Below are 56,505 nucleotides of genomic sequence, written 5' to 3' on the forward strand. Positions count from 1 at the left end.
ATGGGCATTCCGCGCGTGGTGGGGACCACGTGACACGGGGGGCTGTGTGGACGACGGACGGCATCAGTCTGCTGAGGTGAGGGCGGCGCTCGCGCGGCGCGGCAACCTGTACCTGCGTGTCGTCGCCACGGTGATGATCGCCCTGATGCTGCACGTCTTCATGGGCGCCAGCTGGACCTGGCTGTGGGCGGGGACCTATTCGGCCGCCCAGCTGCTGGAGCTGATCCTGATCCGCCGGATGGTGCGCCGGCCCAATCCCGGCCGCGCCTTGCGGTTCGCCGTCGCCGCCATGCCGGCGGTGACCTCGGTCATCTTCGGCTTCCTGTCTCTGCCGCTGTTCGCCTCGTCGGTGCGGTTCGCCCCCACCCTGGGCGGCATGCTGCTGGCCGGGGCCCTGCTCAACGTCATCGTCGTCAATTCCAGCCTGAGGTCGGCGACGATCTCGGCGGCCGCGCCCCACGTGGTCTATCTGCTGATCGTGCCGTTCGTGGCCCGGGCGGCCAATCCGCACGCCCCGCTGGCCAACGCCCTGTGGTTCGGGGTGGCCCTGCTGATCGTCTCGGTGTTCGTCGCCGCCCGCACCCTGGAGCGGGCCCTGCGCGCCGAGGCCGCGGCCAAGGAGGAGGCCGAGCGCCGTCGTCACGAGGCCGAGGAGGCCGTCGCCGCCAAGTCGGCCTTCGTGGCCATGATCAGCCACGAGCTGCGCACGCCGATCAGCGCCATCCTGGCCGGGGCGGCGCGCCTGCACAGCGACGTGCCCGAGGCCGCCTCCAAGCTGCACGCCCAGCTGATCGGCGACGCCGGGGCGATGATGCGCACCCTGCTCAACGACCTGCTGGACCTATCGCGCCTGGACGCCGGGCGGATGGCGGTCGAGCAGGCCCCGTTCGACCTGCGCCAGGCCATGGCCGACACCCTGCGGCTGTGGCGACCCGACGCCAACAAGAAGGGCCTGCGCCTGCGGGTCGAGGGCGCGGCGCATCTTCCGAGGTGGGTGGCCGGCGACGCCATGCGCCTGCGCCAGGTGCTGAACAACCTGCTGTCCAACGCCATCAAGTTCACCGACCGCGGCGCGGTCACCGTGCGCCTGTCGGCGCGCGAGGCCGACGATCACCTGGTGTTCGAGGCGGTGGTCGCCGACACCGGGCGCGGCCTGACCGAGGACCAACTGGCGCGGCTGTTCACGCCCTTCGACCAGCTGGCGTCCAACGTCGCCCGCGAGCACGGCGGTTCGGGCCTGGGCCTGGTGATCAGCCGCGAGCTGGCCCGGCTGATGGGCGGCGACCTGATGGTGACCAGCAGGCCCGGCAAGGGTTCGCGCTTCCGGCTGGAGGTGCGCGTCGAGGCGGCCGAGGCCCCGGGCTCCCAGGCCGGCGGCGTCGTCGTCGAGGGCGCGCGGGTGCTGGTGGTCGACGACCACGTGGTCAACCGCCGGGCCATCGAGCTGGTCCTGCAGTCGTTCGGCATCCAGCCCACCCTGGCCGAGTCCGGCGAGCGGGCCTTGGAGCTGCTGCAGTCCGAGGTGTTCGACGTCATGCTGATGGACGTCTACATGCCCGGCATGGACGGCCGCGACGCCACGCGCCAGCTGCGCGCCGCCGAGGGGCCCAACCGCGACATCCCGGTGATCGCCGTCACCGCCTCGGCCACCGCCAAGGACTGGGAAGCCTGCCACGCGGCCGGGATGAACGCCCACGTCGCCAAGCCGATCGACCCCAGCCAACTGCACGCGGCCCTGAGCGAGGTGCTGCCGACGGGGACGGCGCGGGCGGCGGCCTAGGCGGAGCCAGCCCCCTCCGGCCCTCCGGGCCACCTCCCCCAGAGGGGGAGGATCTATGCCGCGCCAGATGCTCCCCCTCTGGGGGAGCTGTCGCGAAGCGACTGAGGGGGTCTACGCGGGCGGGGTCTCGTCCAACAACTTCGCCAGCCGCCCCTTCAACCCCTCCCGATCCTTCATCTCGCACTCCCACACCGTTTCCACCCGCCAGCCGGCCGCCGCCAGGTCGGTGCGGTTGCGCGCGTCCCGGGCGACGTTCCGCGCCACCTTGGCCAGCCAGTAGTCGCGGTTGGCCTTGGGCACGCGCGAGCCGCGCGGGCAGTCGTGGCCGTGCCAGAAGCAGCCGTGGACGAAGATCGCCAGCCGGCGGCCGGGCATGGCCACGTCGGGCGAGCCGGGCAGGTCCTTGCGGTGCAGGCGGTAGCGCGCGCCGAGATCGGTCAGCAGCCGGCGCAGCAGCAGCTCGGGCTTGGTGTCCCGGCTCCTGACCCGGGCCATCACGGCCGAGCGCTTGGCGGGGTCGAAGACGTCCGTGGACTTGGGGGCGGTCATGGCCGTGTAACGCGCGGGAACCGTCCCAGGCGCAGGGTCCCCGTCAGCAGGCGCGCCGCCACCTGCTTGACGCCGGGCAAGCCCGACATCGGGGTGAAGATCCAGTCGCGCACCGCGGGCCAGAAGCCGCCGTGCGACTGGAACAGCGGGGTCAGGGCCTTGGACGCCACCTGGTAGAGGGCCGTGTGGCGGCGGCGGTCGGCCTGCCAGGCACCAACCGAAACGGCGACGGGGCGGCTGTCGCGGCCCAGGCGCTCGGCCAGCTCGACCGCGTCCATCAGAGCCAGGTTCGCGCCCTGTCCCAGCTGCGGGCTGGTGCCGTGGGCCGCGTCGCCCAGCAGGGTGCAGGCCTGATGGTTCCAGCGGCCCACCGAGACGTCGCGATAGAGCGCCTTGGAGAAGCCGTTCCAGTCGTCGCGTTCGGCCAGCAGGGCGGCCAGGTCGGGCCACAGGGGTTTGAGGCGCTGGTCGCGCCAGGCGGCGAAGTCGCCGGCCAGGAAGGCGTCGAGGCCGGCGACCGGCACGGACCAGAACATCGCCAGGCCGGTGGGCGACAGGCCGTCCGGATCGCGACCGACGGGCAGGGCGCCGACCATCACCTCGGCGCGATGGTAGATCTGGCGCAGCGCCCCGCCGAACCGGTCGCAGGGATCGGCCACGTGGGTCCAGACCGCGCCCCACGGATAGACCGGCGCCCGGGCGCCGGGGCGCAGGACCGGCCGCAGCGGCGAGGCCGAGCCGTCGGCGACCACCGCCAGGTCGAACGGTCCCCAGGACCGGCCGCGCTCGTCGTGCAGGATGGGGCGTGCGGGGTGCTCGATCCGGACGATGCGGGCCCCGGTCACCACCTCGACGCCCGCGCCGGGCAGGGCGTCGTGCAGGGTCTGGAACAGCACGCCGCGATGGATGCCGACGCCGTGCCCCCCGGGCCGCCAGTCGTTGTAGTCCAGGTCCATGACCTTGCGGCCGCGGCTGTCCTGGCCTTCCAGCCGACCGACCACGGCGCCGGCGGCGCGGACCTGTTCGTCCAGCTGGAGCGCACGCAGGGCCGCCAGGCCCGTCGGCTGGAGGAGCAGGCCCGAACCCAGCGGGCGCGGGGCCTCGAAGGCCTCCAGCAGGGTGACGGCGTGGCCGGCGCGCGCCAGGGCGAGGGCGGCGGCCATGCCGCCCACCCCGCATCCGACGATCCCGACGCGCACGCCCCCGCGTTCCGCCTAGGTCCGGGTCAGAGGCCTTCGAACAGGGCGGTCGACAGGTAGCGCTCGGCGAAGCTGGGGATGATCGCCACGATCAGCTTGCCGGCGTACTCGTCGCGCATGGCCAAGTCGAAGGCCGCGGTCAGGGCCGCGCCCGAGCTGATGCCCACCGGCAGGCCTTCGGTCGAGGCCGCCTTGCGGGCCATGGCGAAGCTGTCGTCGTTCGACACCTGGATGACCTCGTCGATCACGCCGCGGTCCAGGATGCCCGGCACGAAGCCGGCGCCGATCCCCTGGATCTTGTGCGGGCCGGGCGCGCCGCCCGACAGCACGGCCGAGGCTTCCGGCTCGACCGCGACCATCTTCACCGACGGCTTGCGGGCCTTCAGCACCTGGCCGACGCCCGAGATGGTGCCGCCGGTGCCCACGCCCGAGACCACGGCGTCCACGGCGCCGGCGGTGTCGTTCCAGATCTCTTCCGCCGTCGAGACGCGGTGGATCAGCGGGTTGGCGGTGTTCTCGAACTGCTGGGGCATCACCGCGCCGGGGATGGCCTCGATGATCTCCTGGGCGCGGGCGACGGCGCCGCGCATGCCCTTCTCGGCCGGGGTCAGCTCCAGCTTGGCGCCCAGCAGCAGCAGCATCTTGCGGCGCTCGATCGACATGCTTTCCGGCATGACCAGGGTCAGCTTGTAGCCCTTGGCGGCGGCCACGAAGGCCAGGGCGATGCCGGTGTTGCCCGAGGTCGGCTCGACGATCACGCCACCCGGCTTCAAGAGACCTTTCGCCTCCAGGTATTCGATCATCGCCACGCCGATGCGGTCCTTGACCGAGGCCAGCGGGTTGAAGAACTCCAGCTTGGCCACGACCGTGCCCTTGGGCTTCAGCTCGGCGGTCAGGTTGGGCAGGCGGACCAGCGGCGTGTCGCCGACCGTGTCCAGGATCGAGTCGAAGATCTTGCCGCGCCCGGCGCGCTTGAACCGCGCGGCGTCGTAGATCGAGGAGGCGTCGTCCATGGGAAGTCTCGCTTGAGAAGGATTTAACCCACCTTAGGCCGTGGGTTTTGACGTGTCAGCGGCTCATTCGGCCGCCAGAGGCGCAGATTTTCTTGAGGCCAGCGGAGTCAGCAGCCGCTCGGACAGCCAGCGCACCACCGGGGCGGCCACCCCGTCGCCGATCACGTGCAGGCCGGCCGTGGCGCTGCGGGGCAGGCGATAGCCGTCGGGCAGGCCCATCAGCCGGGCGCCCTCGCGCGGGGTGACCAGGCGCGAGCGTACCTGGCCCTTGTCGATCACCAGCAGGGTCTGGCGCGAGGAGCCGCCGCGCGGCGTGCGCAGGCAGCCAGCCAGGCCGTCGAAGCGCACCTCGGCCCGCTGGTCGCCGCCGCGCATGCGCCGGAAGACCGCGCCGACCGCGCGCTCGCCGCTCCGGATGCGCGCGTCGACCGAAGCGCGGTGCGACGGGGCCATCAGGTCCAGCAGGGCGGCGGTGGCCTCCTCGCCGCGCCATTCGACCTGATCGTCGGGCTCCAGCACGGCGGCGAGGTCGGCGTTACGGGCGGGCGGGGCGTCCAGGCCCCACCAGATCCAGCGCTCTTTCAGATCGGCCGGCAGGCGGGCGGCGGCCTCGCGCACGGCCCGGCCGTGTAACGGGCTCTGGCCCTCCAGGCCGTCGACCGGCAGGCGGGTGGCCACCACGAAGACGCGCGGCCGCGACTGGGGCACGAAGTGCGAGGCGTCGATCTCGAGGGCGCCGAAGCGATAGCCGCGCGCCGCCAGCAGGCCGCACAGGGCGGTGAAGTCGTCGCCCCGGTGCGAGGTCAGCAGGCCCACCACGTTCTCGACCACCACGGTGTCGGGCGCGCGGCCCTGGTCGTCCAGCGCCTCGATCAGCTTCCAGAAGCCGAAGAAGGCCGATGATCGCTCGCCCGCCAGGCCCTTGCGGGCGCCGGCCAGGCTGAGGTCCTGGCAGGGGCTGGACGCCCAGGCCAGGTCGGCGCGGCCCGGCAGGTCGTCGGCGGTCAGGTCCCAGACGTCGCCTTGGTGGAAGTGCCCCTTTCCATCCTTCATGCCGAGGCCGGGAAAGTTGTCGGCGTAGGTCGCCGCCTTGACGGCGTCGAAGTCGTTGGCGAAGGCGCAGTCCCAGGCCTGGCCCAGGCCCAGGCGGGCCATGCCGCCGCCGGCGAAGAACTCGAAGAAGGAGAGGGGAGAGGCGTTCCGATTCATCGCGGGGGAGTCTAGCGTGAGCCGCCCTCCGGAGGATAGCGCCGCATGCTTCGAACCCTCGCCGCCGCCCCTTTTGCCCTGAGCCTGGTCCTGGCCCTCGCCGGATGCGGGGAGTCGCCGATGGGCGCCTCCGAGGGCGCCTCGACCGCGCCCGCCGACGCGCCGGCCTCGACCCCGCCCGGACCGGACTTCTCCGGCGACTTCCAGCTGGTCGGGACCGAACCGTTCTGGGGCGGGCGGATCCAGGAAGACGGCCTGACCCTGTCGCGCGCCGGCCAGCCCGACGTCAGCGCCGCCAACGCCGGCGTGAAGGTCGAGGGCGACGTCGGGGTGTGGGGCGTGGGCGGCCTCGTGTTCCGGCTGCATCCCGAGCCCTGCACGGACGGCATGTCGGATCGCAAGTACGACTACCGCGCCGAGGTGACGATCAACGGCCAGGTCCTGAGGGGCTGCGCGTCGTCGCCGCTGGGGCTGGAGGACCAGCCGAGGCCCTGACGGGGAAGGCTAGTTCCCGACGTCCATCAGCTCGTAGTGACCACGCGCGTCGAGATTCTGATGCACGCCGCCCGGCACGGGCAGCAGCAGGCCGATCGAGACGGCGGCGACGGTGGCGAGGGCGAAGAGGGCCTTGACGGTGGAGGCCATGGCGGCGGGGTCCTGGTTGCGATCTCCACCGGGATAGGCGGCCGATCGGCAACAAAGATGGTTGCTGTTTGTCGGCGTTCAAGAGGGGCGGCGTCGCCCGCGGCCGCCGCCGCCGGGCCTTGGTCGGCAAGCGGAGCAAGACGCCCCGCGGGAGAACATTTGTTCGCCCAGTTCTGCGGCTACCGGCGCTCCGGCGGGCCGGAGAGTTCCACGCTTCTGTAGAGCGCCACGGCTGATTTCGCCGAGACTTTGACCATTTGGAGGCTGTGCACAAATGTCACGTGAATGCACTTGCACCTCTAGGCCAAGCGGGCGATAGCAGCCCGAGAAACTCTTGTCCGATCAACTTGGATCGGGAACCATAACGTGGGGATATCATGCGCGTAGCGATGATCGGCACCGGCTATGTGGGTCTGGTGTCTGGGGCGTGTTTCGCCGATTTCGGTCACGTGGTGACCTGCATCGACAAGGATCCGAGCAAGATCGAGCGCCTTGAGAAGGGCGAGATCCCGATCTTCGAGCCCGGTCTGGACGACCTGGTGGCCCGCAACGTCCGCGAAGGCCGCCTGTTCTTCACGCTGGAAGGCGCCCAGGCGATCAAGGAAGCCGACGCGGTGTTCATCGCCGTGGGCACCCCCACCCGCCGCGGCGACGGCCACGCCGACCTGACCTACGTCTACGCGGCCGCCGAGGAGATCGCCGGCCTGATCGAGGACTTCACCGTGGTGGTCACCAAGTCGACCGTGCCGGTCGGCACCGGCGACGAGGTCGAGGCGATCATCAAGAAGGTCCGTCCGGACGCCCAGTTCGCCGTGGTCTCCAACCCCGAGTTCCTGCGCGAAGGCGCCGCGATCGAGGACTTCAAACGTCCCGACCGGGTCGTGGTCGGCACCGAGGACGAGCGCGCCCAGGCGGTGATGCGCGAGCTGTACCGCCCGCTGTCGCTGAACGAGACGCCGATCGTCTTCACCGGCCGCCGCACCAGCGAGCTGATCAAGTACGCGGCCAACGCCTTCCTGGCGATGAAGATCACCTTCATCAACGAGATGGCCGACCTCTGCGAAAAGGTCGGGGCCGACGTCCAGCAGGTGGCCAAGGGCATCGGCCTGGACAAGCGGATCGGCAGCAAGTTCCTGAACGCCGGCCCCGGCTACGGCGGTTCGTGCTTCCCGAAGGACACCATCGCCCTGGTGCGCACCGCCCAGCAGTACGGCGCGCCGACCAAGCTGATCGAGACCACGGTCGCCGTGAACGACTCCCGCAAGAAGGCCATGGCCGAGAAGGTCGCCGCCGTGCTGGGCACGGACGACCTGGCCGGCAAGATCGTCGGGGTCCTGGGCGTGACCTTCAAGCCCAACACCGACGACATGCGCGACGCCCCCAGCCTCGACATCCTGCCGGCCCTGCAGGCCAAGGGCGCCAAGGTCCAGGCCTTCGACCCGGAAGGCGCCAAGGAAGCCTCGCACATGATGCCGGGTGTCACCTTCGTCTCGGGCCCCTACGAGGCCGCCCAAGGCGCGGACGTGCTGCTGATCCTCACCGAGTGGGACCAGTTCCGCGCCCTGGACCTGACGCGCCTGAAGGGCCTGCTCAACGCCCCGGTCGTCGTCGACCTGCGCAACGTCTACAAGCCGGCCGAAATGGTCCGCGCCGGCTTCACCTACGCCTCCATCGGGCGCGGCGCATGAGTCAGGGGCCGGTCATCGTCACCGGCGCCGCCGGCTTCATCGGCATGCACGTGGCCGAGCGCCTGCTCGACCGCGGGGAGACGGTGATCGGCGTCGATGTCTTCAACGACTACTATGACCCGACCCTGAAGGCCGCCCGCGCCGCCCGTCTCGACGGGCGGCCGGGGTTCACCATGGTCCGCCTCGACATCGCCGACGACGCGGCGGTGATGGAGCTGGTCCGGTCCAGCGGGGCCAAGCGGATCGTCCACCTGGCCGCCCAGGCCGGGGTGCGCTACTCGATCGACAACCCGTTCGCCTACCAACGCTCGAACCTGGCCGGCCACCTGTCGATCCTGGAGGCCGCGCGCCACAACGGCGTGACCCACCTGGTCTACGCCTCGTCCAGCTCGGTCTACGGCGATCGCCCGCAGTCCCTGGCCGGCGGCGAGGGCGCGGGCTTCAAGGAGACCGACGCGGTCGACGCGCCGGTGTCGCTCTATGCGGCGACCAAGCGCGCCAACGAGCTGATGAGCATCAGCTACGCCAAGCTCTACGGCTTCCCGATGTCGGGCCTGCGGTTCTTCACCGTCTACGGCCCGTGGGGACGCCCCGACATGGCCTATTACGGCTTCACCCAGAAGATCCTGAAGGGCGAGCCCATCGAGGTCTATGGCGAGGGCAGGATGGCCCGCGACTTCACCTATATCGACGACATCGTCGACGGGATCGTCGGCGTGCTGGACCGTCCGCCGGCCCAGGGCGGCCACGAGATCTACAACATCGGCGACAACGATCCCGTCGGCCTGATGGACATGATCACCACGCTCGAGAAGGCCATCGGCCGCGAGGCGGTGAAGATCATGCGCCCGATGCAGCCGGGCGACGTCACCGCCACCTACGCCGACATCACCAAGCTCAACGCCTTGACCGGCTACAAGCCCAAGGTGAAGCTGGAGGAGGGGCTGGGCCGGTTCGCCGCGTGGTGGAAGTCGCGCTGACCTAGTCCAGCGGCGGCGGATTGGCCCGGAACACCTCGGCCGGAACCGTGGTCATGTTGTAGGACCGCCAGCAGGCGCCCACCCGCTTGAAGCGGCCGATGCCGGCGTCGCCGTTCGAGACCTTGTCGCCCTTGTAGGCCGAGTGGGTCGCGGTCCAGTAGTCCAGCCCCGCGCTGAGCAGGTAGTTGGCCTTGTCGCGGTCGTCGACGCCGGACTCGTCGGGAACCAGCCGGGCCTGCACGGTGACGAACACCCCGCCCAGCCTGTCGTGGTCGAACGGCTTCTTGCCGCTGGTCGGCCAGAAGTGGAAGTTCCGGTCGGGGATCATCCGCACCAGGGTCCCGCCGTCGGGCGCCGGCTTGGCGTCGGCGGCAATGGCGGGCTTGGAGTGGAAGTCCTCCGGGAAGGCCCGGCCCGCGACGTTCTCCGACGCCTGCACCTGTTCCCAGCGGCCCGTCGTCCTGTCGAGCAGATAGGTGCGGTAGCGGCGCAGCTCGACCAGGGTGTGGCTGGAAGTGCTGGGATCGACGCTCTGCCACAGCTGGCCCCAGCCCTGGACCGCGCCGTACCGCGGGGGCGGCTTGCTGCCGTAGAAGATGCGCGGCTTGACCGCGTAGGTGGGGTACGAGCGGCCGGTCTTCTTGTCGGTCCAGATCAGCTTGGCGCCGTGCGGCAGGGTCTCGCTGTGCAGCTTCATGTCGCTGAGCACGGTGTCGACGTCGTTGGCGGCTTCCGGGCAGGTCGCGTCGCCGGGCCGGGCCTGGGCCGCGCCTGCCCAAAAAAGACCCAGCAGGCCGAGTGTCATGACGAACGAACGCATGGCGAGCTCCTGATTAAACCGAGACAACGACGAATCCGCCAAGCTTCGTCACACAAAGGTGCTAAGGCGCGTGGCGTTGGGTGCATTGCAGCATCGATGATCATCAAGACGATAAAACGGCCCGAAACGATGTCCATTTCAGCCCCCCTCGTCGGGGCGCCGGAAAGAAGTTGACCCGGCGACGGGTTATGGGGGATGAGGGGCCTCAGTGCTGACAGCTTCGGGGGCGGTGACTTGACTGGATTTATGTCATTTTTTCAGCATATTTCCATTCCTCATCGCGACCCGAATGAAGCGTCCGTTATTCTATTCAATAGCTGGACGTTCTTCTTCTTTATGCTGGTGGCCTATCCCGCCTTCCTGGTGGTGCGGCGCCATCTGACACTGCGCAATATTGTCCTCTGCCTGTTCAGCTACGTCTTCTACGGCTGGTGGGACCCGCGTTTCCTGATCCTGGTGGCCGTCTCCACGTCGGTCGACTACATGGCCGCGCTCGGCGCGGCCGGTAAGCTGGTGTCCTGGACGGACCGCTGGAAGGCCGCCGCCTGGCTGATCGGCGTGACCCTGCTGTCGCTGCTGTTCTCGCCGCCCGGCAATCTCTGGATCGTGCCGGCCGCGTTCGGCGGGACCGCCGCGGTGCTGGGCGTGACGGCGCTGTTCGACCGCATGGAAGAACGCCGCCGCCGGGTCGCCTGGCTGTGCCTGTCGCTGTTCACGAACCTCGGCATCCTGGCGTTCTTCAAGTATTTCAACTTCTTCTACGAGTCCCTGCACGACGCGATCAGCCTGGCCGGTTTGAACATCCCGCGCCTGGGCCTGGAGGTCGTGCTGCCCGTCGGCCTGTCGTTCTACACCTTCCAGGCCATCAGCCGGACGATCGACAGCTTCCAGGGGCGCTACGACCCGCAGTACTCGCTGGTCAACTACGCGGCGTTCCACGCCTTCTTCCCCCAGCTGGTCGCCGGTCCGATCGAGCGCGCCTGGCACCTGATGCCGCAGTTCGAACGCATCCTGCCCCTGGACATGAACATGGTCTGGTCGGGCCTCCGGGTGTTCATCTGGGGCCTCTATATGAAGCTCGTCATCGCCGACAACATCGCGCCGGTGGCCAACCAGGTGTTCGCCGGCCACAGCGACGGGTCGGCCGGGGCGGCGATGGCCGGGCTGCTGGCCTTCACCTTCCAGATCTATTGCGACTTCGCCGGCTATTCGAACATGGCCCGCGGCGTGGCCCGGATGCTGGGCTTCGACCTGATGGTCAATTTCAACCTGCCCTACTTCTCGCGCACCCCGTCCGAGTTCTGGCAGCGCTGGCACATCAGCCTGTCGCAGTGGCTGCGCGACTATCTGTACATCCCGCTGGGCGGCAACCGCGCCGGGGTGTCCAAGACCTATCGCAACCTGATGCTGACCATGCTGCTGGGCGGGCTGTGGCACGGCGCGGCCTGGACCTTCGTGGTCTGGGGCGCGATCCACGGCGGCATCCTGGTGATCTTCCGGTTCTTCAAGATCGACGACGTGGCCAAGGACGCGCCGAACGGTCCCAAGGGCTGGGTGATCAACATCGGCCTGTGGGCGGCGACCATGCTGCTGGTCGTGCTGGCCTGGGCCTTCTTCCGCGCCCAGAACCTGGGCGAGGCGACGCGCGTCCTGCAGCAGGCGGTCGGCGGGCTGGACGGCTACAGCTGGGCGACCTTCGGGCCGGTGATCTCGTTCATCTTCCCGCTGGTGCTGGTCGAGGCCTGGCAGCGCTGGAAGAAGAACATCGAGTTCCTGAACGCGGGGCCGTTCATCGTGCGCTACACCACGACCATGGCGACGCTGCTGGCGATCATCGCGCTCAGCGCCAGCCAGGCCCAGCCTTTCATCTACTTCAACTTCTGAGGGGCGCCAGGTGTCTTCCGTGTCGCAAGAAACCGCATCGCCCGCCGCGTCCGACCGTCCCCTGGCCGCGCGCCTGGCGCTGGGCGCGCTGAAGGTCGTGGGACTGGTCGTCTACACCCTGCTGTTCGCCGAGCTGTTCATCCGGCTGGTGGTGCACCAGCCGATCCTGCCGCGCTACGTGACCGACACCCCCTGGGGCGTGCGGGGCAACATCCCCAACGCGCGGTTCTGGCAGCGCACCTCCGAGGTGACGGCCGCCTTCCACTACAACAGCCAGGGCATGCGGGACGACCGGGTCTTCCCGCTGGCCAAGCCGGCGGGCGTCTGCCGCGTGGCCCTGTTCGGCGACTCCTACTTCGCCGGCTTCGAGCTGAAGTATCCCGACACCTACGCCCACCGCCTGGAAGAGGCCCTGCGCCAGCGCGGCTACAAGGTGGAGGTCCTGAACTTCGCGGTCAGCGGCTTCGGCACCGCCGAGCACAACCGGACCTATGAAGGCTTCGCCAGGAAGTTCTCGCCGGACCTGGTGCTCTACGAGTGGCACCTGACCGACTTCGACGACAACGTCCGCTCGGGCCTCTATCGCCTGAAGGACGGCCAGCTGCAGCCGGGAGGGGCCACGTTCCTGCCGTCGATCAGCGTGCAGAACAAGCTGATGAAGTCGAGCGCCTATCGTTTCTTGGCCGACAACAGCCAGCTCTACAACTTCCTGCGCGAGAACCTGGCGCGCTACGCCAAGCGGGCGCTGAAGGTGGTCAACGCCAAGGCGGCGGGCGACGAGGAAGGCGGCGGCGCCGGCAACCTCGGGGCGGCGGTCTACGCCAAGGCCTCGCCCTACGCGGTGTCGCTGTCCCAGGCGCTGCTCGACCAGGCCAAGGCCTCGGCGGCCCGCGACGGCGCCGGCTTCTACGTGATGGAGATCCCGCGTCCGGTGTCGCGGACCCAGTTCGAGCCGTCGATCACCCAGATGTCGCCCCAATTCCTGGGCACGCTGAACCTGATCCAACCGACGCCGCAGCTGACCGCGGCCGGCCGGCCCGATCGCAAGCTCTATCTGGAGCACGGCGCGCAGCACCTGTCGCCCGACGGCGTCGGCGTGATCCTCGCCGCGTCCCTCGACCGGATCGCCAGCGATCCCCGACTGCAAAGGTGCCATGGCGACCCGTCCTGACATCGTCGCCCGCGCCGCCGGCCTGCTCCTGCGCCTGACGACGGGCCTGACAGTGGGACTGGCGGCGGGATCGGCGGCGGCCTCGCCCGCGCCGATCCGGATGATCCTGGTCGGCGACTCCACGGTCGCGCCCCATTCCGGCTACGGCGACGCCCTGTGCGCGCGGATGGCGGTCGAGGCCACGTGCGTGAACACCGCGCGGGGCGGCCGCAGCTCGGCCAGTTTCCGCGCCGACGGGTCGTGGGACAGGGTGGCCCGCCTGCTCGGCCGACGCGGGCCCTGGACCGCGACCTACGTGCTGGTCCAGTTCGGCCACAACGACCAGCCCGGCCGGCCGGGCCGCTCGACGGACGTGGCGACCACCTTCCCCGCCAACATGGCCCGCTACGTCGCCGACATCCGGGCCGCCGGCGCGCGCCCCATCCTGGTGACGCCCTTGTGCCGGCGGATGTTCAAGGACGGCGAGCTCCAGGACACCCTGACGCCCTGGGCCGACGCCACCCGCCGCGTCGCGGCCGAAGCGGGCGTTCCGGTCATCGACCTGCACGCCGACAGCTGCCGGGCGGTGCGCGGCATGGGCCCCGAGGCGTCCCTCGCGCTCGGCGCGGGAACGATCTCGCCGCCCGAGCCCGACGGCCAACCCGCGCCGAAAGGCCGGCCTCGGATCGACTACACGCATCTGGGACCCGACGGCGCGGCGACCTTCGCCAAGATGGTCGCCGGCGAACTGGCGCGCGCCGAGCCGCGCCTGACGCCCTATCTCGAGGACGGCCGATGAGCGCATCTCTCGCCCGCGTTATGGAAGCCGTCGGACTTTCTCTGCTAGGGGAGGGCCCGGCGGACTCGGAAGGATCGGCGATCGTCATGCACAGTGTTCGGACGGCCCGCTTCCCGCGCGACGAGGGGAGCCTGACATGACCGCCATCGACGCCGTTCGCCGGGGCGGCCGCAAGCTGGCCGACAGGATCGCCGCCGCCGAACCCAACGCCGACCTCGTCTGGGGACTGGTGCTGGGCACGGTGGTCCGGGTGCTGGGCCAAGCCAACTTCCTGAGCCTGTTCTACGGCTACGGCGCGCAGGGCGGTAACCCGCTCATGAAGATCTCGCCGGGCACCTACATCATCATGATCGTCTTCTGCCGGGCCTGGAACCGCAAGAGCCCGCCCGGCATGGAGACCTTCAAGCTGGCCGCCTCGATGGTCATGACCATCGTGGTGGGCGGCGTGGCCTGGGCGATGGTGACCGGCCAGGCGGTGGCGGTCGGCTATCTGGTCGACTCCTACGCGGTCGCGGCGGCCGGCCTGTTCATCCTGGGCAAGGTGGGCGCGGAGGGGCGGACCAAGGTGTACGCCGCCCTGATCTGGGCCCTGCTGTTCAACGCCCTGCTGCTGTTCCCCGAATTCATCCTCAAGCGACGCTTCGTCCCGGCGCCGCTGGAAGGCGCCCGCGGCATCTTCCGGCCGGCCGCGCTGCTCAATCACCCGCTGATGAGCGGCCTGATGTACGCCACCGCCGCGCCGCTGGTCATGCGCTGGCGCAAGCCGTTCCTGGTCAAGGCCGGGGTGTCGCTGCTGTTCGTGCTGTGCGTGTTCTTCTCCGGCGCGCGGGTCTCGACGGTGCTGGCGGGCGCGGCCTTCGTGCCGGCCGCGCTGATCGCCCTGGGCAAGGAAAAGCCCAAGAGCCAGATCGGCCAGACCTGGCTGGTCAGCCAGTCCCTGCTGATCGCGGCCCTGATCCCGATCGTGGTGATCGTGGCCATCGCCAGCGGGGCGCTGGATCGCATCGGCGGCGGGCTCTACGACAAGAGCGCGGCCACCCGGGTCTGGCAGTTCGGCATGATCCAGTATCTGAGCCCGCACCAGCTGATCTTCGGGATCGGCAACACGACGGCCGCCGACTGGTCGGTCCGCCTGTTCCAGACCCCCAGCGTCGAGAGCGCCTTCGTGCTGGGCGTGTTCATGTACGGCATGCCGTTCACGATCTTCTACCTCGGCATGGTGGTGGTGATCGTGGCGTGGTTCGCCCTGCGGGGCGACACCCTGGTCAAATTGTCGGCGGTGATCTTCCTGACGGCGGCGATGTCGAACAACACGCTCGGCGCCAAGAATCCCGCGGTGTTCTATTTCCTGATGTTCGCGGGATCGACCATGACCCATGCGGTGCGGCGCCTGCCCAGGCTGCGGATGCCGTGGTTGGTGACCGAACAGCCGCCGGACCTGATGACGGCCCAGCATAGCCGCGACCTCGGTTCCCGGACCTTGCCCGGCGGGGATCCTCCCCGCTCGTCGATCTAATCCAGCACAGGCTCCATTGTGGCGAAGACCGACGCGAACTACCTCTTCGTGATCAACTCCCTGGCGGGCGGCGGCGCGGAGCGGGTGATGACCACCCTGCTGGCGCGGTCGAAGGACCGCGCGCCGGACGGGCGTCTGCACCTGGCCCTGCTGGACAACGAGCCGGCGGCCTACACCCCGCCCGATTTCGTGACCGTCCACCAGCTGGACGCGCGGGGCGGCCAACTGGCCAGCATCCGCCAGCTGCTGAAGCTGGTCCGGACCCTGAAGCCCAGGCTGATGCTCAGCTTCCTGACCCGGGCCAACGTCGCCGCCGTGGCCGTGGGCCGGCTGACGGGCGTGCGCTGCGTGATCAGCGAACGGGTCGACACCGCCTCGCACTTCAGCACCACGCGCCTGAAGGCGGTGAAGATGCTGACCGTGCGCACGGCCTATCGCCTGGCCGAGCGCATCATCGCCGTCTCGGCCGGCGTCGCCGACAGCCTGGTCGAGAACTTCGGCATCGCCCGCGACAAGATCGTGGTGATCGAGAACCCCGTCGACGTCGAGGCCATCCGGGCCAAGGGCGCCGAAGCGCCGTCGATCCCGCTGGAGCCGCCGTTCGTGGTGGGGGTGGGGCGCCTGGTGCCCAACAAGAACTTCCGCCTGCTGATCGACGCCTTCGCCGCCTCGGGCGCGCCCGGCAAGCTGGTGATCCTGGGCGAGGGGCCCGAGCGGCCGGCCCTGGTCCAGCGGATCGCCGAGCTGGGCCTGACCGACCGGATCGCCTTGCCGGGCTTCGCGGCCAATCCGTTCGCCGTGGTCTCGCGGGCCGAGATCTTCGTGCTGCCGTCCAACGCCGAGGGCTTCCCCAACGGCCTGCTGGAGGGCATGTCGCTGGGCGTGCCGGTGATCTCGACCAACTGCGCCTCGGGACCGTCGGAGGTGCTGGCCGACGAGCCGCGCCGCCCGCTCGACGACAAGGTCGCGGCGACCTACGGCGTGCTCACGCCGGTCGACCGGGTCGACGCCATGGCCTCGGCCCTGCAACTGCTGCAGGACCCCGAGCTGCGGCGGCGCTACGGCGCCCTGGCCGAACAACGGGCCCGGATGTACTCGCCGGAGATGGCCACCAGCCGCTACTGGGCCGTGCTCGAGCCGGACGCTCCGACGGGCTGACGCCGGCGCCAGGCCCCTTCGCGTCAGGCCCCTTCGCCTCAGGCCTGGGCCGGGGCGCGCTTCAGCAGCTTGCGGGTGAGCTTGTCCACCGGGCCGCGGATCAGCTTGGGGCGCAGCAGGACGGCGGCGACCGCCCAGACGGTCAGGCCGGCGGTCGCGGCCGCGGCGAACACCGCCAGGGCCGGCAGATGGGCCGGCAGGGCCATCCAGGTCAGGTGGCCGACGCCGCCGCCGATCACGCCCAGCGCCACGGCCTTGGCCAGCTCGACCATGTTCAGGCGGGCGTTGATGAACCGGCGCGACAGCAGGTAGCTGGACATCAGGCCGCAGAACGATCCCAGCAGGAACGACAGGGCCGCGCCCAGGGCGCCCAGGCGCGGGATCAGCAGCAGCGAGGCGGCGACGGTGACCAGGCCCGCCGGGGCGTAGGTCGAGAACTGCAGCCAGTTCTTCCGCGTGGCGTGGAAGATGTTGTCGAAGACATAGGCCTTCAGGCTGATGCACACCGCGCCGGCGGTGATTATCGGCAGCAGGTGGATGGCCGCGTCGCGATAGGCCGGCGGCAGGACGGCGTTGGCGATCGCGTGCGACAGGCCGGCGCTGAAGCCCAGCACGGTGAACTGCAGCACCGTCATCAGTTCGAAGGCGTTGCGGACGAACTGCGCCGCGCCGTCGACGCCGGCCTGGTCGTGGCGGCGCATCAGCTCGGGGAAGCCGCCCTGGTTCATGGCGTTGCCGATGATGTCGCTGGGCGTGCGGGCGATCGAATAGGAGGCGGCGTAGATGCCGACGCTGGCCGCGCCGCCCAGCAGCTTCAGGAACACCCGGTCGGAGCTGGCCACCATGTAGGACACGAAGGTCAGGGCCACGATCGGCAGGCCGTATTCGATCCGGCTGCGATAGCTGGCGCCGACCGCGCCGCCGGCCGGCAGGGTCAGGGCGCCGCGGGTCAGGACGATGGCGGCGAAGGCCCCCGTCACGGCCGCGTTGGCCAGGGCCACCGAGGCGAAGTCCGGATGCAGGCCGCTGGCGATCCAGCCCGAGCACAGCAAGCCGGCCGCCCGGGCGGTCTCCAGGGCGCTCTGCTCAAGCTTGCGGCCCTGGAGCTGCAGGGTGGCCAGGCCCAGGCGCAGGGCCGAGTTCGAGACGACATAGGCTGCGACGGCGACGGCGAAGGTCAGGGCGCGGCCGGGCGCGATCCAGTAGGCGACGCCCAGGCCGACCAGGCAGGCCAGGCTCATGAAGGCCACGCTCAGCCGGGCCGACTTGACCAGGCCGTCGCGCCACACTGCGGGGGTGGAGATGTCGCTGCGCAGCAGGGAGAAGCGGATCCAGTTGGACGATCCCATGTCCAGCATCTCGCCGACCAGGGTCACCAGGGCGTAGAGGCCGAACTCGGCCGGTCCCAGCCGCCGGGTCAGCAGCAGGACCAGGATGAACGCCGCGGCCCGGGGCGCCATGATGGCGGGGGCGTAGAGGACGGTGGACTTGATGATCATCGAAACCTGGGGCGCTCGAGAGGCGAAGGATCAGCGCTGGGCGCCGCGGGGCAGGATGTAGGGGTCGAGGAAGGCGAAAGCCGGGCTGGACACGGTGTTGGTCCGGATATGGCTGACATCGTAGTAGAGCGGCGTTCCGTCGGTGACGAGCGGGCAGTCGGCGCCGCACAGGTGGTCCAGCGGATCCACCAGGACCGCGCCGTCCGGGCCGCCCAGGCTATCGACCAGCTGGTTCGGATAGGCGGCCGTCTGGCGCATCTGGCCGGTCGGCACGCCGAAGTCGTCCAGCGCCCGGGTCCGGTAGAGGCGGGCGAACAGGCGCTTGGGGTCGGCTTCGGAGGCCTGGGGGAAGGTCTTGGTGACCATCACCTCGGCGCCCTTGGCCCGCAGGTCGCGGATCACCAGGCCAAGGCGCGCGAAGGCGGCGGTGGCGTCCTGCAGATAGACCGTCTCGTCGCCGCTGGCCCGGCAGGTCAGGCCGCGCTCGAAGCACACCCGGCCGCGGGAGGGCTCGCCCTCGGCCTTGTTGAAGCTGCCCAGCCACGAGGCGACGATGGCCACGCGCGGATAGTTCCCCGTCTTGGCCATGGCCAGGGCCTCGTCGGTGGAGGCGCCGCAGTTCTTGATCGAGCCGCGCAGCTGGACGCCGGGCAGGGGCGCGCAGCCGGGGCGGGTGACGAACACCACGGCCGGGTCGGCGGGGCCGCGCGGCAGGGTGCGGTAGCGAGGCGCGATCTCCTCGCTGTAGGAGTCGCCGATCACGAAGGTCTCGACCGGTCCGCCGCCGCCCTGGCGGCAGATGCGCAGCCCCGTGCGGGTCACGTGATAGGTCGCGCAGGACTTGGGGAAGCTCCAGTCGCCGGCGGCCACCTTGATCCGGTCGGCGGCGGCCACCACCGTGGGCTCGCTGCGCGGGAACTTCAGGGCTTCCAGGCCGCGGGTGGCGAAGACGCCGGCGGTCAGCACCAGCAGGGCGGCGATCGCGCCGTTGAGGATCACGCCGGGCCGGGCCGAGGGGCTGCGGCGGTCGAACAGGCGGCGGGTCAGCTTCTGCTCGATCAGGACGTAGGAGAGCCAGCCCAGGGCGATCGACAGGACGACGCCCGCGACGATCGCCAGGGCGGTGTTCTCGACGGCGAAATAGGTGAAGCCGGCGATCACCGGCCAGTGCCAGAGATAGATCGAATAGGACCAGCGCCCCAGCGGCTGCACGCCCGGCAAGCGGGTCCAGCCGGCCGAGCCGTGGCCGGCGGCGATGACCAGGGCCGCACCCGCCACGGGGATCACCGTCGCCAGGCTGGGCCAGGCCGTGCCGCCGTTGAAGGCCAGCACCGAGGCCAGGATCAGCGCCAGGCCGACCACCAGGGCGGCGGTCTTGGCGCGGCGGCCCAGGCGGTCGCACGGCGCCAGGGCGACCAGGCCGCCGGCGATCAGCTCCCAGGCGCGGGCGGGCAGCAGGAAGAAGCTGGTGCGCAGCAGGGCGTCGTAGCGGGTCAGGGGCACGGCCGCGCACAGCAGCAGCGACAGCAGGCCGATGGCGACCAGCACCGCGATCTTGCGCCCCCGCAGCGGCGCCCAGGCGGCGATGATCACGAACAGCAGCGGATAGAGCAGGTAGAACTGCCATTCGACCGACAGCGACCAGGTGTGCAGCAGCCAGTTGGCCTCGGACGCCCCGCCGAAATAGCCGCCCTGGGTGGCGTAGTCGAAGTTCGACAGGAAGGTGATCGAGCTGGCCACGCTGCGGGCCACGCCGCGCAGGCTCAGGGGGTCCAGCCAGATCGAGGTCCCGATCAGGATGGCGAAGCAGACGGTCCAGAGGGCCGGCACGATCCGGTAGAACCGGTCGGCGTAGAACGTCCAGACACTGAAATTGCCCTGGGCCTGCCGCTTGGTGACGATCTGCGTCATCAGGAAGCCGGAGATGACGAAGAAGACGTCCACCCCCACGAAGCCGCCCCAGGCGTAGGGCAGGTGGAAATGGTACAGCACCACCGAGGTCACGGCGATGGCCCGAAGGGCGTTGATGTCGTGCCGGAAGGCCAGCTTGTCGTGCGGGGACGGCGCGGCCGCGCCTGAGCTGGTCATGTGTGGGTACGCTCGAATAGCCGGAGGCGACTTGCGAGCCCAGATAGAGGCTCGCACCAAACCGGGTCAAGTGAAGCTAAAACAACGGCCAAAGAGATTTGCTGGACGTGTGAACGTGATCATCAATGCATCAGCTGTCGCCAAACCGTGCGACGCTGTTTATCGCCAGACTTGGACCGAACGGCGGCGGCGCGCGGCGTTCGCGACGACCATCGGGTTCGGTCCTTACGGTAGAGTTTCGACGGGTAAGAGGATCGGATGATCAAGAAGGTGTTCGCCAAGCTCTACGATCGGGTGCTGTCCGTCGTGCTCAAGGGCGACGTCTATGCGCGGCGCTGCGGGGTGAAGGTCGGGCAGGGATGCCGGATCCTCAGCCACAATTTCGGGACCGAGCCGTTCCTGATCGAGATCGGCGACCGGGTCACGATCTCGGGCTACGTGAATTTCGTGAACCACGACGGTTCGGGCTGGCTGATGCGCGACGAGCGCGGCCGCCGCTTCACCTATCGCCGGATCCGGATCGGCGACGACGTGTTCGTCGGGGCGGGCACGATCATCCTGCCGGGCGTGTCGATCGGCAATCGGGTGGTGGTCGGGGCCGGCAGCGTGGTCACCCGGTCGATCCCCGACGGCTGCGTGGTCGCCGGCAACCCCGCCCGGCTGATCACCACCTACGACGCCTTCGAGGCGCGGGTGCTGAAGGACTGGCCGGCCGACGCCGACCTGCCCAAGGACGTCGACTACGAGGCCCGCGTGCGGGCGGTGATGGACGAGAGCTTCAAGCCGCCGATCGCCGTGGCGCCCGAGACGCCTCAGGCCGCCCGCGGCCGGACGACGGCCAGGTAGCGGTCGACCACCTTCTCCGGCGAGAACTCCAGGCCGCGATCGACCAGCAGCTGGCTCGGCAGCGGATTGTCCAGCGTGTCGGCCATGGCCTTGGCCAGGGCCGAGACGTCGTCGACCGGCGGCAGCAGGCCGTAGCGGCCGTTGTCGAGGATCTCGGCCGGGCCGTGCGGGCAATCGGTGCTGACCGTCGGCGTGCCGCAGGCCAGGGCCTCGACCAGCACGTTGCCGAAACCCTCGAACCGCGAGCTGAGCACGAACAGGTCGGCGCGGCGTAGGTACTTGGCGGGGTTGGCCTGGAAGCCGAGGAACTTCACGCGGTCGTCCAGGCCCAGGGCCTGGACCTGCGCCTTCAGCGGCGCCTCCAGGGCGCCCACGCCGCAGATCGCCAGCCGGGCCGGACGCCGGGCGGCCAGTTCCGCGAAGGCGGCGATCAGGGTGTCGAAGCCCTTCTGGGCATGCAGCCGGCCGATCGCCAGGACCACCGGCTCGTCGGTGTCGAAGAACGGGTCGTCGACCGGCTCGGCGGCCTGGGCCTCCAGGTTCTCGGGCGCGGCGGGATTGTAGAGCACGTTGATGCGCTCGCGCGGGAAGCCGGCGACCTTGGCCATGTCGTCGGCGATGCCCTTGGACACCGCCAGGACGCCGTCGGCCATCGGCAGCACGAAGCGGTAGAGCAGGGGCACCAGCCCCAGCTTGGCCTGGCCGGTCTGGCTGGACTGGGAGCTGAGGTTGTTGTGCTGGGTGACGAACACCCGGGTCGGCTTGCCCGCCAGCCGGTTGGCCAACACCGCGACGGTGTTGTGGTAGCCCAGGCTGGAGATCATCAGGTCGGGCCGGGTCTCCCGCAGGTATTTGACCATCGGCAGCAGGCTGTTGACCGTGCGCGGCGCCTTCAGATCGACGACCCGCACCCCTTCGGGGATCTGGGCCATGTACTCGCCCTTGGTCTGGCACAGCACCAGGTCCACGCGGTAGCCGCGCCGCAGCAGCTCGCGGGCGATCACCAGACGCATCTTCTCGGCGCCGCCCGAGGCCATGCTGTTGATGTGCAGGGCGATCAGCGGTGCCGGCTGGGCCGCGACCTCGGATTGGGACGCCATCAGGTTCTGCCGCACACTTGGTTGTAGAAGCTGGCGGTCCGTCGGGTGACCTCCTCCCAGCGGTACTTCTGGAGCTTGTCGCTCCAGTCGATCCGCCGTTCGGCCTGGCCGCCCATCACCGCGTCCAGCGCCTGGGCCAGGCTGTCGGTGTCGCCCAGCGGGTAGTAGCAGGCGGCCGGCAGCTCGATCTCGAGATTGGGCGGGATGTCGCTGGCCAGGATCGGCAGGCTCGCGGACATCGCCTCCAGCATGGCGATCGGATTGCCCTCGTGGCTCGAGGGCAGGACGAACAGGTCGGCGCCGGCGAAGGCGGCGGCCAGGTCGTCGCCGGTCTGGTGGCCCAGGCAGTGGATGCGCGAGCCCGGCGCGGCGGCCTGCAGGATCTCGGCCTCGTAGGGCGAGGCGGTGACGGCCGAGCCGACCAGCACCAGCGACCAGTCCGGATGCTTGTCGCGCACCTTCTCGAACGCGCGCACCAGGTCGATCTGGCGCTTCTCGGGCACCAGGCGGGCGACGTTGAGGATGTATTTCTGGCCGGGGTCGACGCCGTTGGGCCAGGTCTTGCGCGGGGCGGGCGTCGGCGGCACGCCGTTGGGCACGTGCTCGACGCGCTGGCGCGGATAGTCGGTCCGCAGGCGGTTGGCCGCCAGGCCCGAGACGCTGATGATGCCGTTGGAGAAGCGGCCCGCCATCTGTTCGCCCAGGCGGATCATGGTCTTGGCGAACTTGCTCCACTTCTCGCGATTGTAGTCGTCGCCATGGTGGGTGACGACCACGCGCATGCCCATCAGGCGGCCGAGCGGGGTGACCAGGGCTGGGCCGATCGCGTGGACGTGCAGCACGTCCGGGCGCCACCAGGCCGCGGCGAACACCCCGATCGTCGAGTGGATCAGCGCCTCCAGGTGCTTGTCCTTGGGCGCGGGCAGCGACCAGCGCTTGACGTTGGCCGGGTCGACCGGGTCGTCGGGCGTGACGTAGGGCGCGCGTTCCAGGACCAGCACCTCGGCGTCGCCTTCAGCCAGGCGATGGGCGAGGTGCTTGATGTGGGTCTCGACGCCGCCGTGTCCGCCGTGAAGGCTCCGGAGCCCGAGCATCGCGATGCGCAAGCGCCGCTTGGATTGTGTCATTGCGGCTCAAGTCTTTCGAGCCCGACGACCAGCGCCGAGCATCAAGTCCAAGGGTGATCACGAGGTAGTCAACCGGCCCCTTCACTGTCAACGCCAAGAGGACAGCGCCCCACGGCCTGAAGTGAAATTGCCAGTTTTGCCGCTTTTAGAAGCATTCGCGCCGGATGGCCATGAGGTTGTTCATGGCCGGCGCCGCGACGGGGGAGCGGTCTTGTGGAACGTACTATCGCCCGCCTCGATGACGCTTTTTTGGGGCGAGATCACGCGCGAAAAAAGGCGCGTCCGAGCCGGACGCGCCTTGATAGCTCCGTAGGGATCAATCCGGGATCAGAAGATCTCGAACAGACCGGCGGCGCCCCACCGAAATCGGCTTGCCGATTTCGGCGTCCTCAAGTGATGGGCGCCGTCGTCCGGCCTGTTCGGGATCAGAAGATCTCGAACAGGCCGGCGGCGCCCATGCCGCCACCGATGCACATGGTCACCACGCCCAGCTTGGCCTTGCGGCGCTTGCCTTCCAGCAGCAGGTGGCCGGCGCAGCGGGCGCCGGTCATGCCGAACGGGTGGCCGATGGCGATCGAGCCGCCGTTGACGTTGTACTTCTCCGGGTCGATGCCCAGGCGGTCGCGGCTGTAGAGGCACTGGCTGGCGAAGGCCTCGTTCAGCTCCCACAGGTCGATGTCGTCGACCTTCAGGCCGTGGCGTTCCAGCAGGCGCGGCACGGCGAAGACCGGGCCGATGCCCATCTCGTCGGGCTCGCAGCCGGCGATGGCGAAGCCTTTGAACAGGCCCAGCGGCTCGAGGTTGCGGCGGGCGGCCTCCTTGGCGTCCATGATCACCACGGCGGCGGCGCCGTCCGACAGCTGGCTGGCGTTGCCGGCGGTGATGAAGTTGCCCGGACCCTTGACCGGCTCCAGCTTGGCCAGGCCTTCCAGGGTGGTCTCGGGACGATTGCACTCGTCCTTGGTGACCACGTAGTCGACCAGGCTCTCTTCCTTGGTCTCCTTGTTGACCACCTTCATCTTGGTGGCCATCGGGACGATCTCGTTGTCGAACAGGCCGGCGGCCTGGGCGGCGGCGATGCGCTGCTGGCTGCGCAGCGAATATTCGTCCTGGTATTCGCGGCTGATGTTGTAGCGCTTGGCCACGATATCGGCGGTGTCGATCATCGCCATCCACAGGGCCGGCTTTTCCTTCATCAGCTTGTCTTCGGTGATGTGGAAGCGGTTCATGTGGCCGCCGCCCTGGACCAGCGAGATCGACTCCACCCCGCCGCCGATGGCGACCGGGGCGCCGTCGTTGCGCACGTAGTTGGCGGCGGTGGCGATGGCCTGCAGGCCCGAGGAGCAGAAGCGGTTGACGGTCTGGCCCGAGGTGGTGACCGGCAGGCCGGCCCAGATGGCCGCGTTGCGGGCGACGTTCATGCCGGTGGCGCCTTCGGGACCGCCGCAGCCCAGGACCACGTCCTCCACTTCCGGGCCTTCCAGGCCGGCGCGCGACACGGCGTGCTGGATGGCGTGGCCGGCCATGGCCGCGCCGTGGGTGTTGTTGAACCCGCCGCGGTTGGACTTGGCCAGGCCCGTCCGGGCGTAAGAGACGATGACCGCTTCGCGCATTGGGCGCACTCCCCTTTAAACGTTAGTTTGAATTGGCGGCCACCCTAGACCGGGATTTCCGCCGGCGAAAGGTCACGCGAACGTAAAGCGGGCGACGCGCCGATAGCGGTAACGCTTGGCAGGAAAAGGCTCCGAGCTTGACTGTAGCGTGATCCCGCTCGCCAAGAACTCATTGGACATTGTTGCCCGTAATCCACGCGCACGGGGAAAGATCATTGCGCCTCGGCAATGGTCTGGTTTGGCGTTGACTTTCAATGATTCGAGCAAGAACGCTTAGGTTGTGGCCGAAAATTATAATTTTAAATGGTCGCTGAAAACCGAAAGCGGGAGGAATTCATGCGTTCTGTAAAGCACCGGCGGCAGGCATGGCTGGCCGCGTCTGCGCTGGCGGCGGCGTCGATCGCCGCGCCCGTGGCCGCCCTGGCCCAGCAGTCCAACACCAACAACACCGTCGAGGAGCTGGTCGTCACCGCCACCAAGCGCGACGCGACGATCCTGGACGTGCCCTTCTCGATCAACGCCCAGACCGAGGCCGACATCCAGAAGAGCGGCGCGGTGACGCTGGAGGACCTGTCGCGCAACGTGGCCGGCCTGACGATCCAGAACCTGGGGCCGGGCCAGAGCCAGGTGGCCGTGCGCGGCGTCTCGGCCGGCCAGGTGGTCCGCGACCAGCCGGGGGTGAAGGAGCAGGTCGGGGTCTATCTCGACGAGTCGGTGATCTCGCTGTCGCTGTTCACGCCCGACGTCGACCTGTTCGACCTGAACCGGGTGGAGACCCTGCGCGGGCCGCAGGGCACGCTGTTCGGCTCGGGCTCGGTCGGCGGCACCATCCGCTACATCACCAACCAGCCCAAGCTGGGCGCCTATGACGGCACGGTGGAGGCCAATTTCAACGTGCTGCAGGGCGGCGACGTCGGCGGCTACCTGAAGGGCGTGGTCAACCTGCCGCTGTCGGACAAGGCCGCCCTGCGGGTGGTCGGCTACGACACCGAATACGCCGGCTTCGTCGACGCCCTGGGCGAGGGCGGGACGCGCAAGAAGAACGTCAACGACGGCTCCCGTCGCGGCGGCCGGGTCTCGCTGCTGCTGCAGCCGACCGAGGCCATCAGCATCACCCCGCGCCTGGTCTATCAGGAGATCAAGGCCGGCGGCTTCAACCGCCAGGAGGCGTTCAACCTGTTCGCCAACCCGTTCACCACCACCCGCCCGGCCATCACGATGGGCGAGCGCGAGCAGTACCTGCTGCTGGACGAGAGCTTCGGCGACAAGACCTTCCTGGGCGACCTGACCGCCACCTTCGGCTTCGACACCGTCGAGCTGACCTCGGTCACCAGCTACATCGACCGCAAGATCGACGTGAACCGCGACGCCAGCGCCCTGACCGGCAGCGTCTCGGTGGACCTGGGCTTCCCTGACGCGGCGGTCACCCTGCCGTCCAAGCTGGTCGACACCACCGACCTGGAGCAGTTCACCCAGGAGGTGCGGCTCAGCTCGCACAGCGACAGCCCGCTGCAGTGGCTGGTCGGGGCGTTCTATTCGAAGGTCGACCGGGTCTATAACCAGCGCCTGCCGACGCCGGGCTACGACGCCTATACCGACGCCACCCTGGGCGCGGGCACCTCGGCCGCCGTGGCCAACGGCTTCCCGGCCAACTCGCCCTACAACGCCTCGCTGCCCTACGACATCAAGCAGAAGGCGGTGTTCGGCGAGGCCAGCTACGAATACGGCAAGCTGACCGTGACGGCCGGCGGCCGCTACTACGACTTCAACGAGGAGCGCCGCTTCACCTCGGGCGGCCTGTTCGCCAACGGCGACGACCAGACCGACAAGACCTCGTCCGATGGTTTCACCCCGCGCCTACTGCTCAGCTACAAGGCCGACGCCGACCTGACCTTCAACGCCCAGGCGTCCAAGGGCTTCCGGCTGGGCGGGGTCAATGACCCGCTGAACCTGCCGCTCTGCTCGCCGCAGGACGAGGCCATCTTCGGCGGTTACCAGAGCTATGACGACGAGACCCTGTGGAACTACGAGGGCGGGATGAAGTCGCGGATGGGCCGCGTCAGCTTCAACGGCGCGGTGTTCTACACCGACATCAAGAACCTGCAGACGACCCTGGACGCCGGCTCGTGCTCGTCGCGCGTGGTGTTCAACGTGCCCAAGGCCCACACCATGGGGGTCGAGGGCGAGCTGACGGCCCGCCTGGCCAACGGCTTCGACCTGGGTGTCTCGGGCAGCCTGGTGGAGGCCGAGTTCGACTCCACGGTCACGGACGGCACGGGCGCGGTGATCGGCGGCATCCGCGACGGCAACCGCCTGCCGTCGGTGCCGAAGTTCCAGATCTCGATCAACGCCACCTATACCCGCAGCCTGACCGAGACCATGGACGGCTACGTCACCGCCTCGTTCCAGCACGTGGGCAGCCGCTACACCCAGCCCAGCGACCAGGAGGACAACCCGCGCGACTTCGTCTCGGGCCTGCCGTTCGGCGGGGCCTCGGGCGACGACGCCACGACCCTGAACCTGAAGCTGCCCAGCTACGACATCATCAACCTCAGCGCCGGCGTGCAGATGGACAACGGCCTGGACGTCATCGTCTACGTCAACAACGTCAACGACGAGAACGCCCTGCTGTCGTTCGACCGCGAACGCGGCGGGCGGGCGCGGCTGGGCTACACGATCGGCCAGCCGCGCACGGCGGGCCTGACGATCCGCAAGTCGTTCTAGGTGGGGCCGGGGACATGCCCTTGGGCGTGTCCCCATCAGCATCCACGGGGCCAGGACTTGGGGACACGCCGCAAGGGCGCGTCCCCGGTTGGGGGGCGCGTCCCCGGTCCTATTTCGGCTGCGGTTCGGCCAGCAGGTCGGCGTGGCGGTGGATCATCTTCCAGTCGCCGTCCTCGCGGCGGAAGATCTCGGTCACCCGCAGGTGCATCTCCACCGGCTGGTCCTTGCCCGCGAACAGCACGCTGGCGTGCTGCAGGCCGGTCCAATAGGCCAGCTCGCCGCTGGCCTGGCTGTGCAGGATCTCCAGGGTCGTCTCGCCGCCGGGCGCCATGCTGCGCGCGCCGCGGGCGTTGACGGCGGTCACGTGGCCGGCCCCCTGCTCGCGCCCCCCGCCCGGCGGGAAGAAGCTGGCCGGATTGGCCTGGGCGGCGATCTCGCCCAGCGGCCCGGCGTCGCCGTTCACATAGGCCTGGGCCACGGCCCGGCGCCGGTCGAGGAAGGCGGTGAAGTCGTCCTGGTCGCTCATCGGATCCTCCTGGTCGTCACGCCCAGAACGCGCGACGGCGGCGGATGTAGCCCGCGCGGCGGTCCTATCGTGGCAGCACCGTCAGACCGTCGGGCAGCTCGTTGACGTCGCCCGGGCGCGGCGGGACGTGGGCGGCCAGGATCGCGCCGGTGCGGGCGATGGCGGCCACGAAGCCGTCGGCCACGGCTCCGCGCTTGAGGCCGGCGACCAGGTCGGCCACCACCGCGTCCCACACCGCCGCCGGCGCGGCGGCGTGGATGCCGGCGTCGGCGATCACCTCGACGCGGTGCTCGGCCAGGGCCGCGAAGATCAGCACCCCGGTCCGCTCGCGGGTCAGGTGCAGGTCCTTGGCCAGGAAATAGTCCATGGCCGCGTGGCGGACCCGCGCCGTCTTGACCGGCCCGGGGATCAGGCCCCGGCGCACGGCGGGGATCGAGACCAGGGCGGCCGTGACCGCGAAGATCGCCGCCTGCAGGCCGACATAGGTCAGCAGGGCCGAGAGGATGGCCACGTCGTGGGCGGCCTCGTGGCCGACGCTCCAGCCGCCGAACAGCCGGCTCAGCATCTCGGGGCGGAAGCCCGCCAGCAGGGCCAGGGCCGGCAGCAGCAGGGCCGCGCTGGCCGCCCAGATCAGCGGCACGGCGCGGTCGTCGCCGACCTCTGGGGCCAGCACGCAATAGATCTCGCCGGCGGTGGTCTTCTCGGCCTCGGCCACGGCCTTGGCGATGCGTTCCTGGTCGGTCTGCGAAAGCGTGTGCATCACCAGCTCCCCGAAGATCCGCCGCCGCCGAACGAGCCGCCGCCGCCGGAGAAGCCTCCGCCGCCACCGCCGCCGCCGGAGAAACCGCCGCCGCCGCCCCGGCCGCCGCTCAGCATGCCGTTCAGGATGATCCAGGGCAGGGCCGAGCCCAGGCCGCCGCGCCGGCCGCGCCGGCTGAACATGTTGCTCAGGATCACGATGACGATGAACAGCACGATCAGGACCAGGATCGGCGAGGGGCCGGTGTTGCGCTCGGCCTGTTGCGAGACCTTGAACGCCTGCTCGGCCTTGGCCCTGGCTTCCTCGTCGGGCAGGCCCAGCTGCTGGATGATCGCGTCGGTCCCGGCCGTGACCCCGCCCTCAAGGTCGCCGGCCTTGAACTTGGGCAGGATGGCCGTCTGGATGATGACGCTGGACAGGGCGTCGGTCAGGATCGGCTCCAGGCCGTAGCCGACCTCGATCCGCACCTTGCGCTCGGCCGGGGCGACGATCAGCAGGGCGCCGGTGTTGGTCCCCTTCTCGCCGATGCCCCAGGCGCGGCCCAGCTGGTAGCCGTAGTCCTCGATCTCGTAGCCCTGCAGGCTGGGCACGGTGGCCACCACCAGCTGGCGGCCGCTGGTCTTCTCCAGGTTCTCCAGCTTGGTCGTCAGCTCGGCTTCGACCTGCGGCGACAGGATGTTCGCGCCGTCGACGACGCGCCCGGTCAGGGGCGGGAAGGTCGGGGCGGCGGCCAGGGCGGACGTGGGAAGAGCGGGGAGGGCGAAGAGGAACAGCGCCAGGAAGACGAGCACATAGCTCCTCACCCGCGCGGCGGGGGAGGTGGCGCGATGCGGATACGCATCGTGACGGAGGGGGCGTCGAGCGGGCGCGTCGCGGCGGCGGGACGCCCCCTCCGACCGCTGCGCGGCCACCTCCCCCGTTTCACGGGGGAGGAGAGATGCGCCCGGCGCGATCACCTAGTTCCCCGGGGCGGGCTGGGTGCTGGCCGCCGGGGCCGGCGGGGCGCTGAAGTCGATGCTGGGCGCCGACTGGGCGTTGGCCGTGGCCTGGAACAGCTGGGCCGGCTTCTGGCTGCCGTACAGGGTCTTGGCCCAGATGATGCTGGGGAAGGTCCGCAGTGTGGTGTTGTAGACCTGGGCGGTGTTGTTGTAGTCGCGCCGGGCGATCGAGATGCGGTTCTCGGTGCCCTCCAGCTGGCTCTGCAGGGCCAGGAAGTTCTGGTTGGACTTCAGCTCCGGATAGCTTTCCTGGATCATCATCAGCCGGCCCAGCACGCCCGACAGCTTGTCCTGGGCGGCGGCGTACTGCTCGAACTGCGCCGGGTCGGTGATGGTCGAGGCGTCGACCTTGACCTGGGTGGCGCTGGCGCGCGCCTGGGTGACCTCGACCAGCACGCCCTTCTCCTGGGCCGCGTAGCCCTTCACCGTCGCCACCAGGTTGGGGATCAGGTCGGAGCGGCGCTGATACTGGTTCTGCACCTCGGCCCAGGCGGTCTTGGTCGCCTCGTCCTGGGTGGGGATGGTGTTGATCCCGCAGCCCGCCAGCAGGATCGTGGCGGCTAGAACAGGCGCGAGACGGGTGAGGGTTCTGAGCATGCGCATGGAAGTCCCTTCGAACCGGGTTGGATCCAAGTATGGCGGCGTTCCAGGCACACTAACGACGCGCGTCCCGCCGATGCAAACGCGATAACGACCTGAGCTTGTATTTTCACGCAATGCGCGCGCTTGTCATCATGGAAACGTCAGGCGCGTAGGGACGGTCGAAGGCGCGGCCCCACGGGTTTCCACGCCCTGGCTCCGGGGTCTCCCCGATTGCGGGCGGTCGCCGTCGCCCTTGATCCTGTGGGGGTCCACAGGAAGGGCGCGTCATGTCCGTGATTGTAAACGCCGACAATTTCGTCCGGGCCGAAACCGACAACTACATGCTCGGCTTCGTCAGGAACGGAGCGCTCGGGAAATTCTCCCACGTCAGGGAGCCGGCCGCGATCGACAAGCAGGATGTCGTCCGGCTCAATCGCGACACGCTGTACAGTCAGGGACTCTTCGACCTGGACGCCGGCGACGTGACGATCACCTTGCCCGACGCCGGCGCGCGGTACATGGCGCTGCAGATCATCGACGAGGACCACTATACGCACGGCGTCGAGCACGCGCCGGCCCGCAGGGTCCTGACCAAGGCCGACATCGGCACGCGATATGTCGCCGCGCTGGTGCGCACGTTGGTCGATCCGACCGACGACGCCGACGTGAAGGCGGTTCATCGGCTGCAGGACGCGGTGACCGTCACCCAGGCCGGGGTCGGAGCCGCCGATTTTCCCGATTGGGACCAGGCCAGCCTGACCCAGGTTCGCGACGCCCTGAAGGTGCTGGGCTCGGGGCTCTCGAACTTCGAGCACGCGTTCGGTTCGCGGACGGAGGTTGATCCGTTTCGCCGCCTGGTCGGCGCCGCCGCGGGCTGGGGCGGCAATCCGGACTCCGAGGCGATGTACATCGGCGGTCAACCGGAGGCCAACGACGGCCGGACCGTCCATCGGCTGACGGTCAAGGACGTGCCGGTCGACGGCTTCTGGTCGATCAGCATCTATAATGCGGCCGGCTATTTCGAGCCCAACAGCCGCGACAGCTACACCATCAACAGCATCACCGCCGACAAGGACGCCGACGGCTCCATCACGGTGCGGTTCGGGGGATGCGAGGGCGGTGGCCCCAACTGCCTCTCGGTTCCCCCCGGCTGGAACTACCTCGTGCGCCTCTATCGGCCGCGCGCGGAAGTGCGGGAGGGACGATGGGTCTTTCCGAAGCCCGAGCCGGTGGCGGGATAAGACCTACACCCCCTCGGCCGCGAACGCCGCCTTGCGCGGGCCGATGTAGCCGAACAGCCAGGCGGCGACCTTGCGCATCTGGATCTCCTCGCTGCCCTCGGTGATCCGGTAGCGGCGGTGGTGGCGGTAGATGTGCTCGAACGGCTTGTGGCGCGAATAGCCCAGGCCCCCGTGCACCTGCATGGCCCGGTCGGCGGCCTCGCAGCACAGGCGGTTAGCCCAGTAGTTGCACATCGAGACCTTGTCGGAGAGCCGCTTCTCGACCTCCGGCTTGGTCATCTGGTCCATCTCCCAGGCGGTCTTGCGGATCAGCAGGCGCAGCATCTCGGCCTGGGTGGCCAGCTCGACCAGCGGGAACTGGATGGCCTGGTTCTCGGCCAGGGCCTTGCCGAACGGCTTGCGCGTGCGCGCGTACTTGACGCTCTCTTCTATGCAGAAGACCGCCGCCCCCAGGCTGGAGGCCGCCTGGCGGATGCGGTTCTCGTGCACGAAGTGCTGGGCCAGGGCCAGGCCGCCGCCCTCGGGACCGAACATCGCCCCGTCCGGGACCCAGACGTTGGTGAAGCTGACCCGCGGGTGGTCTGTGGGCATGTTGAAGGTCCAGAGGTACTCCTCGATCTTCACGCCCGGCGCATGGGCCGGCACGAGGAAGCAGGTGATCCCCCGCGCGTCGCCGTCCTCGCCGCCGGTGCGGGCGAACAGGGCGCAGTGGGTGGCCACGTGCATGCCGGTGGTCCACATCTTCTCGCCGTCGATCCGCCATCCTGGTTGGCCGTGGCGCTCCTCGCGGACGGCGCGGGTCTCCATGAAGGTGGCGTCCGAGCCGTGGTTCGGCTCGGTCAGGCCGAAGGTCGGGCGGAAGGCGTGGCGGTCCAGCATGTCGGGGATCAGGTGCTGCTGGTCGGGCCGGCCGAAGTCGCGGATCATCAGCACGAACGGATTGTTGCCGACGATCGAGTGCTCGTTCTGCAGGTCGTTGAACAGGCCCAGGCCCTTGGCCGCCAGGTGCTCGCGGATCACCGCCATCCAGAGGTTCGAGCCGTCCTGGCCGCCGTACGTCTTGGGCAGGGCGAAGCGGTAGTGGCCGGCGGCGTCGGCCAGGCCCCGGGCCTTGGCCAGCAGCTCTTCCCACTCGCGCCGGGGCAGGCCGCCGCCGTCCCAGTCGGTGCGGGCCCATTCGCGGCGGTGGTCGAAGAAGCGCTCGTTGTCGTGCTCGGCCTGCAGGGGCGCGATGGTGTCGGCGATGAACGCGTCCAGAGTCGCCAGATATGCCGTCAGTTCCGCCGGCGGATTGAAGTCCATGACCGCGTCTCCTCGAAGCTTCTGTGAGCCTTGAAAAGCAGCATGCGCCCCCCTTCGGGCGGACGACAACCGTGACGTGGGGGAACGCGCTTGGCGGGAGCCCGGGCCCCTGGTTAGGGTCGGCGCGGTCAGTATGGGGAGGCGTCCATGATCACGACGAGCAGTCGGCGGGCCATGCTGGCGGGACTGGGCGGGCTTGGCGCGACCAGCCTGGCCGGCTGCGTGACCCAGGGCGGAACCGCGAGCGGCCTGATCGCCCCGTCCCGGCCCGCCTTCGTCGTGCCGCCGCTGGCCCCGCTGCGGATGAGCGTCGACCGCATCACCAAGATCACCGTCTGCCTGCGCCCGTTCCGAGCCGCCGGACCCCGCCTCGACGTCGAGCAGGTCGCCGGAAAGCGGGTGGTGCACAACTACGGCCACGGCGGCAGCGGCTGGTCGCTGTCGTGGGGCTCCAGCACCATCGCCGCCGGCAAGGCCCTGGAGGGCGGGACCAAGGAGGTCGCGGTGATCGGCTGCGGCGCCCTGGGCCTGACCTCGGCCCTGCTGCTGCAGCGGGCCGGCGCCAAGGTGACGATCTACGCCAAGGAGCGCACGCCCCAGACCCGCTCGTTCCGCGCCACCGGCACCTGGTCGCCGGACTCGCGCGTCGCCGACGCCGACAAGGCAGCCCCCGGCTTCCCGGCCCTGTGGGAGGAGATGGCCCGCGCGTCCTACGCCGCCTACCAGACCCTTCTGGGCCTGCCGGGCGAGCCGGTGTCGTGGAGCGACCGCTACACGCTGCTCGGCGGCGGGGCCGGCGGTCCGCGCGGGCCCCGTCCCGCCGGGTCGGTCCATTTCGCCGAGTACGGCGAGCGGCTGCACGACATCGTGCCCGGCTTCCAGGACCTGCCGGCCGGGTCGCACCCGTTCCCGGTCGAGCGGGTCCGGCACGGGACCTCGATGCAGTTCAACGTCAGCGACCTGGCCCACATGCTGACCAACGACTTCCTGGCCGAGGGCGGCCGGATCGTGGCCATGACCTTCGACACCCCCGCCGACCTGGCGCGGCTGAGCGAGCCGGTGGTGGTCAACTGCACCGGCTACGGCGCGCGGGCGCTGTGGAAGGACGAGACCATCACCCCGGTGCGCGGCCAGATCGCCTGGCTGGCCGCCCAGCCCGAGGTCCACTACGGGGTCTACTACAAGCACGTATCGGTGCTGCCGCGGCCGGACGGGATCGTCGTGCAGTATGTCGGCGACAGCGACATGTGGGGCTACGGGATCGACGTCGAGCGACCCGACCGGGCCGAGGCGGAGAACGCCGTGACGACCATCGCGAGCCTCTACGAAAGGGCGTGAGCGCCGCGCCGTTTTCTCCAGGACCCCGCCGTTTCCTCAGCGCGGCCGGGCCGTTTCCGGAAAAGGCGCCCGTTTCACTAAAAAATGCTCATGCGAAATAATTTTCGCTTGCGCAATTTCTGAACGCTGATATCTAAGCAGTGCTTAGTTCTGATCCGAAGCATCGGTGGGGATACCGATGCCGACATCCCCGGGTTGGAGCGACCAGTACAGCTTATCGCCGATCATTCGATCTCCACTCCCCTGTACACGCTGGAGGGCTCTCTCATGAAGCTCCAATCCCTGGCGGCTGCCGCCGCCCTGACGACCTGCCTGTTCGCCGGCTCGGCCTTCGCCGACGGCCGCATCGCCGTCGCCCTGCAAAACCCGGTCGCCGCCAAGACCAAGGTCGTCGCCGGCGGCGCCGTCTTCGTCTGCGACGGCGCCGAGTGCGTCTCGACCGCCGCCCCGTCGCGGGCCCTGACCGCCGTGGCGTGCAAGGCGCTCGCCAAGGAAGTCGGCCCCGTGGCCGCCTTCGGCGGCGACACCAAGTCGCTGGACGCCGACGACCTGACCCGCTGCAACGCCTCGGCCAAGGCCGGCGTGCAGACGGCTTCGAAGTAAGTCGTCTCTTATCTACCCGGACGCTTTTGGGGCCCCGCCCTGTCCGGCTGTTTCCTCGAGCATTCGCCTATGGGGCGGCGGACCGGTTCCGCCGCCCTTTTTCTTTGTCCGGGTTGGGACTATGGGACCCTCATGAGCACCTCGACCGCCGCCCTGCTGGAAGACGCCCTGCGCGAGATCGCCGGGCCCGACGCCGAGCCGACCTCGATGACCGTCGACTACGGCGCGTCCGTCGCGGACGGACCCTTGGCCGGCAAGGCCTGGGTCGAGCGCTCGACCCGCAGCCTGGTCTTCGCCCAGGCCGAGCTCCGTACCGACGACGGAAACCTGGTCGCCGCCGCCTCGGCGGTGTTCCGCAGGGTCACCCAAGCGTAGCCGGACCTGTTTTACGAAAAGCCGTCGCTCCTTACGCATTGGCCTTGGTTGCGACTGCGAAGGCTGCGTGTTATCAGGCGCGCGGCTTCGGACAGGGCAGCGCGTCAGCGCCGGCCGTCCATGCGCTTTTTCCAAGCGCGCTCAAGCCTTTAAGCCGGGATGAGGGTTAATCTTCTTGTCCGCGGCGATTGCAACGCACCGGGCGGAACAAGTGGCGGACGAAACCAAGGCGACGGATGCGGGTCAGCGCTATGCGCAGTCCCTGTTCGAACTGACGATCGAGAGCAACCAGCTGACCAAGGTCGAGGCCGACCTGAAGTCTCTGCGGGCGATGGCGGCCGAGAGCGCCGACCTGCGCCGGCTGATCGAGAGCCCCGCCTTCTCGGCCGAGGACAAGGCCAAGGGCCTGGTGGCCGTGGCGACCAAGGCCAAGTTCCAGCTGCTGACCGCCAAGTTCCTGGGCCTGGTGGCCAGCAACGGCCGCGCCGGCGACCTGATGGGCGCCATCAGCGCCTTCGTCGAGCTGTCGGCCCAGCACCGCGGCGTCGTGACCGCCGAGGTGGTCACCGCCAAGGCCCTGACCGCCGCCCAGCTGAAGGGCGTGTCGGCCGCCGTCGCCACGGCCGTCGGCAAGACCCCCGAAATCTCGACCCGCGTCGATCCGTCCATCCTGGGCGGCATCAAGGTGCGTGTCGGCTCCCGCCTGTTCGACGCCTCGCTCCGTTCGAAGCTCGATTCCCTGAAATTCGCCCTCAAGCGCGCTTAAGCGTATAAGCGCGCCCAAAAAATAGATCGCAGAGAGCCCAAGACAGCCATGGACATCCGCGCCGCCGAGATTTCGGCCATCCTCAAGTCGCAGATCGCCAATTTCGGCGAAGAAGCCGCCGTCTCCGACGTCGGCCAGGTGCTGTCCGTCGGTGACGGCATCGCCCGCATCTACGGTCTGGACAACGTCCAGGCCGGCGAAATGGTCGAGTTCCCGAAGGCCGGCGTGAAGGGCATGGCCCTGAACCTCGAGCGCGACAACGTCGGCGCCGTGATCTTCGGCCAGGACCAGGCCATCAAGGAAGGCGACGAAGTCCGCCGTCTCGGCGAGATCGTCGACGTGCCGGTCGGCCGCGGCCTGCTGGGCCGCGTCGTCAACCCGTTGGGCGAGCCGATCGACGGCAAGGGCCCGATCCAGTTCACCGAGCGTCGCCGCGTCGACGTCAAGGCCCCGGGCATCATCCCGCGCAAGTCGGTGCACGAGCCCGTGCAGACCGGCCTGAAGTCGATCGACACCCTGATCCCGGTCGGCCGCGGCCAGCGCGAGCTGATCATCGGCGACCGTCAGACCGGCAAGACCGCCGTCGCCATCGACACCATCCTGAACCAGAAGGCCGCCAACGCCGGCAAGGACGAGAGCGCCAAGCTCTACTGCGTCTACGTCGCCATCGGCCAGAAGCGCTCGACCGTCGCCCAGATCGTCAAGACCCTGGAAGAGCACGGCGCCCTGGAATACACGATCGTCGTCGTCGCCTCGGCCTCGGAGCCGGCCCCGCTGCAGTACCTGGCCCCGTTCTCGGGCTGCGCCATGGGCGAGTGGTTCCGCGACAACGGCCTGCACGGCCTGATCATCTATGACGATCTCAGCAAGCAAGCCGTCGCCTACCGCCAGATGTCGCTGCTGCTGCGCCGCCCGCCGGGCCGCGAAGCCTATCCGGGCGACGTGTTCTACCTGCACTCGCGCCTGCTGGAACGCGCCGCGAAGCTGAACGAAGACAACGGGTCGGGCTCGCTGACGGCCCTGCCGATCATCGAAACCCAGGCCAACGACGTGTCGGCCTACATCCCGACCAACGTGATCTCGATCACCGACGGCCAGATCTTCCTGGAAACCGACCTGTTCTACCAGGGCATCCGCCCGGCCGTGAACGTCGGCATCTCGGTGTCGCGCGTCGGCTCGTCGGCCCAGATCAAGGCCATGAAGCAGGTCGCCGGTCCGATCAAGGGCGAACTGGCCCAGTATCGCGAGATGGCCGCCTTCGCCAAGTTCGGCTCGGACCTGGACGCCTCGACCCAGAAGATGCTGGCCCGCGGCGAACGCCTGACCGAGCTGCTGAAGCAGCCGCAGTACGCCCCGCAGTCGGTCGAAGAGCAGGTCTGCGTGATCTACGCCGGCACGCGCGGCTATCTGGACAAGATCCCGACCTCGTCGGTTCGCCGCTTCGAGACCGAGTTCCTGGCCCGCCTGCACAGCGCCCACAAGGACCTGCTGGACGGCATCCGCACCAAGAAGGCCCTCGACAAGGACCTGGAGAACACGCTGAAGAGCGTGCTCGACAGCTTCTCGGCGACCTTTGCCTAGCTGATCGATGGCTGATCACCCCAAATCCTTGGACGCATGGTCCGGCGAGTTCGGCGACCGCTACACGCAACGTAGCGGCGCCACCGTCGAGGCCGTCCGCGGCCGCACCCGGGTTTGGGGCGAGGTGCTTTCGCGCATGACCGGCGACATGCCTAAGAGCGTCCTGGAAGTGGGGCCGAACGTCGGCCTCAACCTCCTGGGCATCCAGGCCCTGTCGGACATGGAGCAATGGGCCATCGAGCCCAACGCTTCGGCCCGCAAGCAGCTGATCGAGAACGGCGTCCTGCCGGCCGAGCGGCTGTTCGAGGGTTTCGGTCACAGCATCCCGCTGGCCGACGGCGCGGTGGACATGGCCTTCACGGCCGGCGTCCTGATCCACGTCGATCCCAGCCAGCTGGAGGCGACGATGCGCGAAGTGCACCGCGTGGCTTCCAAGTACGTCTTCTGCTCCGAGTATTTTTCGCCGAAGGCTGAAACGATTACCTACCGTGGCGAACAAGATCTTCTGTTCAAGAACGATTTTGGCTCGCTCTACATGGATATGTTCCCAGATCTGCAGTTGGTCGATTACGGGTTCTTCTGGAGAAGAACGACCGTGATGGACGACAGCACCTGGTGGTTGTTTAGGAAGGTCTGATAGGCGGATGGCAAGCCTAAAGGAAATGCGCAATCGGATCTCGAGCGTCAAGGCGACGCAGAAGATCACGAAAGCGATGCAGATGGTGGCGGCGGCCAAGCTGCGCCGGAGCCAGGACGCGGCGGAAGCCGCCCGTCCGTACGCTCGGCGCCTGTCGAACGTCATCGCCAACCTGGCCGCCGGCGTGTCCGGCGACGGGGCTCCGGCCCTGCTGGCCGGCACCGGCCGTGACGACCGTCACCTGGTGATCGTCGCCGCCGCCGACCGCGGCCTGGCCGGCGGCTTCACCTCGTCGATCGTCCGCGCCGCGCGCGAGCGGATCGACACGCTGATCCGCGACGGCAAGGACGTGAAGATCGTCTGCGTCGGCAAGAAGGTCACCGCCCAGCTGAAGCGCCCCTATGGCGACAAGGTGGTAGAGAACTTCGACCTGTCGGCCTATCGCCAGTTCACCCTGTCAGTCGCCCAGCCGATCGCCGACGTCGTCATCCGCGCCTACGAAGGCGGCGAGGTCGACGTGGTCACCCTGTTCTACAGCCGCTTCAAGTCGGTGGTGCAGCAGGTCCCGACCGCCCTGCAGCTGGTCCCGGCCGTGGTCGAGGGCGCGGAAGCGACCTCGGGTCCGGCCGCCGTCTACGAGTACGAGCCCTCGGAAGAGGCCATCCTCGAGACCCTGCTGCCGCGCAACCTGACGGTCCAGATCCTGTCGGCCCTGCTCGACAACATGGCCGGCTTCTACGCCAGCCAGATGACGGCGATGGACAACGCCACGCGCAACGCGGGCGATATGATCAAGCGCTACACCCTCGAATACAACCGTTCCCGCCAGGCTCAGATCACCAAGGAGCTGATCGAGATCATCTCCGGCGCCGAAGCCGTCTGATCCTGAACCCAACCATAAAACGCCGCACGAGCCCGTACGAAAGACCCTGAACGCCATGGCCAAGACCCCCGCTAAGGCTCCCGCCGCCGCCGCCAAGCCGGCCGCCGTGAAGAAGCCCGCCGCCCCGAAGGCTGCCGCCGCTCCGAAGGCCGCCGCCGCCGCTCCCGCCAAGAAGGCCGCCGCGCCCAAGGCTCCGGCCGCCGCCAAGGCTTCGGCCCCGAAGGCCGCCGCCTCCATCGGCGCTGCCACCGGCAAGCTGGTGCAGGTCATCGGCGCCGTCGTCGACGTCGAGTTCGAAGGCCCGCTGCCGGCCATCCTGAACGCGCTTGAGACGGTCAACACCGCTTCGGGCCAGCGCCTGGTGTTCGAAGTCGCCCAGCACCTGGGTCAGAACACCGTCCGCGCCATCGCCATGGACGCCACCGAAGGTCTGGTCCGCGGCCAGGCCGTGCGCGACACCGGCGAGTCGATCCGCGTTCCGGTCGGTCCCGGCACCCTGGGCCGCATCATGAACGTCATCGGCGAGCCGATCGACGAGCAGGGCCCGATCCAGTCGGACATCTTCCGCACCATCCACCGCGACGCCCCGTCGTTCGCCGACCAGACCAACACCGCTGAAGTGCTGGTCACGGGCATCAAGGTCATCGACCTGATGTGCCCCTACACCAAGGGCGGCAAGATCGGCCTGTTCGGCGGCGCCGGCGTCGGCAAGACCGTGACGATGCAGGAACTGATCAACAACATCGCCAAGGCTTACGGCGGTTACTCGGTCCTGGCCGGCGTGGGCGAACGCACCCGCGAAGGCAACGACCTGTATCACGAGATGATCGAGTCGAACGTCAACGTCGACCCGAAGGCCAACAACGGCTCGACCGAAGGCAGCCGCTGCGCCCTGGTCTACGGCCAGATGAACGAACCCCCGGGCGCCCGCGCCCGCGTCGCCCTGACCGGCCTGTCGATCGCGGAATACTTCCGCGACGAGGAAGGCAAGGACGTGCTGCTGTTCGTCGACAACATCTTCCGCTTCACCCAGGCCGGCGCCGAAGTGTCGGCTCTGCTGGGCCGCATCCCCTCGGCCGTGGGCTACCAGCCCACCCTGGCCACCGAGATGGGCAACCTGCAGGAGCGCATCACCTCGACCAACAAGGGCTCGATCACCTCGGTCCAGGCCATCTACGTGCCCGCCGACGACCTGACCGACCCGGCCCCGGCCGCTTCGTTCGCCCACTTGGACGCCACCACCGTTCTGTCGCGCGACATCGCCGCCCAGGCCATCTTCCCGGCCGTCGATCCGCTGGACTCGACCTCGCGGATCATGGACCCGCTGGTGATCGGCGAAGAGCACTACAACGTGGCCCGCTCGGTCCAGGAAGTGCTGCAGCAGTACAAGGCCCTGAAGGACATCATCGCCATCCTGGGCATGGACGAGCTGTCGGAAGAGGACAAGCTGACGGTCGCCCGCGCCCGTAAGATTCAGCGCTTCCTGTCGCAGCCGTTCCACGTCGCCGAGCAGTTCACCAACACGCCGGGCGCCTTCGTCCAGCTGAAGGACACCATCCGCTCGTTCAAGGGCATCGTGGACGGCGAGTACGACCACCTGCCGGAAGGCGCCTTCTACATGGTCGGCCCGATCGAGGAAGCCGTGGCCAAGGCCGAGAAGATGGCTGGCGAAGCGTAATGACCGACGAACACGAGCTGATCAATTTCTGCTGCGAAGAGCTCGAGGATGCGGTGTCTTCGGATCCCGAAGACGCGCTGATCGAGCACGACAGCGGGTTGATCCTGCTCAATCTGGGTCATCGGGAAGAGGGTGGTGAAACCGGCGTCGTGCTGGCCACCATCCGCTTCTGCCCGTTCTGCGGGACCGAGATCCAGACCGACGAAGACATCGAAGCGGCCCTGGGCGCCGTGGAGACTCATGACTGATGGCTAAGCTGCACTTCTCCCTCGTCGCGCCCGAGCGCGAACTGTTTTCGGCGGACGTCGACCAGGTCGACGCCCCCGGCACGGAAGGCGATTTCGGCGTCCTGCCGAACCACGCGCCGTTCATGACCACCCTGCGCGAAGGCCGGGTCACGGTGCGCGACGGTTCGACCGTGCGCCTGTTCGACATCCAGGGCGGCTTCGCGGACGTCGGTCCCGACGGCTTCACGATCCTGGCCGAACACGCGGTCGAAGCGGTCTAAGCGCCGGCTTCATCGCTGAAGGCAAGACGGCCCGGGCGCGAGAGCGTCCGGGCCGTTTCGCGTTCGGGGCGGACCCGGAATCCAGGGCTGGGCGGCTCGGGAGACGGGGCGCCTGTCGCCGGGTATTTCCCGCGGGCGGATCGGGTTCCCCCGGAGTGCCGGTCTCGGGCGCGGCGGCTAGCCTCCCCGGAAATACCGGCAGACGCCCTGGAGCAGATCGAGATGGCCTCATCCTCGAACGGTTCGACTCGCCCGAACATCATCGCGATCATGATCGACGACATGGCTCCCATGGACCTGTCGGCCTACCACCGGGGCGTCGGGGCGGTGCGCACGCCCAACATGGATCGCCTCGCCAGCGAAGGCATGATGGTCTCGGACTACTACGCCCAGCCCAGCTGCACGGCCGGCCGCGCCGCGTTCCTGACGGGGCAGTATCCGATCCGCACCGGCCTGACCTCGGTGGGCCAGCCGGGCAGCAAGGTCGGCCTCCAGCCCAAGGACGTGACCCTGGCCGCGCTGCTGAAGGACAGGGGCTACGCCACCGCCCTGTTCGGCAAGAGCCACCTGGGCGACCGCAACGAGTTCCTGCCGACGGTCCACGGCTTCGACGAATTCAAGGGCTTCCTCTACCACCTGAACATGATGGAGATGCCCGAGCAGCCGGACTTCCCCAAGGACCCGGACTTCGCCGGGCGGCCGCGCAACATCATCCACAGCAAGGCCAGCGACGTCGACGATCCCACCGAGGACCCGCGCTGGGGCCGGGTGGGCAGGCAGACGATCGAAGACCTGGGGCCGCTGAGCAGCACGCGGATGGGCACGATCGACGACGAGTTCACCGACGACGCCATCGCCTATGTGAAGGCCCGCAAGGCGGACGGGAATCCCTTCCTGCTCTGGTACTGCCCCTCGCGCATGCACCAGCAGATCCACGTCTCCAAGGACTGGCTGGGCAAGAGCGGCCACACACCCTATTTCGACGCCGTGCTGCAGCTGGACGCCCTGGTGGGCAAGCTGCTGGACGCGGTGGACGCCGAGGGCCTGGCCGACGACACCATCGTGCTGCTGACCTCGGACAACGGCGCCAACCTGGCGCACTGGCCGATGACCGGCTCGGCCTCGTTCCGCGGCGAGAAGGGCACCACCTGGGACGGCGGCTTCCGCGTGCCGATGCTGGTGCGCTGGCCCGGCAAGATCGCGGCGAACAGCTGGACCGACGGCTTCATGACCAGCGAGGACTGGGTCCCCACCCTGCTGGCGGCGGCCGGCGACGCCACCGTGAAGTCCGACCTGCTCAAGGGGCGGAAGGTCGGGGGCGTGGAGGTCAAGCTGCACCTCGACGGCTACAACCAGCTGGACCTGCTGACCAAGCCGGACGGCAAGTCGGCGCGGCGCGAGTTCTTCTACTTCGCCGAGACCGAGCTGACGGCGGTGCGGATCGACGAGTGGAAGATCCACCTGGCGATCAAGGACAAGTGGCTGGAGGCGGCCAAGAAGCTGCCCGGCGGCATGATCGTCGACATCAAGGCCGACCCCTACGAGCGCAGCCCCGAGACCGGCGGGCACTTCCTGTGGATGAAGGAGAAGTCCTGGATCATGCCGATCCTGATGCCGCCCATCCAGGATTTCATGCAGAGCCTGCACGCCTTCCCGCCCTCGCAGGAAGGCACGGGGATCGGCGCGGCGGCGATGCTGTCGGCCCTCAAGAGCCAGGGGCCGCACGACTAGCGCGGGGCGTCAGAGCTTGAGCGCGTCCGCGGCGCCGGCCCGCTTGCGCCAGGCCGCGTACGGGATCGAGACGACGATGTTGACCACCAGGAACAACAGCACGGCGGCGACCAGCGCCTTGGCGTCGGGGTAGTTGACGTGGGCGACGGCCAGGGCCAGGCCGGGGTGCCGGGACGCGGTCGCCAGGGCCAGGACGGTGCGGTCGCTGGGGTCGGGTCCGCCCAGGGCGTGGCCCACGGCCAGGCCGACGACCACGAAGGCCACGAACGCCAGCACCGTCCCGTCGCCCACCAGGCCGGCCATGTGCCGCCACTGGCTGACCAGGATCAGCAGGGCGACCACCACCAGCAGCAGGAGGCCGGCCTTGGAGACGATCGGCGCCAGCTTCGCGGCCAGGGCCGGCGCGAAATAGGCCAGGGCGATCCCGGCCAGCAGCGGGATCAGGATCGTCACGGCGACCACGGACGCCACCTTGGGGGTCGCGATGCCCAGCGGCAGGCCCGACACCCGCTGGATCAGCTCCAGGGCCAGGGGGACCCAGAGGATCGACACCAGGCCCATGGTGGCCAGCAGGCTGATGGCGTAGCTGGCGTCGCCCCCGGCCTTGAGCTGCTTGCGGGGCAGGATCGGCGGCGTCGGGGCCAGCGACAGGGCGATCAGCATGATGGCCACCGGCGCGGACAGGCCCACGAACTTGACCAGCAGCACCGCCACGATCGGCATGACCAGCATGATCGCCAGCGCCGATCGCGCCGCCAGGGCCGGATGCCGGACCAGATGGACAAGGTCCCTGGGCCGGGCGCTCAGGCCCAGCGCGAAGACGATCGTCACGATGCTGATCTTGACGCCCAGGGGAACCAGTTCCGCCAAGGTCATCGAATCCTCCTCGTAGGAGCTCCAGGCTTCGCGCGCCGGAACGCCCCCAGTTTCCCGTCGCCCACCCCGCGCCGCCATACGGCAAAGACCTCGTTCGGCCCCCGCAATTCCCGGTTTCCGGTCCCGGAGCGAAGTTGCAGAGATAACGATGTTCTCCCGATGGTGGATTGCGGCTAGTCTGGGGGCCGCGCCCGTCGGCGCCGGGGGAGTCGCGATGCGCGTCCTAGCCACCATCCTGACGCTGGCCGGTTTCCTGGCCGTCGGTTCGGCCCAGGCCGTCCCGACCTATCGGCAGCAGGTCGTCGATGTCTTCAAGAGCGTCTGCCTGCCGGCCGGGACCAATGTCGCGGCGATCGCCTCGACGGCCGCCACCTTCAACTGGCAGCCGGCGCCGGCCTCGATCAAGGCGATGTGGCAGGGACCGGCCACCAAGGTCTGGGTCTCGCCCCAGACCGCCCGCCTGTACCTGGCCCAGTCGCCGCAGGACGGCTACTGCCAGGTCGGCTACTACGACGGCGCCCAGCCGGTCACCGGCGACCCGGCCGCCTTCTCGACCATGCTGCGCAACATCATGATCCACGCCGGCATCGCCGTCGGGTCGGGCTTCGTGAAGACCGCCGAGGACAACCAGCTGATCCAGAAGGGCACCTATGTCTCGCCCGCCTATCCGAACCTGAAGATGTACGTGGTCGTCGCCAACTTCCCCGACGCGGCGACCTTCGTGCTGAGCACCGCCAAGCCCTGAGACCATCGTCGAAGGCAAAACGGCCCGGACGCGAGGGCGTCCGGACCGTTCGGCGTTCCCGAGGGGACGCGGCCTAGAGGAAGAAGTCGCTCGTCGTGAACGAGGTGACCCCGAGGACGTGGACGTAGAAGTCGGCCAGGCCGTCGCCGTTCACGTCGCCCTGCAGGACGGCCTCTCCGCCGGAGACGTCGTAGCGCAGCTGGCCCGAGACGCCGGTGAAGGCCGAGGTCCCGATCAGGGTGAAGGCCTGGTCGTCGTTGAGGTTGGTCCGGGCGTCGATCGTAGCGAAGTCGATCTTGTCCACGCCGCTGATGAAGTCGGTGATGATGTCGTGGTTGATCTCGGCCACGGCGTTGAAGTCGAAGTCGTCGGCCCCGCCGCCGCCGGTGATCACATCGTGGCCCAGTCCGCCGATGATGCGTTCGCCCGTGGACGAGCCGATGAAGACGTCATCCCCGCCCCGCAGGTCGGTGAAGGTGATGCCCGACACGGCGATGGCCGAGAAGTCGAAGGTGTCGGCCCCGTCGGTGAAGCCCATGCCGGTGTGGCTGGTGCCGTTGGCGCTCTCGGCCGCGACGGCCTCGATGCCGGTCATCGAACTGATGTTGATGACCGCATAGTCGGTGGCCGCGACCAGGGTGTCGTAGCCGTCGCCGCCGTCGACCGCGGAGATGCCGGCGCTCTGGTAGAAGCTGATCTTGTCGTTGCCGCCGCCGGTGTAGATCAGGTCGTTGCCGCCGTTGCTGACCACGTTGTCGGCGCCCGCCGAGCCGTAGACGATATCGTTGCCGAGGCCCGCGTCGATCATGCCGACCTGGGTGACGGCGATGTTGCGCAGGTCGATCACGTCGACCTTGTCGGGGCCGAGGTCGGAACCGATGATCCGGGTGTCCGAGAAGACGTTGCCCTGGATCGCCTCGATGCCCTCCAGGGTGCTGTAGATGATCCAGACGCCGCTGTCCTGCGCCACGACCGTGTCGTAGCCGGCCCCGCCGTGGACCACGTCCAGGCCCTGGTTGTTGCTGACCCGGATGATGTCGTTGCCGTCGCCGGTGTCGATGTAGTCGTTGCCGGTGCCGCCGTCGACGATGTCCGCCCCCGCGGTCCCGTAGAAGGTGTCGTCGCCGGCGTTCATGTGGATCAGGCTCAGGCTGCCCGTCACGGTGATGTTGCGCAGGTCCAGGGTCTCCGAGCCGAGGCCGCTGATGATCTGGACATTGCTGAAGCCGCCGGTCGAGATCTCCTCGACGCCGGTCATCGCGGCGATCTGGAACGCCGACCCGTTGGCGCTGGCCAGCAGCCTGTCCCAGCCGGCCCCGCCGTCGATGGTGTCGTAGCGGTTGTCGGGGCCGCCCGAGACGAAGGTGTCGTTGCCCAGTCCGCCCGAGAGGGTGTCGGGGCCGGCGCCGCCGTCGATCACGTCGTTGCCCGCGCTGCCGACGATGACGTCGGCCTGGTTGCCGCCGACGATCTGGGTGACGCCGGTGATCTCGACGTTGGTGAAGTCCCAGTTGGCGAAGGACAGCAGGTTCGCCAGGCCGATCTGGACGTTGGTGAAGCCGCCGGAGCTGATCTTCTCGACGCCGGTCAGGCTGGAGATGGCGATCATCGTGTTCCGGGTCGAGGCCCGGATCTCGTCGTAGCCGGCCCCGCCGTCGAAGACGTTCTGGCCGGAGGTCTCGTCGACCAGGAACAGGTCGGCCCCGCCGCCGCCGTACAGGGCGTTGTAGCCCTCGCCCCCGACGATGACGTCGTCGCCGTCCAGGCCGTAGATCGTGTCGTTGCCGTTCTGGCCGTACAGGATGTCGGGCCCGTTGGTGCCGTAGATGGTGTCGTGGCCTTCGCCGCCGGCGATGGTCAGCGTGCCGGTGCTGGCCACGCCGCTGAAGTCGAGCAGGTCGTTGCGGTCGCCGCCCTGGAAGCCGACGTTGGCGAACCCGCCGGTGTTGACGGCCTCGATCCCCGCCAGGCCCCGGAAGTTGACCACGAGGTTGCCGGCGGTGAACCGGATGGTGTCCGTGCCGGCGCCGCCGTCGACGATGTCCCAGCCCTCGTCGCGGCCGATCAGGAAGGTGTCGTTGCCGCCGCCGCCGGTCATGACGTCGTCGCCGTAGCCGCCGATGATGATGTCGTCGCCGACCCCGCCGTTCAGGGTGTCGTTGCCTTCGCCGCCCGTAAGCTGCCAGTCCTGGACGTCGGGTACGGTGAAGCCGTCGTTGCCCGCCGTGCCGGTCCAGTAGCTGTCGAGCTCGTCGATCAGGTTGACGACGATGTTGCCCGTGCTGGCCAGCGAACCGTCCGACGCCTGGACGGTGATCGTGTGGCTGGCCTGGGTGTCGTGGTCGAGCAGGCCGGCGTTGGCCACGGTGACCACGCCGGTCGTGGCGTTGATGGCGAAGCGGCCGCCGGCGTCGTTGGTCAGGCTGTAGGTCACCGTCCCGCCGTGCGGGTCGGGCGCGCCGACCGTCAGGCCGCCGACCACCGTCCCGTTCGTGGCGTGCTCGGACACCAGGGTGGGCGCGCCGTTGGTGTCGGTGGGCGTGGCCGGGGCGGCGTTCAGCACGTCGATGGTGAAGGCGGCGCTGGCCGATTCCGAGCCGCTGGCGGCCTGGACGACGATCTGGTGCGAGGTGGCCGCCTCGTAGTTCAGCAGGTTGGCGTTGGCCACCGTGACCACGCCCGTGGCGGCGTTGATGGCGAAGCGGCCGCCGGCGTTGTCGAGCAGGCTGTAGACCAGCGGGCCGCCGTGGACGTCGGCGGCGCCGAGCGACAGGCCCGACACCACGGCCCCGTTCACCGCGCCCTCGGAGATGGTGTTGGCCGCGCCGTCGCCGTCCACCGGCGCGTCGTTGGCGACATTGGCCACCGCGATGGTGAAGGCCTGGCTCGAGAACGCGCCCTGGGCGTCGGTGGCGCGCACGACGATCTGGTGCGAGGCCGCGGTCTCGAAGTTCAGCAGGCCGGCGTCGGCCACGGTGACCACGCCGGTCGCGGCGTCGATGGCGAAGCGGCCGCCGGCGTCGTCGGACAGGCTGAAGCTCACCGCCCCGGTCTTGGCCTCGGTCGCCGAGGCCGTGATCCCGACCAGGTCGCCGTTCGCCGCGCCTTCCGAGACGCTGTCGGCGGCGGCGTCGACATCGGTCGGCGCGGTCGGGGCCGCATTGGCCACGTCGATGGTGAAGGTGGTGTCGGCCGCCGAACCGGCGGTCCCGTCGCTGACGCGCACGACGATCTGGTGCGCGGCGGCGACGTCGAAGTCCAGTAGGCTGGCGTCGGCCACGGTGACCACGCCGGTGGCGGCGTCGATGGCGAAGCGGCCGCCCGCGTCGTCGGTCAGGCTGTAGGTGAGCGTCCCGCCGTTCGGGTCGGTCGCGGCGATCGCCAAGCCGGCCACGACCGTCCCGTTGACCGCGTCTTCGGACACGGTGTTGGCGGCGGCGTCGGTGTCCGCCGGCGCGGTCGGCGCGGCGTTGGTCACGGCGATGGTGAAGGTCTCCGAGGAGACGTCCGTCCCGTCGCTGACCTGGACGACGATCTGGTGGGAGGTCGCGGTCTCGAAGTCCAGCAGGCCAGCGTCCGCCACGGTGACCACGCCGGTGGCGGCGTCGATGGCGAAGCGGCCGCCGGCGTCGTCCAGCAGCGACCAGGTCAGGGTGTCGCCGTCGGCGTCGAGGGAGCCCAGCGAAAGGCCGGCGACGACCGCGCCGGTGAGGGCGTCCTCCGAGATGGTGTTGTCGCCGCCGTCGGCGTCGATCGGCGCGTCGGGGGCGGCGTTCAGCGCGTCCTCCTCGGCCAGAAGGGGGTCACCGTAGCCGAGGGTATTGATGGACATGCCTACTCTCCACACTGAAGGCTTCGCGCACAGATTGTGTAGCTCAAGGTTGCATGGGCCCCGAGGGGCGCCTAGAGCTGGACTGTGGGGTGCGACGAAACAGCTGTGGAGCGATGCGGAGGCGCCAGGTCGAGGCGCGATGGCCTGCTTTTCGTCCCTGAGGCGCTAGGCCGCACCCCTCCGGCGAGAAAATTACACCTGTGACCCATTCTCCGCCTTAATCCGTCACCATAAGGGTTGCGAGGGAACGCCTGTCGGTTTTAATGCCGACCTCTTGCCTAACGGGGATAACTCGACCATGCGCCTTGCGCTCGCCAGCCTGATTGCCCTCGGCGCGGTTTCGACCGCCGTCGCCCAGGAGCAAACCGCTCCGACTGCCGCTCCCGCTGCTGCTCCGGCCGCCGCGCCGGCCGCCGCGCCCGCGGCGCAGACGCCCGCCACCCCCGCTGCTCCGGCCGACACCATGACCGCGACCCCCGCCGTGGCCGCGCCGCCGGCCGGCCAGGCTCCGGAATATGTCGCGCCGACCCGCGGTCCGCCGACCACCGACCCCGTCTCGCTTCAGCTGCTCGGCGTGCTGGACAAGGTCTGCAAGCCCGCCGTCGTCGGCGGCGACATGCCGACCCTGGCCAAGGCCGCCGGCATGAAGAAGAAAAAAGAGCAGTGGGTGATGGATATCGGCAAGCCGTATCTGATCGCCGTCGACAACCCCGGCTCGAACAAGAACGTCTGCACCGTCACCATCCAGTACGCCCAGGGCGACGCCCAGGCCCAGGCCCTGGCCAACGCCCTGCACGACTGGGCGACCTGGGAGAACAAGCCGCAGCTGCGCCTGATCCGCAACGACCTGACGGTCAGCGACGTCAAGCGCCTGACGGTCTCGTGGGACGACGCCTGGGCCGACGGCCACGCCGGCCTGGTCTACATGCGCCTGAAGAAGCTGGACGACAGCTCGATCGGCAAGAACTACGAGCAGGCCCAGATCCTGTACTCGACCACCAGCCGCTAAGGCGGCCGGCGACGGGAGGCTTGCCCTCCCGTCCGATGGTCCTATCTAGTCAAAAGGCGCGGGGACGACCCCGCGCCTTTTCCTTTTTTCCGGGGACGACCCCGCTCACCTCTTCGCGAGGTCAACAGGAGCAGGTCATGGCCTGGATCATCCTCTTCGTCGCCGGTCTGTTCGAGATCGGCTGGGCCGTGGGCCTGAAGTTCACCGAGGGCTTCACCCGCCCCATCCCCACCATCCTGACCGCGATCAGCCTGGTGGCCTCCATGGGCTTGCTGGGCTGGGCCGTGAAGTCGCTGCCGCTGGGCACGGCCTATGCGGTGTGGACCGGCGTCGGCGCGGTCGGCACGGCGGTCGTCGGCATCCTGCTGTTCAAGGAGCCGGCCACGGCCGGGCGGCTGGTCTGCCTGGCGCTGATCGTCTCGGGCATCCTGGGGCTGAAGCTGTTCACGCCGGCCCACTGAGGGGCCCACCGGGGCTCAGGGCGCTCGCCGGGCGTCAGCAGCAGGCCGGCGTTCCGCAGGCGCAGGCCGCGGCCGATGCTGGCCGTCCACCAGACGATGAAGGGGGCGGCGACCAGGCTGGCCGCCGCCACCGCCAGCCACGGCGACAGGCTGGAGCCCATCGCTGGTCCGATGATCGCCAGGCCCAGGCCGATCAGCATCTCGGGCCAGTGGAAGGCCAGGGCCGCGCGGCCGCGCAGCCGGCCCTCGTCGCGCTGCTGGGCCGACCAGCCGGCGTCGCGGCCCAGGGCCACCGACAGCAGGGCGCGGGTGTGGGCCGCCATGATGATCGGCGCGGTCAGGGTAGAGGCGACCGTCTCCAGGCCGACGCTGGCCAGGGCCCGCCAGGCCCCGCCGAACCGCCGCGCCCGGCCCTCGGCCAGCATCATCCCATAGGACATCAGCTTGGGCGCCAGGACGAAGGTCAGGCTGACGGCCAGGACGATCGCGCCGGCCAGCGGATAGCCGCCGCCGTCGTCCGTCCCTGCCTCGGGCGCCGACAGCAGGGCGCCGGTCACCACCAGGGCGATCCACAGCGGCGCCAGGGCGTAGCTCAGCACGCCGCGCGCCAGGTGCAGGCGGCTGACCGGATGCAGGCCCCGCGCGCCCAGGACGCCCAGGTGCTGCAGGTTGCCCTGGCACCAGCGCCGGTCGCGGATCAGGTGGTCGATCAGGGTGGGCGGGCTCTCCTCGAAGCTGCCGCCCCAATCGTCGTTCAGGGGCGCGGGCGCCAGGCGCACGCCCCAGCCGGCCCGGCGCAGGAAGGCGGCCTCGACGAAGTCGTGGCTCATGATGTGGCCGCCGAACGGTTTTCTTCCTTTGAGGTGCGGCAGTCCGCTGGACTGCGCGAAGGCCTCGACCCGCAGGATGGCGTTGTGGCCCCAGTAGTTGCCCTCGGTCCCGCTCCACCAGGCCACGCCCCAGGCCGCCAGCGGGCCGTACAGGGTGTTGGCGAACTGCTCCAGCCGGCCGAACACCGTGCGTCGCCCGACGATGGCCGGGGCAGTCTGGATCAGACCCAGCGACGGGTCGGCCTCCATGGCGGCGGCCAGCCGCCACAGGGTCGGGGCGTCCATCAGGCTGTCGGCGTCCAGCACCACCATGTGGTCGTAGGCCCCGCCGTGGCGGCGCACCCAGTCGGCGACGTTGCCGGCCTTGCGGTCGATGTTCTCGGGGCGATGGCGGTAGTAGGCGCGCGGCCCCGCGCCGCCCCGGCGGAAGGCGGAGAAGCCCCGCCGCTCCTCGGCGATCACCTCGGGCCGGCGGCTGTCGCTGAGCACGACGATGTCGAACATCGGCGTCAGGCCCAGGGCGTGCAGTCCGGCCCGCATCGCGGCCAGGCGGCCGAAGAACGGGCCGACGTCCTCGTGATAGATCGGCGCCAGCAGCGCCGTGCGGCGCGTCAGAGGCCGCAGCGGGGTCCGGGCCATGGTCCGCTCCCAGGCGCCCGGCCGCCGCGACAGCCACAGCCCGCCCAGGCTGGCGGCGAACGAGAAGGCCATCCAGCCGAACAGCACCAGGATCAGGGTGAGGTGGGCGACCTCCAGCGGCTCCAGCCCGTCCTCGGCCATGGCCGCGGTCACCGCGAACACCGCCAGGCCGGTCGAGCCGGCGCAGAAGGCGGCCAGGGCGGCGCGTCGCCGGCCCAGGCCCGGGACGGCCGCGAAGCGGGCCGGCCGGGCCGGCTGATGCAGCGGCTGGTCGGGCATGGCCAGGGGCGCCGGCGGCGGGGCGGCGTCGTCGAGATCGCGCGGATCGTCGAACGAACGCGCCTCGGCCCGGCGTCGTTGTAGGCTGTCGGTATAAGCGTGCATACAGACCTCGTCGGCGCAGAAACTCGTCCTGTGCGTCAAGGTTCCTGAAGTGTAGGCGCTTTGTTGCTTTAGTGTTTCATCGCTGAATTTCTAAGCAACGCGGCCTTTTATACTATCAAAGTTCCGCCACTTCGCCGTGTATAGACCAGATGCTCGCCGCGAAACCGCCGCATTCGGCGGGGCGGGCGAAACCGCTTCAGGCGGCCGCGCGGTTCTCGTCGGCGATGAAGTCGAGGCAGGTCTCGGCGACCTCTTCCCAGCCGGGCTCGCCGGGCAGCCAGTGGCTCATGGCGGGGAAGACCTCGCAGGCGCCGCCCAGGCGGGCGGCGGTCTGGCGGACGGTGGCCGGCGGGTGGACCACGTCCTGGCCGCCGGCGATCGCCAGGGTCGGGGCGCCGACGGGCCCGACATTGGTGGTCATGAACGGGTCCATGAACCAGTTCAGCGTCTCCCACAGCGCCCGGCCGCTCTCGGCGACCATGCGGCCGTAGAGCGCCTTGCGGCGATCGCGGGGCAGGCGGTCCAGGCTGTAGCGGCGCACCACGCCGTAGTCGGGCTCGACGGCCTGCAGCCAGTAGGGGCCCAGGGCGTAGAGGCTGACGGCCGAGGCCGCTTCCTCGATCGTCGCGCCCGAGACGCCCCAGGGCGGGGAGGGGGCCAGCAGGATCAGACGCGAGACGGGCGCGCGGCCTGCCGCCATCTGGGCCACCAGCCCGCCCATCGAGTGGCCGATCAGCACCGGCGGCTCGTCGCAGGCGCGGCACAGGGCCGCGATCTGCCGGGCGTAGTCGGCCATCGACCGGCCGGCCACCAGCGACCCGTCGCCGTGCCCCAGCAGGTCCGGGGTCTGGACGACGTGGCCGGCGGCTTCGAACGGACGGCGGAACGCATCGAACGTCCAGCCGCCGCAGAAGGCGCCGTGCACCATGATCACCGGAGTCGCCACGCGTCTCGCCCACCCCTCGGCCAAAGCGCCGAAGGGTCCAGCCTACACGCTACTTCTTCGGCGCGGGTGAAGATTTGGCGGTCGACTTTGCCGCAGGGGGCTTGGCCGCCTTAGGGGCCGCCGCAGCCTTGGCCGCCTTGGGCGCAGGCTTGGCGGCGGGCTTGGCGGCCGGCTTCGGCGCGGCGGCCTTGGCCGGGGCCTTGGCGGCGGCGGGCTTGGCCGCGGCCTTCGGAGCAGCCGCCTTCGGAGCGGCGGCCTTGGCGGGCGCGGGCTTCGCGGCCGGTTTCGCCGCCGGCTTGGCGGCGGCGGCCTTGGCCGGAGCCTTGGCGGCGGCGGGTTTCGCCGCGGCCTTCGCGGCGGGAGCGGCCTTGGCGGGCGCGGGTTTCGCGGCCGGCTTCGCGACGGGCTTGGGCGCGGCGGCCTTGGCCGGGGCCTTGGCGGCGGCGGGCTTGGCCTCGGCCTTCGGCTTGGCGGCGGCCTTCGCTGCGGCCGGCTTCGCGGCCGGGGCGGCCTTGGCGGTCGCGGGCTTCGCGGCGGGCTTGGTGGCGGCGGCCTTGGCCGGAGCCTTGGCGGCCGGCTTGGCTTCGGCCTTCGGCTTGGCGGCGGCTTTCGGCGCGGCCGGCTTCGCGGCGGCCTTGGCGGCGGCCGGCTTCGCGGCGGCGGGCTTCGGGGCGGCCGGAGCGGGCTTCGGAGCCGCGGGCTTGGCGGCCGGGGCCGGGGCCGGGGCCGGGGCGGCCGCGACCGGAGCCGGGGCGGGCGTCGGCGCGGGAGCCGGGGCGGGCTCAGCGGCCTTCACGGGCTCGGCCTTGGCCGCCGGGGCGGGCGCCGGAGCCGGGGTCGGAGCGGCTTTGGGCTTGCCCGTCAGCCAGGCGAGGACGTCGTCGAGAATGCTCATCGTGTTTGGCTCGTCTATCAGGTAATGGGCGTTGTTGGGGTAGATCTTGAGGTCGGCGGCCGGGTATTTCCGGCCGACGAGGCGCACGTCCTCGAGAGGCGTGGTGCGATCCAGAGCGCCGGCCAGGACCAGCACGGGGACGGTCACTTTCGCGGCGTCGACATGGGCGGTCCTGTTCGGATCCTTGTGCGGCCAGGCCAGGTCGGCCAGCACCTGGCCGCTGTCGTGGACCATGGTCGCGTACAGCGCGTCGTGGCGCGCGGGCGGCACGACGTTCATGACGCCGAACTTGAAGCCGGTCTTCCACATCTTGCCCGCCCGGGTCTCGGGCTTGGACTGCAGGGCCATGTTCAGGAAGGTGAAGACCGGCGAGAGCTTGGGCTTGCCGCGGGCGTCGGCCGGCGAGGCGGGGGCGAACAGCACGAGGCGTTCGGCCAGGCCGGCCTCGGCGATCTTCTGGGCGATCAGCCCACCCATGGAGTGGCCGAAGACGATCGGCTTCTTGCCGTCCTCCTTGGCCAGGGACTGGGCCAGGGCGCTCATCTCGGCGACGTAGTCGGCCAGGGTCAGGCCCGCCAGGCCCGCCCGGGGACCCTCGACCGTCCGCACGGCCGAGCGGATGGTCGGCGCCACCACGCGGTAGCCTTCGGCCCGCAGCCTCGCGGCCATGGGATCCCAGACGTCCCCAGCGCAACCGTAGCCGTGGATCAGCAGGATCGTGTCCGCCATTCCATACTCCCCAGCGCCGGATTTCAGCCCCCGAGCGCGAACCCACTGAACGCGGAAACGACCTGTTCGTACACCGCGCGTTTGAAAGGTACGATCAGTTCGGGCGTTTCGTCGAGAGCGCCCCATTTCCAGGCGTCGAACTCGACGTGGGCGTCGGCCTCCAGATCGATCTCGGATTCGTCGCCGAGGAAGCGGAAGGCGAACCAGACCTGCTTCTGGCCCTTGAATCCACGGGCTTTTTTCGACGCGGCGAAGTCGGCGGGGAAGTCGTAGATCAGCCAACCCTCGGTGCGGGCCAGATACTCGATCGAAGTGACGCCGGTCTCTTCGGCCAGCTCGCGACGCGCCGCGGCCAGCAAATCCTCGCCCTCGTCGACTCCCCCTTGCGGGAATTGCCAGTTGTGGGGCGGCGGCTGGTTGTGCCGTTTGCCCAGCCAGACGCGGCCGTCCGGGTGGAACAGGACGACGCCGACATTGGGACGATGATCAGGATAGTCGGAGGTTTCGCTGCGGCTCATCGCTTGGCCATGGCCGAGGCGGGGGCCAGTTGCAAGCCCCTCCCCGACAGGCCGGCGGCCCACAGGCGCACCTGGTTGATCGTCACCGGATAGGCGAAGCCCGAGCCCAGGGCCTGGCCGCGGCCGGCGGCGCCGACCTCCAGCATCTTCAGCTGGCCGTCGATCGAGCCGGCGGCCAGCTCGTCGTCGATGATCCGGTCGGCCGAGGCGCGGGGGATCGGACCGCCGCGCAAGGACGCCTGGCCGTCGTCGATGAAGGCCAGGCCCCGGGCCTTCAGGGCCAGGGTGAAGGTGGTCATGGCCGTGTCGCTGGTGACGAAGCGCGAGCCCAGATAGTTGGTCAGGCCGTAGTAGCCGGTGGCCCGCGACATCAGCCATTCCATCTTGCGCACCGTGTCCTCGGGGCGGTTGGAGGCGATCAGGGTGTAGGGGCCCGGGTCGTTGGCCGGATAGTCGACCGGCTCCATCGGCGCTTCCAGCAGCACCTCGTGGCCATGGCTGCGGGCCAGGTCGATCCAGCCCTGCAGGCCCTCGGAATAGGGCGCGAACGACAGGGTGATCTCGGGCGGCAGGGTCTCGATGGCCTGGCGGGTGGTCTGGGGGTTCAGGCCCAGGCCGCCGATCACCAGGGCCACGCGCGGACGGCCGTCGGCGGTGAACGGGCGGGCATAGGCTTCCGAGGCCATGCGGCCGTCGGGGGCGATCACCGGCAGCGAGCCGCCGCCGGGACCGGGCGCGTAGAGGCCGGCGATCGGCGCGGCGGGCAGGGGACCGGACGCCGAGGCGGCCGGCGGCGGGGCGGCGATCGCCGGGCCTTCCGCCTCGGCGGCGTCGTCGTGGCCCAGGAACGGCAGGTTCGACAGGTCCAGGGCGCCCGGCAGCAGCGGCGCCTCGCCGTCGCGCTCGGGAGTCAGGGCGTCGCGCCAGCCCTCGGGGACGTTCTTGGTGGCGCCCACCTTGTCCAGCGCCACGCGCACCAGGGGCGAGCCCTTGTTGGGGTCGCCGGTGACCAGCACCAGCAGGGCCAGGCTCAGCAGGAACAGGAAGGCCGCGGCGCTGGCGCCGATGAAGGGGTTGGCGGCGGCCGCCAGGACCTTGGCGCGCAGGTCGCCGCTCTCGCGTCCGGACGCGGGCGCGTCGGCGCTATAGGCGGGCTTGCGGGAGAAGGTCACGGCCATGCCCTGGGATTTAGCCCGGAAGCGCCGAACATATGGTTAATGAAAGGTGCGACGGAATGGCCCGCCGCCTCTCCGTCCCGTCACTTCGGCCGGGCGCCCTGGCCCGCGACATGGATCCCCAGGCTGGCGCCGACCAGGCGTTCGCAGGTGGCGGGGTCCTGGTTGCTGGGATAGCCGGCCAGGCAGGTCTTGGCCGGGTCGGGCGGGACGTTCAGGAAGGCGAAGCCGCCGCCGGACGCCTGGACCATGGTGCTGGAGCCCCCGCCGTCCAGGTTGACCGCGGCGGCGGCGCCCTGGTGCAGCATCACGGCCGCCGCCTCGTCCAGGGTCAGGCCGGTGGACGCCTTGTCCAGGGCGACCAGCCACAGGGTCTTCCGGTCCTTGGAGAGGCCGGCCAGGGTGCGGGCGTTGGGGCCGAAGAAGTCGGTGCTGGAGCCGCTGAACGGCCCCAGGCTCTTGCCGCCGAACACCAGCATGTGGCTGCCGGTCACCGCCGTGACCACCGGAAATTCGATCGCCTGGGGGGTGTTGGAATAGAGGATCCGGACCTCGCCGTCCTTCATCTGG

At 69.6% G+C, this 56,505-nt stretch carries 48 protein-coding genes and 3 pseudogenes (1 of these 51 cut by a window edge); 26 read left to right on the plus strand and 25 right to left on the minus strand.

Annotation, left to right across the window (positions count from 1 at the left end):
• The first annotated feature begins 133 nt into the window (after positions 1-133).
• Positions 134-1,780 carry an ATP-binding protein gene (locus BR39_RS0110030; protein ID WP_231499452.1) on the plus strand — a complete coding sequence of 549 codons (1,647 nt, stop codon included), beginning with the start codon at positions 134-136 and terminating at the stop codon, positions 1,778-1,780.
• A 111-nt stretch (positions 1,781-1,891) separates the two neighbouring features.
• Here the strand turns inward: BR39_RS0110030 and BR39_RS0110035 are convergent, their stop codons facing one another.
• The 4 genes from BR39_RS0110035 to BR39_RS0110050 all read right to left on the minus strand — a co-directional run bounded on the left by BR39_RS0110035 (position 1,892) and on the right by BR39_RS0110050 (position 5,750).
• Positions 1,892-2,329, minus strand: a complete 438-nt coding sequence (locus BR39_RS0110035) for a very short patch repair endonuclease (RefSeq protein ID WP_029910787.1) — start codon at positions 2,327-2,329, stop codon at positions 1,892-1,894.
• Complete coding sequence (locus BR39_RS0110040; protein ID WP_051695379.1) at positions 2,326-3,528, minus strand: NAD(P)/FAD-dependent oxidoreductase; 1,203 nt, start codon at positions 3,526-3,528, stop codon at positions 2,326-2,328. The genes BR39_RS0110035 and BR39_RS0110040 overlap by 4 nt, the downstream gene beginning before the upstream one ends.
• 26 nt (positions 3,529-3,554) lie before the next feature.
• Positions 3,555-4,541, minus strand: a complete 987-nt coding sequence (gene cysK / locus BR39_RS0110045; RefSeq protein ID WP_029910796.1) for a cysteine synthase A — start codon at positions 4,539-4,541, stop codon at positions 3,555-3,557.
• A 63-nt stretch (positions 4,542-4,604) separates the two neighbouring features.
• On the minus strand, positions 4,605-5,750 hold the full coding sequence (locus tag BR39_RS0110050; protein ID WP_029910799.1) for a DNA cytosine methyltransferase: 1,146 nt from the start codon (positions 5,748-5,750) through the stop codon (positions 4,605-4,607).
• Between the two features lie 45 nt (positions 5,751-5,795).
• Between BR39_RS0110050 and BR39_RS0110055 the strand changes: the two genes are divergently transcribed.
• Positions 5,796-6,245, plus strand: a complete 450-nt coding sequence (locus BR39_RS0110055) for a membrane protein (RefSeq protein WP_029910802.1) — start codon at positions 5,796-5,798, stop codon at positions 6,243-6,245.
• A 9-nt stretch (positions 6,246-6,254) separates the two neighbouring features.
• On the opposite strand, the gene BR39_RS26710 is transcribed toward BR39_RS0110055, so the two are convergent.
• Positions 6,255-6,395, minus strand: coding sequence for a hypothetical protein (locus tag BR39_RS26710; protein WP_197026671.1), 141 nt, complete (start codon positions 6,393-6,395; stop codon positions 6,255-6,257).
• 377 nt (positions 6,396-6,772) lie between these two features.
• On the opposite strand from BR39_RS26710, the gene BR39_RS0110065 reads away from it, so the two are divergent.
• Together BR39_RS0110065 and BR39_RS0110070 are read left to right on the plus strand one after the other, a co-directional pair.
• Positions 6,773-8,083 carry a UDP-glucose/GDP-mannose dehydrogenase family protein gene (locus tag BR39_RS0110065; RefSeq protein ID WP_029910805.1) on the plus strand — a complete coding sequence of 437 codons (1,311 nt, stop codon included), beginning with the start codon at positions 6,773-6,775 and terminating at the stop codon, positions 8,081-8,083.
• Positions 8,080-9,063 (plus strand): NAD-dependent epimerase/dehydratase family protein, encoded by a 984-nt coding sequence (locus tag BR39_RS0110070; RefSeq protein WP_029910808.1) that lies wholly within the window; start codon positions 8,080-8,082, stop codon positions 9,061-9,063. The genes BR39_RS0110065 and BR39_RS0110070 overlap by 4 nt, the downstream gene beginning before the upstream one ends.
• A 1-nt stretch (position 9,064) precedes the next feature.
• Here the strand turns inward: BR39_RS0110070 and BR39_RS0110075 are convergent, their stop codons facing one another.
• Positions 9,065-9,883: a hypothetical protein gene (locus tag BR39_RS0110075; RefSeq protein WP_029910811.1), complete on the minus strand. Its 819-nt coding sequence runs from the start codon at positions 9,881-9,883 to the stop codon at positions 9,065-9,067.
• Between the two features lie 336 nt (positions 9,884-10,219).
• Between BR39_RS0110075 and BR39_RS25275 the strand changes: the two genes are divergently transcribed.
• The 5 genes from BR39_RS25275 to BR39_RS0110100 all read left to right on the plus strand — a co-directional run bounded on the left by BR39_RS25275 (position 10,220) and on the right by BR39_RS0110100 (position 16,390).
• Positions 10,220-11,767, plus strand: a complete 1,548-nt coding sequence (locus BR39_RS25275; RefSeq protein ID WP_051695382.1) for an MBOAT family protein — start codon at positions 10,220-10,222, stop codon at positions 11,765-11,767.
• Between the two features lie 19 nt (positions 11,768-11,786).
• A complete protein-coding gene (locus BR39_RS0110085; protein WP_029910815.1) occupies positions 11,787-12,938 on the plus strand; it encodes a hypothetical protein in 1,152 nt (383 codons plus the stop codon).
• On the plus strand, positions 12,922-13,716 hold the full coding sequence (locus BR39_RS0110090) for a rhamnogalacturonan acetylesterase (protein WP_029910817.1): 795 nt from the start codon (positions 12,922-12,924) through the stop codon (positions 13,714-13,716). The genes BR39_RS0110085 and BR39_RS0110090 overlap by 17 nt, the downstream gene beginning before the upstream one ends.
• Before the next feature lie 136 nt (positions 13,717-13,852).
• A complete protein-coding gene (locus tag BR39_RS0110095; protein ID WP_029910820.1) occupies positions 13,853-15,232 on the plus strand; it encodes a hypothetical protein in 1,380 nt (459 codons plus the stop codon).
• 18 nt (positions 15,233-15,250) lie between these two features.
• A complete protein-coding gene (locus tag BR39_RS0110100; protein ID WP_081916660.1) occupies positions 15,251-16,390 on the plus strand; it encodes a glycosyltransferase in 1,140 nt (379 codons plus the stop codon).
• Between the two features lie 38 nt (positions 16,391-16,428).
• On the opposite strand, the gene BR39_RS0110105 is transcribed toward BR39_RS0110100, so the two are convergent.
• Both BR39_RS0110105 and BR39_RS0110110 read right to left on the minus strand, forming a co-directional pair.
• Positions 16,429-17,889: a lipopolysaccharide biosynthesis protein gene (locus BR39_RS0110105; RefSeq protein WP_029910826.1), complete on the minus strand. Its 1,461-nt coding sequence runs from the start codon at positions 17,887-17,889 to the stop codon at positions 16,429-16,431.
• A gap of 30 nt (positions 17,890-17,919) precedes the next feature.
• Positions 17,920-19,977, minus strand: coding sequence for an acyltransferase family protein (locus BR39_RS0110110; protein ID WP_051695388.1), 2,058 nt, complete (start codon positions 19,975-19,977; stop codon positions 17,920-17,922).
• 258 nt (positions 19,978-20,235) lie between these two features.
• Between BR39_RS0110110 and BR39_RS27345 the strand changes: the two genes are divergently transcribed.
• On the plus strand, positions 20,236-20,823 hold the full coding sequence (locus BR39_RS27345) for a DapH/DapD/GlmU-related protein (protein WP_051695393.1): 588 nt from the start codon (positions 20,236-20,238) through the stop codon (positions 20,821-20,823).
• Here the strand turns inward: BR39_RS27345 and BR39_RS0110120 are convergent.
• From BR39_RS0110120 to BR39_RS0110130, 3 genes are all read right to left on the minus strand, one after another.
• Entirely contained in the window at positions 20,790-21,923 is a 1,134-nt protein-coding gene (locus BR39_RS0110120; RefSeq protein WP_035018337.1) for a glycosyltransferase, read from the minus strand. The two genes, BR39_RS27345 and BR39_RS0110120, sit on opposite strands and share 34 nt — an antisense overlap.
• Entirely contained in the window at positions 21,923-23,017 is a 1,095-nt protein-coding gene (locus BR39_RS0110125; protein ID WP_197026672.1) for a glycosyltransferase family 4 protein, read from the minus strand. The genes BR39_RS0110120 and BR39_RS0110125 overlap by 1 nt, the downstream gene beginning before the upstream one ends.
• A gap of 458 nt (positions 23,018-23,475) precedes the next feature.
• Entirely contained in the window at positions 23,476-24,663 is a 1,188-nt protein-coding gene (locus BR39_RS0110130; RefSeq protein WP_029910840.1) for an acetyl-CoA C-acyltransferase, read from the minus strand.
• Between the two features lie 336 nt (positions 24,664-24,999).
• On the opposite strand from BR39_RS0110130, the gene BR39_RS0110135 reads away from it, so the two are divergent.
• On the plus strand, positions 25,000-27,387 hold the full coding sequence (locus tag BR39_RS0110135) for a TonB-dependent receptor (RefSeq protein WP_029910843.1): 2,388 nt from the start codon (positions 25,000-25,002) through the stop codon (positions 27,385-27,387).
• Positions 27,388-27,496: 109 nt separating this feature from the next.
• On the opposite strand, the gene BR39_RS0110140 is transcribed toward BR39_RS0110135, so the two are convergent.
• The 5 genes and pseudogenes from BR39_RS0110140 to BR39_RS0110160 all read right to left on the minus strand — a co-directional run bounded on the left by BR39_RS0110140 (position 27,497) and on the right by BR39_RS0110160 (position 30,274).
• Positions 27,497-27,913, minus strand: a complete 417-nt coding sequence (locus BR39_RS0110140) for a DUF4440 domain-containing protein (RefSeq protein ID WP_029910846.1) — start codon at positions 27,911-27,913, stop codon at positions 27,497-27,499.
• A gap of 64 nt (positions 27,914-27,977) precedes the next feature.
• Positions 27,978-28,673: a TPM domain-containing protein gene (locus tag BR39_RS0110145; RefSeq protein ID WP_029910848.1), complete on the minus strand. Its 696-nt coding sequence runs from the start codon at positions 28,671-28,673 to the stop codon at positions 27,978-27,980.
• Complete coding sequence (locus tag BR39_RS0110150; RefSeq protein WP_029910851.1) at positions 28,673-29,464, minus strand: YgcG family protein; 792 nt, start codon at positions 29,462-29,464, stop codon at positions 28,673-28,675. The genes BR39_RS0110145 and BR39_RS0110150 overlap by 1 nt, the downstream gene beginning before the upstream one ends.
• Positions 29,459-29,530: pseudogene (locus tag BR39_RS27435) on the minus strand (hypothetical protein); the annotation flags it as partial. The gene BR39_RS0110150 and the pseudogene BR39_RS27435, both read right to left, overlap by 6 nt.
• Before the next feature lie 99 nt (positions 29,531-29,629).
• Positions 29,630-30,274 (minus strand): LemA family protein, encoded by a 645-nt coding sequence (locus tag BR39_RS0110160; RefSeq protein WP_029910854.1) that lies wholly within the window; start codon positions 30,272-30,274, stop codon positions 29,630-29,632.
• A gap of 266 nt (positions 30,275-30,540) precedes the next feature.
• Between BR39_RS0110160 and BR39_RS0110165 the strand changes: the two genes are divergently transcribed.
• A complete protein-coding gene (locus tag BR39_RS0110165; protein WP_197026674.1) occupies positions 30,541-31,494 on the plus strand; it encodes a DUF1254 domain-containing protein in 954 nt (317 codons plus the stop codon).
• A gap of 3 nt (positions 31,495-31,497) precedes the next feature.
• Here the strand turns inward: BR39_RS0110165 and BR39_RS0110170 are convergent, their stop codons facing one another.
• On the minus strand, positions 31,498-32,796 hold the full coding sequence (locus tag BR39_RS0110170) for an acyl-CoA dehydrogenase family protein (RefSeq protein ID WP_029910860.1): 1,299 nt from the start codon (positions 32,794-32,796) through the stop codon (positions 31,498-31,500).
• A 147-nt stretch (positions 32,797-32,943) separates the two neighbouring features.
• On the opposite strand from BR39_RS0110170, the gene BR39_RS0110175 reads away from it, so the two are divergent.
• The 11 genes from BR39_RS0110175 to BR39_RS0110230 all read left to right on the plus strand — a co-directional run bounded on the left by BR39_RS0110175 (position 32,944) and on the right by BR39_RS0110230 (position 42,896).
• A complete protein-coding gene (locus BR39_RS0110175; RefSeq protein WP_029910863.1) occupies positions 32,944-34,134 on the plus strand; it encodes an FAD-dependent oxidoreductase in 1,191 nt (396 codons plus the stop codon).
• A gap of 267 nt (positions 34,135-34,401) precedes the next feature.
• Positions 34,402-34,737, plus strand: coding sequence for a hypothetical protein (locus tag BR39_RS0110185; RefSeq protein ID WP_029910866.1), 336 nt, complete (start codon positions 34,402-34,404; stop codon positions 34,735-34,737).
• A gap of 132 nt (positions 34,738-34,869) precedes the next feature.
• The gene (locus BR39_RS0110190) at positions 34,870-35,112 is read left to right on the plus strand and encodes a PaaI family thioesterase (RefSeq protein ID WP_029910869.1); all 243 of its coding nucleotides are present in this window, start codon (positions 34,870-34,872) and stop codon (positions 35,110-35,112) included.
• Between the two features lie 211 nt (positions 35,113-35,323).
• A complete protein-coding gene (locus tag BR39_RS0110195) occupies positions 35,324-35,878 on the plus strand; it encodes a F0F1 ATP synthase subunit delta (protein ID WP_029910872.1) in 555 nt (184 codons plus the stop codon).
• A gap of 48 nt (positions 35,879-35,926) precedes the next feature.
• Positions 35,927-37,459, plus strand: a complete 1,533-nt coding sequence (gene atpA, locus BR39_RS0110200) for a F0F1 ATP synthase subunit alpha (protein ID WP_029910875.1) — start codon at positions 35,927-35,929, stop codon at positions 37,457-37,459.
• Between the two features lie 28 nt (positions 37,460-37,487).
• On the plus strand, positions 37,488-38,096 hold the full coding sequence (locus tag BR39_RS0110205; RefSeq protein ID WP_231499433.1) for a pseudaminic acid biosynthesis-associated methylase: 609 nt from the start codon (positions 37,488-37,490) through the stop codon (positions 38,094-38,096).
• Between the two features lie 7 nt (positions 38,097-38,103).
• Positions 38,104-38,979 carry a F0F1 ATP synthase subunit gamma gene (locus BR39_RS0110210; protein WP_029910880.1) on the plus strand — a complete coding sequence of 292 codons (876 nt, stop codon included), beginning with the start codon at positions 38,104-38,106 and terminating at the stop codon, positions 38,977-38,979.
• Positions 38,980-39,034: 55 nt separating this feature from the next.
• Entirely contained in the window at positions 39,035-40,657 is a 1,623-nt protein-coding gene (gene atpD / locus BR39_RS0110215) for a F0F1 ATP synthase subunit beta (protein ID WP_029910883.1), read from the plus strand.
• Positions 40,657-40,905: a hypothetical protein gene (locus BR39_RS0110220; RefSeq protein WP_029910885.1), complete on the plus strand. Its 249-nt coding sequence runs from the start codon at positions 40,657-40,659 to the stop codon at positions 40,903-40,905. The genes atpD and BR39_RS0110220 overlap by 1 nt, the downstream gene beginning before the upstream one ends.
• Positions 40,905-41,165, plus strand: a complete 261-nt coding sequence (locus BR39_RS0110225) for an ATP synthase F1 subunit epsilon (RefSeq protein ID WP_029910888.1) — start codon at positions 40,905-40,907, stop codon at positions 41,163-41,165. Before BR39_RS0110220 ends, BR39_RS0110225 begins: the two co-directional genes overlap by 1 nt.
• Before the next feature lie 222 nt (positions 41,166-41,387).
• The gene (locus tag BR39_RS0110230) at positions 41,388-42,896 is read left to right on the plus strand and encodes an arylsulfatase (protein WP_051695402.1); all 1,509 of its coding nucleotides are present in this window, start codon (positions 41,388-41,390) and stop codon (positions 42,894-42,896) included.
• A gap of 9 nt (positions 42,897-42,905) precedes the next feature.
• Here BR39_RS0110230 and BR39_RS0110235 read toward each other — a convergent pair whose 3' ends face one another.
• On the minus strand, positions 42,906-43,772 hold the full coding sequence (locus tag BR39_RS0110235; RefSeq protein ID WP_029910896.1) for a bile acid:sodium symporter family protein: 867 nt from the start codon (positions 43,770-43,772) through the stop codon (positions 42,906-42,908).
• A 214-nt stretch (positions 43,773-43,986) separates the two neighbouring features.
• On the opposite strand from BR39_RS0110235, the gene BR39_RS0110240 reads away from it, so the two are divergent.
• Positions 43,987-44,517 carry a hypothetical protein gene (locus tag BR39_RS0110240; RefSeq protein ID WP_029910899.1) on the plus strand — a complete coding sequence of 177 codons (531 nt, stop codon included), beginning with the start codon at positions 43,987-43,989 and terminating at the stop codon, positions 44,515-44,517.
• Positions 44,518-44,590: 73 nt separating this feature from the next.
• On the opposite strand, the gene BR39_RS25725 is transcribed toward BR39_RS0110240, so the two are convergent.
• A complete protein-coding gene (locus tag BR39_RS25725) occupies positions 44,591-48,349 on the minus strand; it encodes an S-layer family protein (protein ID WP_029910901.1) in 3,759 nt (1,252 codons plus the stop codon).
• Between the two features lie 298 nt (positions 48,350-48,647).
• Between BR39_RS25725 and BR39_RS0110250 the strand changes: the two genes are divergently transcribed.
• On the plus strand, positions 48,648-49,358 hold the full coding sequence (locus BR39_RS0110250; protein ID WP_029910903.1) for a hypothetical protein: 711 nt from the start codon (positions 48,648-48,650) through the stop codon (positions 49,356-49,358).
• A gap of 137 nt (positions 49,359-49,495) precedes the next feature.
• Positions 49,496-49,819, plus strand: a complete 324-nt coding sequence (gene sugE / locus BR39_RS26980) for a quaternary ammonium compound efflux SMR transporter SugE (RefSeq protein WP_029910904.1) — start codon at positions 49,496-49,498, stop codon at positions 49,817-49,819.
• Positions 49,820-49,836: 17 nt separating this feature from the next.
• Here sugE and mdoH read toward each other — a convergent pair.
• From mdoH to BR39_RS25735, 6 genes and pseudogenes are all read right to left on the minus strand, one after another.
• Positions 49,837-51,672: pseudogene (gene mdoH / locus BR39_RS0110260) on the minus strand (glucans biosynthesis glucosyltransferase MdoH); the annotation flags it as partial.
• 196 nt (positions 51,673-51,868) lie between these two features.
• Positions 51,869-52,618 (minus strand): alpha/beta fold hydrolase, encoded by a 750-nt coding sequence (locus BR39_RS0110265; RefSeq protein ID WP_156035680.1) that lies wholly within the window; start codon positions 52,616-52,618, stop codon positions 51,869-51,871.
• Between the two features lie 283 nt (positions 52,619-52,901).
• Positions 52,902-54,242 (minus strand): annotated as a pseudogene (locus tag BR39_RS0110270) (alpha/beta hydrolase); the annotation flags it as partial.
• A 23-nt stretch (positions 54,243-54,265) separates the two neighbouring features.
• The gene (locus tag BR39_RS0110275; RefSeq protein WP_029910914.1) at positions 54,266-54,760 is read right to left on the minus strand and encodes an RNA pyrophosphohydrolase; all 495 of its coding nucleotides are present in this window, start codon (positions 54,758-54,760) and stop codon (positions 54,266-54,268) included.
• Positions 54,757-55,938, minus strand: coding sequence for a divergent polysaccharide deacetylase family protein (locus BR39_RS0110280; RefSeq protein ID WP_029910916.1), 1,182 nt, complete (start codon positions 55,936-55,938; stop codon positions 54,757-54,759). Before BR39_RS0110280 ends, BR39_RS0110275 begins: the two co-directional genes overlap by 4 nt.
• An 80-nt stretch (positions 55,939-56,018) precedes the next feature.
• A protein-coding gene (locus BR39_RS25735; protein ID WP_081916668.1) for a phosphodiester glycosidase family protein crosses the window boundary here: on the minus strand, positions 56,019-56,505 show its end. Its footprint extends 500 nt past the window's final position; 487 of the gene's 987 nt are visible here — the last part of the coding sequence; its start codon lies beyond the right edge, outside the window; it ends in the stop codon at positions 56,019-56,021.

Origin of the sequence: Caulobacter sp. UNC358MFTsu5.1, from assembly GCF_000712075.1 — a bacterium.
GTDB lineage: Bacteria > Pseudomonadota > Alphaproteobacteria > Caulobacterales > Caulobacteraceae > Caulobacter.

Excerpts from the sequence above, each read along its gene's own strand:
- BR39_RS0110105 (WP_029910826.1), bottom strand. The coding sequence starts at position 17,889 with ATGATCATCAAGTCCACCGTCCTCTACGCCCCCGCCATCATGGCGCCC.
- BR39_RS0110165 (WP_197026674.1), top strand. The coding sequence starts at position 30,541 with ATGTCCGTGATTGTAAACGCCGACAATTTCGTCCGGGCCGAAACCGAC.
- BR39_RS0110095 (WP_029910820.1), top strand. The coding sequence starts at position 13,853 with ATGACCGCCATCGACGCCGTTCGCCGGGGCGGCCGCAAGCTGGCCGAC.
- BR39_RS0110220 (WP_029910885.1), top strand. The coding sequence starts at position 40,657 with ATGACCGACGAACACGAGCTGATCAATTTCTGCTGCGAAGAGCTCGAG.
- BR39_RS25725 (WP_029910901.1), bottom strand. The coding sequence starts at position 48,349 with ATGTCCATCAATACCCTCGGCTACGGTGACCCCCTTCTGGCCGAGGAG.
- BR39_RS0110055 (WP_029910802.1), top strand. The coding sequence starts at position 5,796 with ATGCTTCGAACCCTCGCCGCCGCCCCTTTTGCCCTGAGCCTGGTCCTG.
- BR39_RS0110035 (WP_029910787.1), bottom strand. The coding sequence starts at position 2,329 with ATGACCGCCCCCAAGTCCACGGACGTCTTCGACCCCGCCAAGCGCTCG.
- BR39_RS0110240 (WP_029910899.1), top strand. The coding sequence starts at position 43,987 with ATGCGCGTCCTAGCCACCATCCTGACGCTGGCCGGTTTCCTGGCCGTC.
- BR39_RS0110065 (WP_029910805.1), top strand. The coding sequence starts at position 6,773 with ATGCGCGTAGCGATGATCGGCACCGGCTATGTGGGTCTGGTGTCTGGG.
- BR39_RS0110135 (WP_029910843.1), top strand. The coding sequence starts at position 25,000 with ATGCGTTCTGTAAAGCACCGGCGGCAGGCATGGCTGGCCGCGTCTGCG.
- atpD (WP_029910883.1), top strand. The coding sequence starts at position 39,035 with ATGGCCAAGACCCCCGCTAAGGCTCCCGCCGCCGCCGCCAAGCCGGCC.
- BR39_RS0110070 (WP_029910808.1), top strand. The coding sequence starts at position 8,080 with ATGAGTCAGGGGCCGGTCATCGTCACCGGCGCCGCCGGCTTCATCGGC.
- BR39_RS0110250 (WP_029910903.1), top strand. The coding sequence starts at position 48,648 with ATGCGCCTTGCGCTCGCCAGCCTGATTGCCCTCGGCGCGGTTTCGACC.
- atpA (WP_029910875.1), top strand. The coding sequence starts at position 35,927 with ATGGACATCCGCGCCGCCGAGATTTCGGCCATCCTCAAGTCGCAGATC.
- BR39_RS0110185 (WP_029910866.1), top strand. The coding sequence starts at position 34,402 with ATGAAGCTCCAATCCCTGGCGGCTGCCGCCGCCCTGACGACCTGCCTG.
- BR39_RS0110090 (WP_029910817.1), top strand. The coding sequence starts at position 12,922 with ATGGCGACCCGTCCTGACATCGTCGCCCGCGCCGCCGGCCTGCTCCTG.
- BR39_RS26710 (WP_197026671.1), bottom strand. The coding sequence starts at position 6,395 with ATGGCCTCCACCGTCAAGGCCCTCTTCGCCCTCGCCACCGTCGCCGCC.
- BR39_RS0110170 (WP_029910860.1), bottom strand. The coding sequence starts at position 32,796 with ATGGACTTCAATCCGCCGGCGGAACTGACGGCATATCTGGCGACTCTG.
- BR39_RS0110190 (WP_029910869.1), top strand. The coding sequence starts at position 34,870 with ATGAGCACCTCGACCGCCGCCCTGCTGGAAGACGCCCTGCGCGAGATC.
- BR39_RS0110120 (WP_035018337.1), bottom strand. The coding sequence starts at position 21,923 with ATGGCGTCCCAATCCGAGGTCGCGGCCCAGCCGGCACCGCTGATCGCC.
- BR39_RS0110225 (WP_029910888.1), top strand. The coding sequence starts at position 40,905 with ATGGCTAAGCTGCACTTCTCCCTCGTCGCGCCCGAGCGCGAACTGTTT.
- BR39_RS0110050 (WP_029910799.1), bottom strand. The coding sequence starts at position 5,750 with ATGAATCGGAACGCCTCTCCCCTCTCCTTCTTCGAGTTCTTCGCCGGC.
- BR39_RS0110175 (WP_029910863.1), top strand. The coding sequence starts at position 32,944 with ATGATCACGACGAGCAGTCGGCGGGCCATGCTGGCGGGACTGGGCGGG.
- BR39_RS0110235 (WP_029910896.1), bottom strand. The coding sequence starts at position 43,772 with ATGACCTTGGCGGAACTGGTTCCCCTGGGCGTCAAGATCAGCATCGTG.
- BR39_RS0110125 (WP_197026672.1), bottom strand. The coding sequence starts at position 23,017 with ATGCTCGGGCTCCGGAGCCTTCACGGCGGACACGGCGGCGTCGAGACC.
- cysK (WP_029910796.1), bottom strand. The coding sequence starts at position 4,541 with ATGGACGACGCCTCCTCGATCTACGACGCCGCGCGGTTCAAGCGCGCC.
- BR39_RS0110280 (WP_029910916.1), bottom strand. The coding sequence starts at position 55,938 with ATGGCCGTGACCTTCTCCCGCAAGCCCGCCTATAGCGCCGACGCGCCC.
- sugE (WP_029910904.1), top strand. The coding sequence starts at position 49,496 with ATGGCCTGGATCATCCTCTTCGTCGCCGGTCTGTTCGAGATCGGCTGG.
- BR39_RS0110145 (WP_029910848.1), bottom strand. The coding sequence starts at position 28,673 with ATGCACACGCTTTCGCAGACCGACCAGGAACGCATCGCCAAGGCCGTG.
- BR39_RS0110030 (WP_231499452.1), top strand. The coding sequence starts at position 134 with ATGATCGCCCTGATGCTGCACGTCTTCATGGGCGCCAGCTGGACCTGG.
- BR39_RS0110210 (WP_029910880.1), top strand. The coding sequence starts at position 38,104 with ATGGCAAGCCTAAAGGAAATGCGCAATCGGATCTCGAGCGTCAAGGCG.
- BR39_RS27345 (WP_051695393.1), top strand. The coding sequence starts at position 20,236 with ATGATCAAGAAGGTGTTCGCCAAGCTCTACGATCGGGTGCTGTCCGTC.
- BR39_RS0110075 (WP_029910811.1), bottom strand. The coding sequence starts at position 9,883 with ATGCGTTCGTTCGTCATGACACTCGGCCTGCTGGGTCTTTTTTGGGCA.
- BR39_RS0110130 (WP_029910840.1), bottom strand. The coding sequence starts at position 24,663 with ATGCGCGAAGCGGTCATCGTCTCTTACGCCCGGACGGGCCTGGCCAAG.
- BR39_RS0110230 (WP_051695402.1), top strand. The coding sequence starts at position 41,388 with ATGGCCTCATCCTCGAACGGTTCGACTCGCCCGAACATCATCGCGATC.
- BR39_RS25275 (WP_051695382.1), top strand. The coding sequence starts at position 10,220 with ATGCTGGTGGCCTATCCCGCCTTCCTGGTGGTGCGGCGCCATCTGACA.
- BR39_RS0110110 (WP_051695388.1), bottom strand. The coding sequence starts at position 19,977 with ATGACCAGCTCAGGCGCGGCCGCGCCGTCCCCGCACGACAAGCTGGCC.
- BR39_RS0110160 (WP_029910854.1), bottom strand. The coding sequence starts at position 30,274 with ATGCGCATGCTCAGAACCCTCACCCGTCTCGCGCCTGTTCTAGCCGCC.
- BR39_RS0110140 (WP_029910846.1), bottom strand. The coding sequence starts at position 27,913 with ATGAGCGACCAGGACGACTTCACCGCCTTCCTCGACCGGCGCCGGGCC.
- BR39_RS0110275 (WP_029910914.1), bottom strand. The coding sequence starts at position 54,760 with ATGAGCCGCAGCGAAACCTCCGACTATCCTGATCATCGTCCCAATGTC.